The organism is Streptomyces sp. NPDC052396, assembly GCF_044593195.1.
GTDB lineage: Bacteria > Actinomycetota > Actinomycetes > Streptomycetales > Streptomycetaceae > Streptomyces.
This window is the reverse complement of sequence record NZ_JBIUAW010000004.1, coordinates 281,279-336,788: the sequence shown is the minus strand read 5'-3', so window position 1 is coordinate 336,788 and position 55,510 is coordinate 281,279. Positions and strand designations below refer to the sequence as shown.

51 protein-coding genes, 1 tRNA gene and 2 pseudogenes (2 of these 54 cut by a window edge) are annotated in these 55,510 nt (G+C 71.4%); 27 read left to right on the top strand and 27 right to left on the bottom strand.

Going from position 1 to position 55,510, the window contains the following annotated elements; all coding sequences use genetic code 11:
- The 3 genes from ACIHFE_RS12895 to ACIHFE_RS12885 form a co-directional block, all read right to left on the bottom strand.
- A protein-coding gene (locus ACIHFE_RS12895; protein ID WP_400105889.1) for an RNA polymerase sigma factor crosses the window boundary here: on the bottom strand, positions 1-512 show its beginning. The gene continues 739 nt to the left of window position 1, outside the view; the window shows 512 of its 1,251 coding nt (coding positions 1-512); it begins with the start codon at positions 510-512; its stop codon lies off the left edge, out of view.
- Positions 509-871 carry a YciI family protein gene (locus ACIHFE_RS12890; protein WP_400105888.1) on the bottom strand — a complete coding sequence of 121 codons (363 nt, stop codon included), beginning with the start codon at positions 869-871 and terminating at the stop codon, positions 509-511. Before ACIHFE_RS12890 ends, ACIHFE_RS12895 begins: the two co-directional genes overlap by 4 nt.
- A 115-nt stretch (positions 872-986) precedes the next feature.
- Complete coding sequence (locus tag ACIHFE_RS12885) at positions 987-2,423, bottom strand: MFS transporter (RefSeq protein WP_400106069.1); 1,437 nt, start codon at positions 2,421-2,423, stop codon at positions 987-989.
- 175 nt (positions 2,424-2,598) lie between these two features.
- Between ACIHFE_RS12885 and ACIHFE_RS12880 the strand changes: the two genes are divergently transcribed.
- Positions 2,599-3,600 (top strand): helix-turn-helix transcriptional regulator, encoded by a 1,002-nt coding sequence (locus ACIHFE_RS12880; RefSeq protein WP_400105887.1) that lies wholly within the window; start codon positions 2,599-2,601, stop codon positions 3,598-3,600.
- A 12-nt stretch (positions 3,601-3,612) separates the two neighbouring features.
- Here ACIHFE_RS12880 and ACIHFE_RS12875 read toward each other — a convergent pair whose 3' ends face one another.
- The gene (locus ACIHFE_RS12875; protein ID WP_400105886.1) at positions 3,613-4,614 is read right to left on the bottom strand and encodes a sigma-70 family RNA polymerase sigma factor; all 1,002 of its coding nucleotides are present in this window, start codon (positions 4,612-4,614) and stop codon (positions 3,613-3,615) included.
- 373 nt (positions 4,615-4,987) lie between these two features.
- On the opposite strand from ACIHFE_RS12875, the gene ACIHFE_RS12870 reads away from it, so the two are divergent.
- Positions 4,988-5,443 carry a hypothetical protein gene (locus tag ACIHFE_RS12870; RefSeq protein ID WP_400105885.1) on the top strand — a complete coding sequence of 152 codons (456 nt, stop codon included), beginning with the start codon at positions 4,988-4,990 and terminating at the stop codon, positions 5,441-5,443.
- 66 nt (positions 5,444-5,509) lie between these two features.
- Positions 5,510-6,568, top strand: a complete 1,059-nt coding sequence (locus ACIHFE_RS12865; protein WP_400105884.1) for a questin oxidase family protein — start codon at positions 5,510-5,512, stop codon at positions 6,566-6,568.
- 9 nt (positions 6,569-6,577) lie between these two features.
- Here ACIHFE_RS12865 and ACIHFE_RS12860 read toward each other — a convergent pair whose 3' ends face one another.
- Positions 6,578-7,354, bottom strand: coding sequence for a dioxygenase (locus ACIHFE_RS12860; RefSeq protein ID WP_400105883.1), 777 nt, complete (start codon positions 7,352-7,354; stop codon positions 6,578-6,580).
- Positions 7,355-7,466: 112 nt separating this feature from the next.
- Here ACIHFE_RS12860 and ACIHFE_RS12855 point away from each other — a divergent pair, with 112 nt between their 5' ends.
- Complete coding sequence (locus ACIHFE_RS12855; RefSeq protein ID WP_400105882.1) at positions 7,467-7,973, top strand: MarR family winged helix-turn-helix transcriptional regulator; 507 nt, start codon at positions 7,467-7,469, stop codon at positions 7,971-7,973.
- A gap of 95 nt (positions 7,974-8,068) precedes the next feature.
- Here the strand turns inward: ACIHFE_RS12855 and ACIHFE_RS12850 are convergent, their stop codons facing one another.
- Complete coding sequence (locus ACIHFE_RS12850) at positions 8,069-9,574, bottom strand: MFS transporter (RefSeq protein WP_400105881.1); 1,506 nt, start codon at positions 9,572-9,574, stop codon at positions 8,069-8,071.
- A 106-nt stretch (positions 9,575-9,680) separates the two neighbouring features.
- On the bottom strand, positions 9,681-10,310 hold the full coding sequence (locus tag ACIHFE_RS12845; protein WP_400105880.1) for a TetR/AcrR family transcriptional regulator: 630 nt from the start codon (positions 10,308-10,310) through the stop codon (positions 9,681-9,683).
- 299 nt (positions 10,311-10,609) lie between these two features.
- Between ACIHFE_RS12845 and ACIHFE_RS12840 the strand changes: the two genes are divergently transcribed.
- The 4 genes and pseudogenes from ACIHFE_RS12840 (at position 10,610) to ACIHFE_RS12825 (ending at position 13,125) form a co-directional block, all read left to right on the top strand.
- The gene (locus ACIHFE_RS12840) at positions 10,610-11,875 is read left to right on the top strand and encodes a M6 family metalloprotease domain-containing protein (protein ID WP_400105879.1); all 1,266 of its coding nucleotides are present in this window, start codon (positions 10,610-10,612) and stop codon (positions 11,873-11,875) included.
- 71 nt (positions 11,876-11,946) lie between these two features.
- Positions 11,947-12,729, top strand: coding sequence for an alpha/beta fold hydrolase (locus tag ACIHFE_RS12835; RefSeq protein ID WP_400105878.1), 783 nt, complete (start codon positions 11,947-11,949; stop codon positions 12,727-12,729).
- Positions 12,730-12,849: 120 nt separating this feature from the next.
- A pseudogene (locus ACIHFE_RS12830) lies at positions 12,850-12,951 on the top strand (RNA polymerase subunit sigma-24); the annotation flags it as partial.
- A gap of 98 nt (positions 12,952-13,049) precedes the next feature.
- A tRNA-Arg gene (locus ACIHFE_RS12825) sits at positions 13,050-13,125 on the top strand.
- Between the two features lie 55 nt (positions 13,126-13,180).
- On the opposite strand, the gene ACIHFE_RS12820 is transcribed toward ACIHFE_RS12825, so the two are convergent.
- Positions 13,181-13,627: a winged helix-turn-helix transcriptional regulator gene (locus tag ACIHFE_RS12820; protein ID WP_400105877.1), complete on the bottom strand. Its 447-nt coding sequence runs from the start codon at positions 13,625-13,627 to the stop codon at positions 13,181-13,183.
- Positions 13,628-13,708: 81 nt separating this feature from the next.
- Here ACIHFE_RS12820 and ACIHFE_RS12815 point away from each other — a divergent pair, with 81 nt between their 5' ends.
- A complete protein-coding gene (locus ACIHFE_RS12815) occupies positions 13,709-15,184 on the top strand; it encodes an MFS transporter (protein WP_400105876.1) in 1,476 nt (491 codons plus the stop codon).
- A gap of 90 nt (positions 15,185-15,274) precedes the next feature.
- On the top strand, positions 15,275-16,369 hold the full coding sequence (locus ACIHFE_RS12810; RefSeq protein WP_400105875.1) for a Gfo/Idh/MocA family protein: 1,095 nt from the start codon (positions 15,275-15,277) through the stop codon (positions 16,367-16,369).
- 212 nt (positions 16,370-16,581) lie between these two features.
- Here ACIHFE_RS12810 and ACIHFE_RS12805 read toward each other — a convergent pair whose 3' ends face one another.
- Complete coding sequence (locus ACIHFE_RS12805) at positions 16,582-17,124, bottom strand: YbaK/EbsC family protein (RefSeq protein ID WP_400106068.1); 543 nt, start codon at positions 17,122-17,124, stop codon at positions 16,582-16,584.
- Positions 17,125-17,167: 43 nt separating this feature from the next.
- Between ACIHFE_RS12805 and ACIHFE_RS12800 the strand changes: the two genes are divergently transcribed.
- From ACIHFE_RS12800 to recQ, 9 genes are all read left to right on the top strand, one after another.
- Positions 17,168-17,872 (top strand): hypothetical protein, encoded by a 705-nt coding sequence (locus tag ACIHFE_RS12800; protein WP_400105874.1) that lies wholly within the window; start codon positions 17,168-17,170, stop codon positions 17,870-17,872.
- Between the two features lie 79 nt (positions 17,873-17,951).
- Positions 17,952-19,286: an ATP-binding protein gene (locus ACIHFE_RS12795; protein WP_400105873.1), complete on the top strand. Its 1,335-nt coding sequence runs from the start codon at positions 17,952-17,954 to the stop codon at positions 19,284-19,286.
- Positions 19,283-19,681 (top strand): roadblock/LC7 domain-containing protein, encoded by a 399-nt coding sequence (locus ACIHFE_RS12790; RefSeq protein WP_400105872.1) that lies wholly within the window; start codon positions 19,283-19,285, stop codon positions 19,679-19,681. The genes ACIHFE_RS12795 and ACIHFE_RS12790 overlap by 4 nt, the downstream gene beginning before the upstream one ends.
- Positions 19,678-20,031 (top strand): DUF742 domain-containing protein, encoded by a 354-nt coding sequence (locus ACIHFE_RS12785; RefSeq protein ID WP_400105871.1) that lies wholly within the window; start codon positions 19,678-19,680, stop codon positions 20,029-20,031. Before ACIHFE_RS12790 ends, ACIHFE_RS12785 begins: the two co-directional genes overlap by 4 nt.
- Complete coding sequence (locus ACIHFE_RS12780) at positions 20,012-20,635, top strand: GTP-binding protein (RefSeq protein WP_400105870.1); 624 nt, start codon at positions 20,012-20,014, stop codon at positions 20,633-20,635. Before ACIHFE_RS12785 ends, ACIHFE_RS12780 begins: the two co-directional genes overlap by 20 nt.
- Positions 20,632-21,870, top strand: coding sequence for a cytochrome P450 (locus ACIHFE_RS12775; RefSeq protein ID WP_400105869.1), 1,239 nt, complete (start codon positions 20,632-20,634; stop codon positions 21,868-21,870). The genes ACIHFE_RS12780 and ACIHFE_RS12775 overlap by 4 nt, the downstream gene beginning before the upstream one ends.
- 187 nt (positions 21,871-22,057) lie before the next feature.
- Positions 22,058-23,287 carry a cytochrome P450 gene (locus ACIHFE_RS12770; protein WP_400105868.1) on the top strand — a complete coding sequence of 410 codons (1,230 nt, stop codon included), beginning with the start codon at positions 22,058-22,060 and terminating at the stop codon, positions 23,285-23,287.
- Between the two features lie 144 nt (positions 23,288-23,431).
- Positions 23,432-25,462, top strand: coding sequence for a restriction endonuclease (locus tag ACIHFE_RS12765; RefSeq protein ID WP_400105867.1), 2,031 nt, complete (start codon positions 23,432-23,434; stop codon positions 25,460-25,462).
- A gap of 85 nt (positions 25,463-25,547) precedes the next feature.
- Positions 25,548-27,413 carry a DNA helicase RecQ gene (gene recQ, locus ACIHFE_RS12760; RefSeq protein ID WP_400105866.1) on the top strand — a complete coding sequence of 622 codons (1,866 nt, stop codon included), beginning with the start codon at positions 25,548-25,550 and terminating at the stop codon, positions 27,411-27,413.
- Here recQ and ACIHFE_RS12755 read toward each other — a convergent pair.
- Entirely contained in the window at positions 27,385-28,491 is a 1,107-nt protein-coding gene (locus ACIHFE_RS12755; RefSeq protein WP_400105865.1) for a hypothetical protein, read from the bottom strand. The two genes, recQ and ACIHFE_RS12755, sit on opposite strands and share 29 nt — an antisense overlap.
- An 84-nt stretch (positions 28,492-28,575) precedes the next feature.
- Between ACIHFE_RS12755 and ACIHFE_RS12750 the strand changes: the two genes are divergently transcribed.
- On the top strand, positions 28,576-29,061 hold the full coding sequence (locus ACIHFE_RS12750; RefSeq protein WP_400105864.1) for a MarR family winged helix-turn-helix transcriptional regulator: 486 nt from the start codon (positions 28,576-28,578) through the stop codon (positions 29,059-29,061).
- Here the strand turns inward: ACIHFE_RS12750 and ACIHFE_RS12745 are convergent.
- The 4 genes from ACIHFE_RS12745 to ACIHFE_RS12730 form a co-directional block, all read right to left on the bottom strand.
- Positions 28,946-29,719 carry a class F sortase gene (locus tag ACIHFE_RS12745; protein WP_400105863.1) on the bottom strand — a complete coding sequence of 258 codons (774 nt, stop codon included), beginning with the start codon at positions 29,717-29,719 and terminating at the stop codon, positions 28,946-28,948. The two genes, ACIHFE_RS12750 and ACIHFE_RS12745, sit on opposite strands and share 116 nt — an antisense overlap.
- Positions 29,720-29,836: 117 nt before the next feature.
- The gene (locus ACIHFE_RS12740; RefSeq protein ID WP_400105862.1) at positions 29,837-30,406 is read right to left on the bottom strand and encodes a hypothetical protein; all 570 of its coding nucleotides are present in this window, start codon (positions 30,404-30,406) and stop codon (positions 29,837-29,839) included.
- A 129-nt stretch (positions 30,407-30,535) separates the two neighbouring features.
- Positions 30,536-32,398 (bottom strand): MFS transporter, encoded by a 1,863-nt coding sequence (locus ACIHFE_RS12735; protein ID WP_400105861.1) that lies wholly within the window; start codon positions 32,396-32,398, stop codon positions 30,536-30,538.
- Positions 32,399-32,568: 170 nt separating this feature from the next.
- A complete protein-coding gene (locus ACIHFE_RS12730; RefSeq protein ID WP_400105860.1) occupies positions 32,569-34,881 on the bottom strand; it encodes a serine hydrolase in 2,313 nt (770 codons plus the stop codon).
- Positions 34,882-35,142: 261 nt separating this feature from the next.
- Between ACIHFE_RS12730 and ACIHFE_RS12725 the strand changes: the two genes are divergently transcribed.
- The 3 genes from ACIHFE_RS12725 (at position 35,143) to ACIHFE_RS12715 (ending at position 37,423) form a co-directional block, all read left to right on the top strand.
- Positions 35,143-35,904 (top strand): GPP34 family phosphoprotein, encoded by a 762-nt coding sequence (locus ACIHFE_RS12725; RefSeq protein ID WP_400105859.1) that lies wholly within the window; start codon positions 35,143-35,145, stop codon positions 35,902-35,904.
- A 215-nt stretch (positions 35,905-36,119) separates the two neighbouring features.
- A complete protein-coding gene (locus ACIHFE_RS12720; RefSeq protein WP_400106067.1) occupies positions 36,120-36,980 on the top strand; it encodes a helix-turn-helix domain-containing protein in 861 nt (286 codons plus the stop codon).
- 239 nt (positions 36,981-37,219) lie between these two features.
- Complete coding sequence (locus ACIHFE_RS12715) at positions 37,220-37,423, top strand: DUF397 domain-containing protein (protein WP_400105858.1); 204 nt, start codon at positions 37,220-37,222, stop codon at positions 37,421-37,423.
- 137 nt (positions 37,424-37,560) lie between these two features.
- Here ACIHFE_RS12715 and ACIHFE_RS12710 read toward each other — a convergent pair whose 3' ends face one another.
- From ACIHFE_RS12710 to ACIHFE_RS12695, 4 genes are all read right to left on the bottom strand, one after another.
- Entirely contained in the window at positions 37,561-38,715 is a 1,155-nt protein-coding gene (locus ACIHFE_RS12710) for an ADP-ribosylglycohydrolase family protein (protein ID WP_400105857.1), read from the bottom strand.
- 49 nt (positions 38,716-38,764) lie between these two features.
- A complete protein-coding gene (locus tag ACIHFE_RS12705; protein ID WP_400105856.1) occupies positions 38,765-40,123 on the bottom strand; it encodes a hypothetical protein in 1,359 nt (452 codons plus the stop codon).
- A gap of 75 nt (positions 40,124-40,198) precedes the next feature.
- Positions 40,199-42,817: a bifunctional FO biosynthesis protein CofGH gene (locus tag ACIHFE_RS12700; protein WP_400105855.1), complete on the bottom strand. Its 2,619-nt coding sequence runs from the start codon at positions 42,815-42,817 to the stop codon at positions 40,199-40,201.
- A gap of 121 nt (positions 42,818-42,938) precedes the next feature.
- Positions 42,939-43,796, bottom strand: a complete 858-nt coding sequence (locus tag ACIHFE_RS12695) for a TIGR03619 family F420-dependent LLM class oxidoreductase (protein ID WP_400105854.1) — start codon at positions 43,794-43,796, stop codon at positions 42,939-42,941.
- Between the two features lie 174 nt (positions 43,797-43,970).
- Here ACIHFE_RS12695 and ACIHFE_RS12690 point away from each other — a divergent pair, with 174 nt between their 5' ends.
- Positions 43,971-45,467 (top strand): CehA/McbA family metallohydrolase, encoded by a 1,497-nt coding sequence (locus ACIHFE_RS12690; protein ID WP_400105853.1) that lies wholly within the window; start codon positions 43,971-43,973, stop codon positions 45,465-45,467.
- Between the two features lie 9 nt (positions 45,468-45,476).
- Here ACIHFE_RS12690 and ACIHFE_RS12685 read toward each other — a convergent pair whose 3' ends face one another.
- The 3 genes and pseudogenes from ACIHFE_RS12685 to ACIHFE_RS12675 form a co-directional block, all read right to left on the bottom strand.
- The gene (locus ACIHFE_RS12685; RefSeq protein ID WP_400105852.1) at positions 45,477-46,664 is read right to left on the bottom strand and encodes a multicopper oxidase domain-containing protein; all 1,188 of its coding nucleotides are present in this window, start codon (positions 46,662-46,664) and stop codon (positions 45,477-45,479) included.
- 42 nt (positions 46,665-46,706) lie between these two features.
- Complete coding sequence (locus ACIHFE_RS12680; protein WP_400105851.1) at positions 46,707-47,510, bottom strand: helix-turn-helix domain-containing protein; 804 nt, start codon at positions 47,508-47,510, stop codon at positions 46,707-46,709.
- Between the two features lie 264 nt (positions 47,511-47,774).
- Positions 47,775-48,052 (bottom strand): annotated as a pseudogene (locus tag ACIHFE_RS12675) (GNAT family N-acetyltransferase); the annotation flags it as partial.
- Between the two features lie 20 nt (positions 48,053-48,072).
- Here ACIHFE_RS12675 and ACIHFE_RS12670 point away from each other — a divergent pair.
- The gene (locus ACIHFE_RS12670; RefSeq protein ID WP_400105850.1) at positions 48,073-48,594 is read left to right on the top strand and encodes an NAD-dependent epimerase/dehydratase family protein; all 522 of its coding nucleotides are present in this window, start codon (positions 48,073-48,075) and stop codon (positions 48,592-48,594) included.
- 7 nt (positions 48,595-48,601) lie between these two features.
- Here ACIHFE_RS12670 and ACIHFE_RS12665 read toward each other — a convergent pair whose 3' ends face one another.
- Positions 48,602-49,477 carry a glycosyltransferase family 2 protein gene (locus tag ACIHFE_RS12665; RefSeq protein ID WP_400105849.1) on the bottom strand — a complete coding sequence of 292 codons (876 nt, stop codon included), beginning with the start codon at positions 49,475-49,477 and terminating at the stop codon, positions 48,602-48,604.
- 36 nt (positions 49,478-49,513) lie between these two features.
- Here ACIHFE_RS12665 and ACIHFE_RS12660 point away from each other — a divergent pair, with 36 nt between their 5' ends.
- Positions 49,514-49,999: an NUDIX domain-containing protein gene (locus ACIHFE_RS12660; RefSeq protein ID WP_400105848.1), complete on the top strand. Its 486-nt coding sequence runs from the start codon at positions 49,514-49,516 to the stop codon at positions 49,997-49,999.
- 137 nt (positions 50,000-50,136) lie between these two features.
- On the opposite strand, the gene ACIHFE_RS12655 is transcribed toward ACIHFE_RS12660, so the two are convergent.
- Genes ACIHFE_RS12655 through ACIHFE_RS12645 form a run of 3 tightly spaced genes read right to left on the bottom strand, consistent with a single transcriptional unit; the run spans position 50,137 to position 52,596 of the window.
- Complete coding sequence (locus ACIHFE_RS12655; protein ID WP_400105847.1) at positions 50,137-50,883, bottom strand: AraC family transcriptional regulator; 747 nt, start codon at positions 50,881-50,883, stop codon at positions 50,137-50,139.
- The gene (locus ACIHFE_RS12650; RefSeq protein ID WP_400105846.1) at positions 50,880-51,074 is read right to left on the bottom strand and encodes a hypothetical protein; all 195 of its coding nucleotides are present in this window, start codon (positions 51,072-51,074) and stop codon (positions 50,880-50,882) included. The genes ACIHFE_RS12655 and ACIHFE_RS12650 overlap by 4 nt, the downstream gene beginning before the upstream one ends.
- Positions 51,064-52,596, bottom strand: coding sequence for an APC family permease (locus ACIHFE_RS12645; RefSeq protein ID WP_400105845.1), 1,533 nt, complete (start codon positions 52,594-52,596; stop codon positions 51,064-51,066). Before ACIHFE_RS12645 ends, ACIHFE_RS12650 begins: the two co-directional genes overlap by 11 nt.
- A gap of 278 nt (positions 52,597-52,874) precedes the next feature.
- Here ACIHFE_RS12645 and ACIHFE_RS12640 point away from each other — a divergent pair, with 278 nt between their 5' ends.
- A complete protein-coding gene (locus ACIHFE_RS12640; protein ID WP_400105844.1) occupies positions 52,875-53,291 on the top strand; it encodes a nuclear transport factor 2 family protein in 417 nt (138 codons plus the stop codon).
- Here the strand turns inward: ACIHFE_RS12640 and ACIHFE_RS12635 are convergent.
- Both ACIHFE_RS12635 and ACIHFE_RS12630 read right to left on the bottom strand, forming a co-directional pair.
- Positions 53,252-55,039, bottom strand: coding sequence for an amidohydrolase family protein (locus tag ACIHFE_RS12635; protein ID WP_400105843.1), 1,788 nt, complete (start codon positions 55,037-55,039; stop codon positions 53,252-53,254). The two genes, ACIHFE_RS12640 and ACIHFE_RS12635, sit on opposite strands and share 40 nt — an antisense overlap.
- Positions 55,040-55,168: 129 nt before the next feature.
- Positions 55,169-55,510 carry the 3' portion of an LLM class flavin-dependent oxidoreductase gene (locus ACIHFE_RS12630; RefSeq protein ID WP_400105842.1) on the bottom strand. Its footprint extends 786 nt past the window's final position, so 342 of the gene's 1,128 nt are visible here — the last part of the coding sequence; the start codon falls outside the window, past its right edge; the stop codon is at positions 55,169-55,171.

Here is a 55,510-nt window from a genome sequence, read left to right as displayed (position 1 = left end):
GGCTCCGGAAAGCCGGTCCGCACCACCCGCTTGGCGCGGCTGATCCGCTGGGCCATGGCCGCCTCGGGGACCAGAAAGGCCGCCGCGATCTGCGCGGTGGTCAGACCGCCCACCGCGCGCAGGGTCAGCGCGATACGGCTGGGCGCGGAGAGATCGGGGTGGCAGCAGAGGAACAGCAGGGCGAGGGAGTCGTCCCGGTCCCCGTCCGGCCCCGCGTCGGCGGGGCGGCTGAGCAGCTCCGACTGCGGGGTGGCCAGGGCGATGCGCTCCTCGCGGTGCCGCCGCGCCCGGTCGCCGCGTACCTGATCGACCAGCTTGCGGGAGGCGACGGTGAGCAGCCAGCCCCTCGGGTGGTCCGGGATCCCGTCCTCCGGCCACCGCAGCGCCGCGGCCAGCAGGGCCTCCTGGACCGCGTCCTCGGCGAGGCCGAAGTCGCCGTACCGGCGCACCAGCGCGCCGAGGACCTGCGGCGCCAGCTCGTGCAGCAGGTCCTCGACAGGGGAAACGGTCACTGGTCGGGCGCGGACTCATGCAGGATCGGCCAGACCTCGACCGGGTCCGTGTCGGCGATGGGCATCTCCGCCGCGATATGCAGCGCCCGCTCTTCGTTCTCGCAGTCGAAGACGTAGAAGCTGGCCATGTACTCCTTGGTCTCCAGGTACGGGCCGTCGGTGATCACCGGGTCGCTGCCCCGGCGGCGCACCAGCTTGGTATTGGCCGCGTCCGCCAGGCCGTAGGCGCCCAGCAGTTCCCCGGTCTCCCGGTACTTGGCGAGGTACGCCTCCTGCCGGTCAATGATGGCCGGCCACTCCTCGGCCGGGACGGCGTCCCACTTGGCCTGGTTGCCGTAGATCATCGCGAGGTACTTCATCGGGTGTCCCCTCGTTGCGGCGCGCCCCGGTGGCGCGCTGTCACCCATAAGTCGGAGCGGGACGCCGGTTCTCGACATCCCGCTCCCACATTCTTTTCGATCGCCCGACGGGCCGCTACGCGGCCACCGGAATCTCGTCCGCCACCTCGGTCCGCTCGCCCGCGTCCGCCGGGGCGGAGGACGCCTTACGAGGCAGGGCGAACATCAGGACAAGGACCAGGCACAGCACGCCCGTCACCCACCACATGCCATGGGCGTACGCGTCCGAGAACGCCTGGCCCACCCGGCCGTGGGCCACGGCGCCCTCGTCGACCGCGTCGAAGAAGACCACCGAGACCAGGCCCAGCCCGATCGCATTGCCCAGCTGCTGGGTGGTGTTGATCAGGCCGGAGGCCGAACCGGAGTGCTCGCGCGGGACCTCGGAGAGCACCGCGTCGGTGAGCGGGGCGACGATCAGGCCCATGCCGGCGCCCATCACCACCAGCGGCAGCGCCATCTGCCAGGAGGTGATGCCGGTGCCGAAGTGACGGGCCTCCCAGATGTAGAGCAGGACGCCGCACATCATGGTCAGCGCACCGGCCTGGAGCACCTTACGGCCGAAGCGGGGGACCAGCTTCTGGACGGACATTCCGGCGGCGGCGGAGACCGCCAGCGAGAACGGGACGCCGGTCAGGCCCGCGTGCAGCGCGCTCCAGCCGAGACCGATCTGCATATAGAGGGTCCAGATCAGGAAGAAGATGCCGCAGGCGATGCCGAAGGCGGTCTGCAGGGCGATGCCGGCCGCGAAGCTCTTGACCCTGAAGAGCGAGAGCTCGACCAGCGGGGAGCCGTCCCGGGCGGCCTTGCGGCGCTCATAGAGGACAAAGGCGGCGAAGACCACGGCGCTGCCCGCCATGCAGAGGTAGCCCCACAGCGGCCAGCCCAGCTCCCGGCCCTGGGTGAGCGGGTAGAGCAGCATCAGCAGACCGGAGGTGGCCAGGGCGACGCCGGCCAGGTCCAGCTTGAGCGCCTGCGGCGCCTTGGACTCGGAGATATAGCGGCGGCCCAGCAGCAGACCGGCGATGCCCACCGGCAGGTTGACCAGGAAGATCGGCCGCCACTCCAGGCCGAAGAGGTTCCACTGGGTGAGCAGGGCGCCCAGGATCGGGCCGGAGACCGCGCCCAGCCCGACGACCATGCCGAAGAGGCCGAAGACCTTGCCGCGCTCCTCCGCCGGGAAGGTGGAGTGCACGATGGCCAGCACCTGCGGGACCATCAGCGCGGCCATCCCGCCCTGGAGCACCCGGGCGGCCACCAGGAAGTGCGGATCGGCGGCGACCCCGCAGAGCATCGAGGCGAGGGTGAAGCCGGACATGCCGAGCAGGAACATCCGCCGGCGTCCGAATATGTCGCCCAGGCGGCCACCGGTGATCAGACCGGCCGCGAAGGCCAGCGCATAGCCCTCGGTGATCCACTGGAGGGTGCTGAAGGACGCGCCGATGTCCCGCTTGATGCTGGGCATGGCGATATTGACGATCGTCACATCGACCAGGTCCATAAAGGACGCGGTCATCACGACGGCGAGCGCCACCCACCGGCGGCGGTCGAGCGTCGGAGTGGTGCTCACTGAGGTCACAGGGGTACTGCCTTTCACTTCACGTCAGTTGGAGTGCTGTCTCCGGGGTGGTTCCCACGTTAGGGGCCATCTAGGACAGATCACGTCCTAGATGGCCGCCAGACTGGATGCCATGACGGACACACCCGTACGACTTCTGAATCTGCTGTCGCTTCTCCAGACCCCCCGTGAGTGGCCGGGCAGCGAGCTCGCCGAGCGGCTCGGCGTGAGCGCGCGCACGATTCGACGGGACATCGAGCGGTTGCGTGACCTCGGTTATCCCGTACAGGCAACGATGGGGGCGGTGGGCGGGTACCGGCTGGCCGCCGGGGCGGCGCTGCCACCGCTGGTGCTGGACGACGAGGAGGCGGTCGCCATCGCGGTGGGACTGCGGGCCGGTGCCGGCCACGCAGTCGATGGTATCGAAGAGGCCTCGGTACGGGCGCTGGCCAAGCTGGAGCAGGTGCTGCCCGCCCGGCTGCGCCACCGGGTGACCTCGCTGCAGGCCGCGACGGTGCCGCTGACCTGGGGGGACGGGGCCACCGTCGACCCGAAAACGCTGACTGTGATGGCCTCGGCCGCCACCGGGCGGGAACGGCTGCGGTTCGCCTACCGCACGGGCGACGGCACCGCGACCAAGCGGCTGGTGGAGCCGCACAGCCTGGTCAGCACCGGGCGGCGCTGGTACCTGGTGGCCTTTGACAACGACCGGGACGACTGGCGCACCTTCCGGGTGGACCGGGTGAGCGATCCCTTCGCCACCGGCGCCCGCTTCGAGCCGCGCGAGCTGCCGGCGGAGAACGCCGCGGACTTCGTTCGCGGTTCCACGGCCCGCAGCCAGCCGGGCTACCGGGTGGTGGCGACGGTACGGGCCCCGGCGGCCTTTGTCGCCGCCCGGCTGCCGAACCACCTGGGCGCACCACGGCCGGTCGACGAGGACAGCTGCCTGCTGGACATGGTGGCCACCGACTCCATCGAGTGGACGGCCTTCCGGCTGCTGATGCTGGACTGCGACTTCGAGGTCACCGAGCCGCCGGAGCTGGTCGACCACCTGCGGGAGCTGGGCGCCCGCATCTCCCGGGCCACACAGAAGGGCCCCGGCGCAGGGGGGGTGGCGCCGAGGCCCGGTCTATGAGGTTATGCCCTTTTAGGCCGCCGCGTCGAACCCGGTGTCATGGGCCATCTTCTTCAGCTCCAGCAGGGCGTGCTTCTCGATCTGCCGGATGCGCTCCCGGGTGAGGCCATGCTGCTTGCCGACCTCGGTCAGGGTGCGCTCCCGCCCGTCCTCGATGCCATAGCGGGCCTTGATGATCGACGCGGTGCGCTCGTCCAGGCGGCCGATCAGGCTCTCCAGCTCCTCGGTGCGGAGCAGGGCGACCACGGCCTGCTCGGGGGAGATCGCGGAGGTGTCCTCCAGCAGGTCGCCGAACTGGGTCTCGCCCTCGTCGTCCACCGACATATTGAGGCTCACCGGGTCGCGGGCCCAGTCCAGGACGTCGCCGACGCGCACGGGCGTGGTGCCCAGCTCGGCGGCGATCTCCTCGTGCTCCGGGTCACGGCCGTGCTCACGGTTGAACTCGCGCTGCACCCGGCGGATACGGCCCAGTTCCTCGACCAGGTGGACGGGCAGCCGGATGGTGCGCGACTGGTCGGCGATGGAACGGGTGATGGCCTGGCGGATCCACCAGGTGGCGTAGGTGGAGAACTTGAAGCCCTTGGTGTAGTCGAACTTCTCGACCGCCCGGACCAGGCCGGCGTTGCCCTCCTGGATCAGGTCCAGCAGCGGCAGCCCACTGCGCGGATAACGGCGGGCCACGGCGACCACCAGGCGCAGGTTGGACTTGATGAAGATGTCCTTGGCATGGGCGCCCTCGGCGGCTATCGCCTCCAGCTCCTCGCGTGAGGCGCCTGACGCCTTACCGTTCTCCAGGCCGTCGAGAATCTGCTGGGCGTAGACGCCGGCCTCGATGGTCTGGGACAGCTCGACCTCCTTGGCGGCGTCGAGCAGAGGTGTGCGCGCGATCTCGTCGAGGTACATGCCGACCAGGTCGCGGTCGGCGATCTCCCCGGCCGAGGCGCGCACGTTGCTTGCTGCCTCGTCACTGCCGGTGGGGGTGGTCCGACGACGGGCGACGGCACGGGTTGCCATGCGTGCTCCCTTGCGATGAGTGGGTCGCGGGATGATGGAAGGGACCCGGTTGGACTCGGCGGAGTCCTATGAGGCCCGTCCGAAGGAAAGAACGACCGGAATCCGGACAGAATTCCCGAGAAGCGTCTTCTTTTTTCTGATCATGCAGTACCCTGCCCCGCCGCAACCGGAGCAGAGGCCGATGGAACCGGGGGAAGTCCAGGCCGGACCGGGTCGGGCCGGCCGTCGGCGGGCCTGGATTCTTCCCTCAAGACGCCCCTTGCCGCCCTTCGGTTGCCCGCCGCAACCGGCACACCGAGTGATCGAGTTGCCCTTGGGGGGCGGGCGGGTGTGCGCTGGTGGGACAGGAGTCCGTGACCGAGAGGAGCCCGCGATGCCCGCGCACATCCTGCCCGGACGGCACACCGCGCACCCCGGCCCCGGCCCGGTGGCCCGCGACCGGCACCTGCCCGCCCGCGTCACCAGGACCGGCCCGGTGCCGGACGTCAGCCGGCCCGCCTGGCTGATCCCGGTGATCGGTGGTGTGGTGCTCGGCCTGTACACCGTCTTCCTGTCCCACAACAACGGCTTCTCCGAGGGGTCCGGCTGGCTGCTCGGCCTGGTCGCCGCGGTGATCGCGACAGGCGTCGGCTATCTGCTGGTGCGGGAGCGCAACGCGATGACCACCGAGGCCCGTGCGATCACCTTTGGCGCGCTGCTGGGCGTGAGCATCGGCTTTCTGCACAGCGTGGCCGGCGGAACCTGGCTGCGCTCCTGCGGGATCGGGCTGTTCAGCGGGATCGGGATGGGTCTGCTGTCCTACTACGTCTTCTACGAGCACGAGCACTGAGGACCTAGGGGCGTCCAGGGCGACAGACCGTTCCGGCGGCGAGGACGCCACGCCTAGCGTGCGTCCATGACCCAGCCGGAGAGCACAGCAACCCTGGACGAAGCGCTGACCCGCCTGCACACCACCGGCCCCGAACACCTGGGCAGGCTCAGCAACCACGCGCCCATGGCCGTGGAGGCGCTGGTGCGCCATGGGCAGGCGGCCGAGGTACACCACTGGCTCAACTCCTACCGGGACAAGCTGGAGGAGATGCCCGCCGCCGGCAACATCCGGGTGGACGAGGGGAATTGGCGGGCCTTCCTCGGTGATCCCCGTCATCTGGCCGACTGGATCGGCCACTTCGGCCGCTGCCTGGAAGAACGGCCCTGGCGCGAGGTGCTCGCCCAGTGGTGGCCCCGGCTGCTGCCGGGCATTCTGGGCGGCGCCACCCACCCGGTGATCCGGGTGGGCCATGCGGTACGGACCCTGCTGGCGGACGGCGAGGCCGCGCCGCGTACCGCCGAACTGGCGCAGGCCCTCGGCTACTGGGCGGCCCGCCATCTGCCGCCGGCCGCGCCGGTCACCCTCTCCGGCACCCGGGACCCCGCCCGGGCGCTGGCGGCGGTCCCGGCCGTACCCAGTCGGCGGGGCAGCGTCCTGGACCGCGTCAGCCAACTCCCCGCCACCCCGGGCTGGCCCGCCGCGGTGAGCGCGCCGCGCCCGCCCCGGGGGCCGGAGGACGCCCGGGAGCTGCTGACGGAGCTGGTGTGCGCGGCGGTCTGCCGGTACGCGGAGCGGGCGCACGGCGAACCGGTGATGCTGGTGCACGCGGCCACCGCGCCCAACGCGGTGCTGCGGACGCTGCCCGCGCTGCCCCGCGAGCTATGGGTGCCCGGCTATACGGCGGCCTGGCTGTCGAGCGCCGCGGTGACCGCCGCCTACGCCCCGGACGGACCGCTGCCCTCCGCCGCCCCGGCCCCCGGCACCGCCGAGGAGGCGTTCGAGCGGGCCGCGGCCCATGGCGACGAGCATGTGATCAAGCTGGCCGACACCGCGCTGGATGTGGCCGCGGCCGCACCGGAGCGGGCCGGCACCGCGCTGGCCGCGGTGGCCCGGGCCTGCGAGCTGGTCGAGCGGCCGGCCTGACCCCGGCCCTCAGCCGAACTGCACCGACCGCTTGGCCAGCCCCCTCCAGAAGCCGTCGATCACGCTGCGCTGGCTGCCCAGCTGGTCCTCGGCCGCGCCCAGGGCGACAAACAGCGGGGCGAAGTGCTCGGTGCGCGGGTGGGCCAGCCGGCCCGCCGGGGACTTGTGCTGGAAGTCCAGCAGCGCGTCCACGTCCCGGGCCGCCAGCGCCTCGCGGCCCCAGTGGTCGAACTCGGCCGACCAGGAGGGGATTCCGGAGTGGCGCAGGGCGGCCAGGTTGTGGGTGAAAAAGCCGCTGCCGACGATCAGCACCCCCTCCTCCCGCAGCGGGGCCAGCCGGCGGCCGGTCTCCAGCAGCCGGCGCGGGTCGAGGGTGGGCAGCGACATCTGCAGGACCGGAATATCGGCCTCGGGATACATCTCGGCCAGCGGGACATAGGCGCCGTGGTCCAGCCCGCGCTCCGGCAGGTCCTGGACCGGGGTGCCGGCCCGGCGCAGCGTCCCGCGCACCCGTTCGGCCAGCTCGGGGGCGCCCGGGGCGGGGTAGCGGACCCGGTAGTAGTGCTCCGGGAAGCCCCAGAAGTCATAGACCAGCGGGACGGTGGTGGTGGCGCCCAGCGCCAGCGGGGCCTCCTCCCAGTGCGCGGAGACCATCAGCACGGCGCGCGGCCGGGGCAGGCCGGCCGACCAGGCGGCCAGCTGTCCGGGCCACAGCGGGTCATCGGCCAGCGGCGGGGCGCCATGGGAGAGGTAGAGGACGGGCATGCGTCCGGCGGAGGTCGGCATGACACCCTCCAATTACTTGAACTCTAAAACACCTAGCTTCACATTAGGCTGAACTTATTTAAAGTTCAAGCACTGCGGAGGGTTGGGCCCCATGCGTGAAACAGTGGATGTCATGACGAACCGACCCGCGACGGACCAGCCGGATCCCCGCTGGCTCAGCGAGCAGGAGCAGGCCACCTGGCGGGCGTTCCGCCATGCCATGACGCTGCTGGAGGACCACCTCGACCGTCAGCTCCAGCGTGACGCGGGTATGCCGCACCTCTACTACGGCCTGCTGGTGGAGCTCTCCGAGGCTCCGCGCCGCCGGATGCGGATGACCGAACTGGCCCAGAGCGCCAAGATCACCCGGTCCCGGCTCTCCCATGCCATCGCCCGGCTGGAGAAGAACGGCTGGGTGCGCCGCGAGCACTGCCCCTCCGACAAGCGCGGCCAGCTGGCCGTGCTGACCGAGGAGGGCTTCCGGATGCTGAGCGAGTCCGCGCCGGGCCATGTGGCCGCGGTCCGGGCGGCCGTCTTCGACCGGCTCACCCCTGAGGAGGCCGAGCAGTTCGGCGACATCTGCGGCAAGCTGGCGACGGCCCTGCAGCCGGCCGGCGCCGATCTCCCCTGGCTGCGCTGACACTTGGCGCCACCGGGACACCACAAAGGCCCCCGCCGGACACAACTCCGGGCGGGGGCCTCGTCTTCGGGCCGTCGGGGGGGGTAACGGACCGGTCAGTGCGCCATCACCGGGACGAAGTCCTCGGCGTCCTCACCGTCACCGGAGGCGGCGGGCGAAGCGCCGCTGTCATGGCCGACGTTGATGAGCACCAGGGCGAGCAGCGCGGACAGCGTGAGGATGCCCGCCGCCCACCAGATGGCCACCTTGTAGCCGTGCACCATGGACTGGAAGACCAGTAGCTGCTTGGACGTGGCGCCCGCCAGGTGCGACTTGGCGTAGGCGGTGGTGGCGCTGGCCGCGATGGTGTTCAGCAGCGCGGTGCCGATGGCGCCGCCGACCTGCTGCGAGGTGTTGACCATCGCCGAGGCGACACCGGCGTCCCGGGCCTGCACCCCGTGCGTGGCCAGGCTCATGGCGGGCATGAAGGCCGTACCCATCCCCAGGCCCATGATCATCAGGCCGGGCAGGATCCCGGTGGTGTAGGAGGTGTCCAGGCCGATCTGGGTGAGCAGCAGCATGCCCACCGCGGCGAGGACAAAGCCCGGGGTCATCAGCCAGCGCGGGGCGACCCTGGTCATCAGCCGGGCGCCGATCTGGGTGGAACCGGTGATCATCGTGGCGATCATCGGCAGGAAGGCCAGACCGGTCTTGACCGGGCTGTATCCCCGCACCACCTGGAGGTAGTAGACCAGGAAGAGGAACAGGCCGAACATCGCGATGGAGGCCAGACCCAGCGAGGCGTAGACACCGGCGCGGTTACGGCTGGCCACCACACGCAGCGGCAGCAGCGGGGCCTTCACCCGGGCCTCGAGGGCCACAAAGGAACCCAGCAGGACCGCGGCCGCCACAAAGAGGCCGATGGTGCCGCCGGCCGTCCAGCCATTGGACTCGGCGCGGGTGAAGCCGTACACCAGGGAGACCAGGCCCAGGGTGGCCAGCACCACGCCGGGGATGTCCAGCCTGGCGGAGTTGCGGCTGCCGGGCGTCTCCCGGATGGTCGCCAGCGCACCGGCGGCGGCCACCACGGCGAAGGGGATGTTGACGAAGAAGGTCCAGCGCCAGTTGAGGTACTCGGTGAACAGGCCGCCCAGGATCAGACCGACACCACCACCGGCACCGGCGATGGCACCGAACACACCGAAGGCCTTGGCGCGTTCCTTGGCCTCGGTGAACATCACCGCCAGCAGCGACAGGGCGGACGGGGCGAGCAGCGCGCCGAAGACGCCCTGCAGGGCGCGGGCGCCCATCAGCATCGGGCCGTTGGCCGCCGCGCCACCGAGGGCGGAGGCGGCGGCGAAGCCCAGCAGGCCCGTCACAAAGGCGTTCTTACGGCCCCACAGGTCGGATATCCGGCCGCCGAAGAGCAGCAGGCCACCGAAGGCGAGGGCATAGGCGGTGATCACCCACTGGCGGTTGCCGTCCGAGATGTGCAGCGCCTTCTGCGCGGAGGGCAGCGCGATATTGACGATGGTGGCATCCAGCACGACCATCAGCTGGGCGAGGGCGATGAAGATCAGCGCTTTCCAGCGCCGGGGGTCCGGTGTGATGGTGTCTGGCATGGAAGGGCCTACCTAGCGTCGCGGGCGTGCGAGGAGAAGTCTGGGGAAGTCTGGGGTCTGGAACGGACTATGGCAGGGGGGTCCGACAACCGGCCGCGCGGGGCGGTCAGTTGTCACAGAAGTCTTCGAAGGTCGCGGCCCTCCCCGGAAGTTGGGAGCGGGCCGGCGCCAGCAGACCGTCCAGGAAGATCTGCAGATGGCGGTGGACGAACTGGTCGAAGTTCGCACAACCCCGGCCCGGCAGCGGCCGGGTGAGCTGATTGAGCGCCACCATCAGGTCACCGACCTCGATATCGGGGCGCAGCTGCCCCGAGGCGCGAGCCGCCGACAGCAGCGCCTCGATCCCCCGCACCATCCGGAGCCGGGTGTCCTCGAAGTCCGGGTGATGACGGTCGACAACGCCGTCCAGCAGCGGGCACAGCGCACCCACCTGCTCATCGGCGGCGGCGTGCACAAAGCGGCTCAGCGCTTGGAAAGCATCGGGCTCCTCGGCTCGAATCCTCTCGGCCCGGTCGGCGACGCCGGACACAACGGAGAGGACGACATGGTGGATCAACTCGCGGCGGTCCGCGAAATGCCGGTACAGCGTGGCATTGCCCACCCCGACGCGTCGAGCGATTTTGTCGAAGGAGAACTCCGCTCCCTCCTCGACCAGCACCTCGCGGGCGGCCGCCAGGATCCGCTCACGGTTGCGCTGGGCGTCCGCGCGAAGGCGCGGCTGCGGCGGGGCTGACACGACGGGCCCTCCTGAGGTCTCTGCGATCCGAGCGGTCTTGGTGGCTCTGAGCTGTCTTGGTGATCTGAGCGGTCTTGGCGACCTGAGCGATCCGGGTGATCCGGGTGATCCGGGTGATCCTCGCCCGGGAACCGGGGATGATCACCCCGTTTTTTGTGGGACGCACTGTCAAACGGGGAACCCCTCCCCGGAAATTTCCCATTCCGGCTGTGAGGCGCGTCACCCATTCGCCGCACTCCCGAGGGCGAACACCCGCGCGAGAACCCACAGTGAAGGCAGCGCTGCAGGAGGTGACGGCCATGAGATCACTGGCCATCCCGGCCATGGCGGCCACCCTGTTCGCCCTCACCGCACCGGCTCCCGCCGAGGCCTCCCGGACCGTTCCGGCGGCCGTCACCGCGGTGGACCCCACCGGCCGCCGGCCCTCCGGTCCCTGCGCCCTGCGCACGGCCACCCACAATGTCTCCGAGGGCGCCCGCACCCCGCGCGGCTTCGCCCGCTCCAGCGGAGTGGTGCGGGCCGCGACCCTCTTCATCGACTTCCCGGACGCCCCGGCCCGGGGCACCCCGCAGCAGCGGTACGCCGAGTTCTTCCCGGCCGTCCCCGCCTACTACCGGGCCAGCTCCTACGGGCGGCTGGACTACCGCTCCACCCCGCTGCTGCGCTGGATCCGGATGTCCCGCCCCTACTCGGCATACGGCATAGAGCGCGGCACCCCCTTCGACTCCCGTGGCGACGCCGGCTACTACGCGCTGTCCAAGGAGATCCTGGCCGCGGTGGACGGGCAGCTCGACCTGCGCCACTACGACCTGGTCAATGTGCTGGCCACGCCCAACGCCGGGCCGCCGGCCACCGAGGACGTCCGCTCGGTCACCTTCGCCGGCGCACCCACCGGGCTGCGTACCCGGCACGGCGCCCCGCTGAAGAACGTCTCCTTCATCTGGAGCCGGCAGACCGGCGACAGCCCCTACCGGGTGCTCGCCCATGAGAACGCGCACAGCTTCGGCCTGCCCGACCTCTACTACACCGGCGCCGGCAGCCGGCTGCGCACCCCGGTGGGCCACTGGGATCCGATGGACGAGGACTGGGGCCCGTCCAATGACTTCCTGGCCTGGCACAAGTGGAAGCTGGGCTGGCTGTCCCCCGGCCAGGTGCACTGCGCCGCGCTGGCCGGCACCCGCACCTTCACCCTGACCCCCACCTCGGTCAAGGGCGGCCCCAAGCTGGTGGTGGTCCCGCTCTCCGCCACCCGGGCCGTCACCCTGGAGGCCCGGGCGCCCGGACCGCTGGACCACGCCGTCTGCCGCGCCGGCATCCTGGTCACCACCGTGGCCACCGACCGTCCCTCCGGCGCCGGCCCCATCCGCGCCTCGGACGCCACCCCCGGCAGCCGCGGCTGCTACACCAAGGACCCCAATGTCACCGCGAGCCTGACCGACGCGGCCTATCTCCCCGGACAGCATGTCACCATCGAGGGCGTCACCGTGGAGGTAACCGGCCATGACCGGCAGGGCAGTTGGCGGGTCAAGGTCACCCGCCGCGGCCGCGGCGGCTCCCACCACTGACCGAACTCGTCACGCCCGTCCGGCACTTGGGCACCCTCGCCCACTCCCCCACCCTCAACTATCCTCGGCCCATGCCGCAGACCGAGATCGCCGGTGCCGGACTGACCTTCGACGACGAGGGCCGCCGCGACGGCGTACCCCTGGTGTTCATCCACGGCTGGACCGCCGACCGGCACCGCTGGGACCACCAGATGGCACACTTCGCCCCGCACCGCCGGGTGATCCGCCTGGACCTGCGCGGACACGGTGAGAGCGGGGGCGTCCCGCACGCGATCGGGGAACTGGCCGGCGACGTCCGGGCCCTCCTGGACCAGCTGGCGGTCGACCGCTTCATCCCGGTCGGCCACTCCATGGGCGGGATGATCGCCCAAGCCCTGGCCCTGGCCCAGCCGGAGCGGATCGAGCGGATGGTGCTGGTGGACTCGATCAGCAGGATGGTCTACAGCCGCCGCCGCGGCCTGCTGATGGACCTCTCCAGGCTGGCGCCCTTCCGCCTCTTCGTCACCGCCAACATCCACCGCGCCTTCGCCCCCGGCCACCCGCGCGCGGAGATCCGCCGGTACGCCCGCGCCTCGGCGGCCACCCCGCGCGAGGTGGTGATGAACGGCTACCGGGCCATGCGCGCCTTCGACGTACTGGACCGGATCGGCGAGATCCAGGCCCCCGTACTGCTGGTGCACGGCTACCACGACATCCAGCTGCCGGTACCGCAGATGCTGCGCATGGCCAAGGGCTACCCCAACGCGGTGGTCCGCATCATCGGCGACGCCGGGCACGAACTCCCGGTGGAGAACCCCGCCGCGCTCAGCTCCGCCATCGACTGGTTCCTCACCGCCGGGGCGCCCGTCCGGTAGCCCCCTGCCGGGTGTGGCCCGCATCACACAACTCCCATGTCACGGAAGCACGGTCCGCTTCCATCCCGTGGTCGTCACTGACGAACAACGCTGGACGGGACCGGTGCGCGGTTCGTCCGTTTCGACGCCGCCGGCCGCATCACCACCCTCCACAACGTGGCCAACCCGGACAAACTCCAGGCCATCACCAACGGCACCCCCCACGACATCCGAACCCGGTGAGCCCCCCGGCTCCACCCCGCTCCCCGGCACCGACAACCCCTTCCCCAGCAGGCCCCGGAACCCGGTAGGCTGATCCCCGGCCGCCAACTGGCGGCCTCGCCTCCGTAGCTCAGGGGATAGAGCACCGCTCTCCTAAAGCGGGTGTCGGCAGTTCGAATCTGCCCGGGGGCACCAGGGAAAAGGCCCCCAGCCGATCTTGGCTGGGGGCCTTTGACATCAGGTTCTGAGATCAGGTCCTGACATCAACGGGAGTGCGGGCCCCAGACCCGGCCGTGCGCTCGTCGTAGTCCAGCCGGGAGCGGTCGATCTCGTGCAGGTGGCGCTCGGCCCAACCGGTCAGTGCCAGCAGCGAGTCGTACAGCTCACGGGCCATCGGGGTGGCCTGGTACTCGACCTTGGGCGGCACGGTCGGGTAGACGGTCCGCTCCAGCAGGCCGTCGCGCTCGAGAGTGCGCAGTGTCAGGGTGAGCATCCGCCGGCTGATCCCCTTCACCTGGCGCTCCAGCTCGGTGAACCGGGCCGGGCCCTGCGTGGTGACCAGCAGGATCCCGATGCTCCACTTCCCGCTCACCCGGCCCAGGACCTCAAGCACCGAGCAGGCGGCCTCAGCCGCGGGCGATTCGCATTCCGGCGCGCCGCTGACCTGGGCGGTTACACCGCTGTTCCGCTGGGACATCAATGTGCCTCCTTCCGCTGAGCACGATAGTTCCAGAGCATGTCCTCTGTAACAAGACGTGCACCTAGAAGGACGACGATCATGACCCGCACAGACACCGGCCCAGCACGTTCGCGCGGCAGAGCGCTCACGATCCTGTGTGCGATGCAGCTGATGATCATCTTGGACGGGACCATCGTCACGGTTGCCCTCCCCGCGATCCAGAGCAGCCTGCACTTCTCCCAGAGCGGCCTGTCCTGGGTCGTCGACTCCTACCTGATCGCGTTCGCCGGCCTGCTGCTGCTCTCCGGGCGGCTGGGCGACCTGATCGGCAGCAAGAAGGTCTTCCTGGCCGGCCTGATGACCTTCACCGCCGCCTCGCTGCTCTGCGGCGTCTCGGTCAGCGCGGGCATGCTGATCGCCGGGCGGTTCCTGCAGGGCGTCGGCGCGGCACTGGCCTCCGCCGTGGTGCTCGGCATGATCGTGGGCCTCTATCCGGAGCCGGGCGAGCAGGCCAAGGCGATGGGGATCTACAGCTTTGTCTCGGCCGGCGGCGCTTCGGCCGGCCTGATCGCGGGCGGTGTGATCACCGATGCGCTGGGCTGGCACTGGGTCTTCCTGATCAACCTGCCGGCGGGTGTGGTGGCCACGTTCGCCGGCCTGCGCGAGCTGGCCCCGCAGGCCGGGATCGGGCTGCGGGCGGGGGCCGACGCGATGGGCGCGCTCCTGGTCACGCTGGGACTCTCACTGGGGGTCTTCACCATCTCGCAGGTCTCCGAGGACCGCGCCGGCGTCGGCGAGCCGGCCGTCTGCGGGGTGGTCTCGGTGCTGCTGCTGGCCGGCTTTGTGCTGCGCCAGGCCAGGGCGGCCAGCCCGCTGCTGGCCCTGCGGATCTTCCGCAACCGGGAGATCAACGGTGCCAACACCGTGGTGGTGCTGGTCTTCGCGGCCGGCTTCGGCTTCCAGTTCCTGAATGCGCTCTACCTGCAGCGGGTGCTGGGCTTCGACTCGATGCGGACCGGCCTGGCGTTCCTGCCGGCGCCGCTGGTGATCGGCACCATCTCGCTGTTCTGCTCCGCCAGGCTGACCGCCCGCTTCGGCACCCGCCGGGTGCTGCTGACCGGCCTGCTGCTGCTGGGCATCGGTCTGCTGCTGCTCAGCCGGGCGCCGGTCAACGGCGACTACTGGACGGACGTCGCGCCGACCCTGGTCATCCAGGGCCTGGGCATGGGCCTGACCATCCCCTCGGTGATCATGCGGGCCATGTCCGGTGCCCGGCCGAGCGACGCCGGCCTGGCCTCCGGCCTGAACAACACCGCCCAGCAGGCAGGTGCCGCGGTCGGCCTGGCGGTGCTGGCCACGGTGGCCACCGCGCACAGCAACAGCCTGATCGCCAAGGGCACCGCGCGGGTCCCGGCGCTGCGCGAGGGCTACAGCCTGGCGTTTGTCTGCGCGGCCGGCTTTGTCCTCCTCGGCTGGCTGGTCGCCTTCCTGGTGCTGCGCGACGCCAAGGCGCCGGCGCGGGACGCGGCTCCGGCCAAGCCCGCCGCGCCCGACGCGGCCGTCACCACTCCTTGATCCCACCGGGCCTGCACCAACCCCCCGACATGACTCCCGACTCGGCCCCCCGACCCGGACCCGGCCGAACGGCAAGGAAGGAACACCGACATGGCAGACAGCATCCGGGTAGGAGTGATCGGCGCCCATGCCGCGCGCGGCTGGGGACGCGGCGTCCATCTGCCCGCGCTGAGCGGCCTGGACGACTACCGGGTCACCGCGGTCGCCGGTACCAGCCGGGCGGCGGCCGAGGCCGCCGCCGAGGTCTGGGGCGCCGAGCACGCCTTCGACGACGCGCATGCGCTGATCAACCACCCCGAGGTCGACCTGGTCGTCATCGCCGTCCAACTCCCGCGCCGCGACGGTCTGGTGGCGGCCGCCATCGCAGCCGGCAAGCATGTCTACAGCGAGTGGCCGCTGGCACTGGGCGCGCGGGACGCCACCCGGTTCCGCGACCACGCACAGGCCGCCGGCGTGCGGCACGCGGTGGGCCTGCAGAGCCGGCACCACCCGGCGGCGCGCCAACTGCGCGACCTGGTGGCCGGCGGCCGGGTCGGCGAGGTGCTGTCCGCGTCGATCAGCTACTCGCTGTCGACCCCGGAGGTGTGGTCGACCCGGTACGCGGACCTCTTCGACCACACCAAGGGCGTCAACCATCTGGCCGTGGTCGCCGGCCACTCACTGGACATGTTCCGTTCCGTAGTCGGCGACTTCACCGAACTGTCGGCCACCCTGGCCACCCGGATCCGGCGCATCACCATGGCGGAGGCCGGTCAGGAGATCGAGGTCACCTCGCCGGACCAGATCGTGGTGGCCGGGCTGCTGGAGTCCGGCGCGGCCGCCTCCGCGCACTTTATGACCGGCGGGCCCCGCGGTGAGGGCTTCCGGATCGAGGTGCACGGCCGGGCCGGCCGGCTGGTGCTGCGCTCACTGGACGACTCGCTGGTCGGCCCCGAGTTCACCCTTGACTTCGCCGACGGCGCCGGCGAGCCGGTCCGGCTGCCGCTGAGCACCCCCTACCAGCCGCTGGACCCGGAGGTGCCGCCGGCGGTCCGCAATGTGCGCCAGGTCTACCGGGACCTGGCGCACACGATCCGCACCGGCGAGCCATGCGAACCGGACTTCGGTACCGCTGCCCGCACCCACCAACTGCTGGACGCCATCAAGGAGTCCGCCCGCACCGGCGCCCGTCAGAACCTGCGCTGACCGGCGCCCGGCGGATCCTGCGCCACCCGGCGATTCCGCAACGGCTGCGCGAGGAAGCGGACTTGGTCGCGAGCTGGTACGCCGCCTCGACCGGCCCCGGCTGGTCGCCGACCCGCCGCCCTACCGGCGCAGCCCCATTCTCCGCGGCCCGATCCATCTGTATGTCGAGCTGTATGTCGAGCGGAGCGAGAAGTGACGCGACCTCGGGTCGCTCACCCCGCCAGCCCCGCCAGCACCTCCGCCCCCGGCAGGGTGGCCAGGGCCCGGCCCGGGACGATCAGTTTGCCGCGGCGGCCGCCGCTGCCGATCAGGACATGGGGCAGTTCGGCCACCGCCCCGTCGATCAGCAGCGGCCAGGCGGCCGGGAGGCCGACGGGGGTGATGCCGCCGTATTCCATGCCGGTCTCGGCAACGGCGGTGTCCATGGGGGCGAAGGACGCCTTGCGGGCGCCGAGGTGCTTGCGGACCGTGGCGTTGACGTCGACGCGGGTGTCGGCCCGGGCCAGGCAGGCGGCCAGGGTGACCGTTCCGGCCCGCTTGGCGGCGACCACCACACAGTTCGCGGAGACATCCAGCGGTACGCCATAGGTCTCGGCGAACACGGCGGTGTCGGCGTGGGCCGGGTCGCTGTCCACATAGAGGACGGAGTCCGCCGCGTCCCAGCCCTTGAGCGCCCCGGCCACCGGAGCCGGCAGCCTGCCGGCCGCCTCCAGGGCGGGGAGGACGTCGATGAAGTTGCCGAAGGGGGGCCGCAGTTGATCGCTCATACGGGCGACTGTAGCCGTAGGCTCCCCGGCCATGAATGACGACATCCGCAACATCCTGCTGGGGCTGGCGGCCAGCGGACTCAGCGCCGGCGCCGGCTGGTTCGTCCGCACCCGGCTCTGGCGGCGCCAACTGCGGCGTACCCAGGCGTTCTTCGGCCTGACCAGCGGCGCGGAGTGTGTGCTGGTGGTCAACCAGGCACCCTGGGCGGGCGGTACGGGGGTGTCCCGGAACGACACCTTCGCCCTGCTGGAACTCGCCGCGCTGATCAGGGAGTGCGGGGCGCGGCCGGAGATCGTGGTGCATGACACCGCCCGGCAGGGGATAGGGGTGCGCACCGAGTTCTGTGTGGGCGGGCCGGTCTCCAACCGCCGCACCGAGGCCCATCTGCGCTCGCTGCTGCCGGGGGTGGCGACGGCGGACGGTCCCGACGGCCGGCTGCTGACGGTCGGCGGCGAGACCTACCGGATGGAGCAGGGCGCGGCCGAGTACGTCCTGCTGGCCCGGCTGACCGGTCCGGACGGCGGGCGTCCGGTCTTCCTCGCCTCTGGTCAGCGCAGTGTCTGCAACCAGGCCGCCGTGCGCTATCTGGCACGTCATCACGCCCGGCTGGCCCGCCGGTACAGACGGGACGGAACATTCTGTCTCCTGCTGAAAGTGGTCAACTCGGATGCCTATGGTCCAGACATGACCGAACTGGTGGCGGATGTCACCGCTGCCGCGATCAGCGGACGTTGACGGTGTGTGCACTCATCCCCTTAGGCTGACGGCCGTCTTCCAGTTCGACCAGTTGCCAACGCCGCCCGGGGGCCCGCTGATGATGCCGATACCGGAGGCCGTACTCACGGGGCTGCTCGTGGGCGTGGCCTCCGCTGCCGTGATCACCGTGCCCTTGCGGTCGCGTACCCGGCGGCAGCTGAACCGTACGAACTCCGAGCGGGACGCCGCCGTCGCCGAGCGGGAGAAGGCGACGGCCCGTCAGCGGGCGCTGGAGGAGGAGGTGGAGCGGGTCGCCGCGGCGCTGCGCGCCCAGCAGGACCGTTCCGACGCCGACCGGGCCGCGTTCCTGGTCATGGCGGACCGTATCCAGGTGATGGCGCTCGCCCAGCAGCAGGGCCTGGACGTCCTGGAACAGAGCGTGGAGGACCCGGTGCTGATGGCCGGGCTGATGCGCGCCGACCATGCCGCCGCCCAGCTCGCCCGCCAGGCCCAGACCATGAAGGTGCTGTGCGGCGCCTGGCCGGGACGGCAGTGGCCGGACGCGGTGTCGCTGCTGGATGTGGTGCGCGGGGCGCAGTCGCGGATCCTGGAGTACCAGCGCGTCCAGGTGCGCGGCTCCCGGGAGGCGACCGTGGAGCCGCGTGCGGTGGAGGCGCTGATCCACGCCGTCGCCGAGCTGCTGGACAACGCCACCCGCTACTCGCCGCCCACGGTGACCGTGCTGGTGGCCATCCGCCCGGTGCACAGCGGCGCGGTCATCGAGATCGACGACGGCGGCCTGGGCATGACCGAGGGCGCCCTGGCCGAGGCCGAACAGCGGCTGCGCGGCGACGAGGCCGCCGAGGGGCGGGGCCTGGGCGCCAACCCCCAGCTGGGCCTGGCCGCGGTGGGCCGGCTGGCCCGCCGGTACGGCTTCTCGGTGAAGCTGGACTCGCCCTCGGCCTATGGCGGGGTACGGGCGGTGGTGCTGGTGCCGTCCGCGCTGCTGTCCATGGCCGCGTACACCCCGGCCACCCCGGCACCGCCGCGCGCCCCTGAACTGCCGTATGCCGCGCCCGGGCCGGAGCGCGCGGCCCAGCAGGCACCGGAACGCCAGGCACCGGAACACCGGACACCGGAACACCCGGCACCGGAACACCCGGCCACAGCACCGGCGCACCCGCCCCAGGACGCGCCCGCCGTCACCGCCGGGGGCCTGCCCAGGCGGCGCAGCCGCCGCGCCACCGCGACCCCGCCGCCGGCCGCATCCCCGCCCGCGCCCGGCGCCGAGTCGCCCACCGCCCGCTCCGCGCAGCGCGCCGCGGCCTTTATGAGCAGCCTGCAGGCCGGCACCCGGGTGGGCCGGGCCGAGGCGACGGGGGCACCGGCGGCCCAGGAGGTCCGGCCGACCACGGACCGGGGCCGCGACCACAGTGAAAGGGAAACACCTTGAGTACGCACGCCAATCTGGAGTGGCTGCTGGCCGACGTCCTGCGGGTTCCCGCGGTACGGCACGCGCTGGTGGTGTCCCGGGACGGACTCCGGCTGGCCTGCTCGCCGGATCTGTCCATCGATGACGCCGACCGGCTGGCGGCCATCTGCTCCGGTCTGTTCTCCCTGGGCCATGAGGTCGCGGCGCAGCTCGCGGACGGCCCCAGCGTCACCCGGCAGGTGATGGTGGAGCACGACGGCGGCTTCCTGTTCCTGGTGGCGGCCGGCCCCGGCGCGGCGCTGGCCGTCGCCAGCACCGCCGAGGTGGACGCCGGGCTGGTGGCCCGGGAGATGCAGCACCTGGTGGTGCGGATCGGGGAGCACCTGAGCAGCCCGCCGCGTGCCGCCCGGCCATGAGCGGTTCCTCGGGGGCGGGCCCGGTACGCCCGTATGTGATCACCGGCGGCCGGGCGGCGCCCTCCCGGGACAGCCTGGCGCTGGAGACCCTGGTGGTGGCCCAGGACGGCGCCGAGGACGAGATCGCGCTCTCCCCGGAGTGCGGGGAAATCCTCGCCCTGTGCGGGCAGTTGCTGTCGGTGGCCGAGGTCGCCGCGCATCTGCGCCAGCCGGTCGCGGTGGTCAAGGTGCTGCTCGGCGATCTGATCGACGCCGGCCTGGTCACCGCCCGTCCCCCCGTCACCGCGGACGCCGCCCAACATGATCCCGCCCTGCTGAAAGAGGTACTCGATGGCCTCCGTCAACTCTGAGCACAACGGCGGCCGTTATCTGCCGCCGACGGTGCGCACCTCGGTGAAGATCGTGATCGCCGGGCCGCTGGGCGTGGGCAAGACCACCCTGATCGGTTCGCTCAGCGAGATCCCCCCGCTGCGCACCGAGGAGACCATGACCCAGGCCGGGCAGGGTGTGGACGAGGCGCTGCCCGGCAAGGCGACCACCACGGTGGCGATGGACTTCGGCCGGATCACCCTCAACAGCCGCCGGGTGCTGTATCTGTTCGGCACTCCGGGGCAGCCCCGGTTCTTCCCGCTGTGGCGGCATCTGACCCATGGCGCGCTGGGCGCGCTGGCCCTGGTCGACACCCGCCGGCTGGAGGCCGGCTTCGATGTGCTGGGGCACCTGGAGGACCTGGGGGTGCCCTTCGCGGTGGCCGCCAACGCCTTTCCGGACGCGCCCCGCTATCCCCCCGAGGAACTGCGGGAGGCCCTGGACCTGCTGCCGGACACCCCGGTGGTGGACTGTGACGCCCGGGACCGGACCTCCAGCGCCCGGGCCCTGGTGACGCTGGTCGACCACCTCTACACCGCCGCCGCCCCGCTCACTTCCCCGCTCGCCCAGGAGACCCCCGCGTGACCGACACCGCAGCCGGCCGTCCCGCCCCCGCCGCCGCCCCGGCAGCGCTCTACGGGCAGGTACTGACCGGTGACACCGGGGAGTTGTACGAGCGGCTGCGCGCCGAGCACGGGCCGGTGGCACCGGTGGAGCTGGAGCCGGGCGTACCGGCCTGGCTGGTGCTCGGCTACCGCGAGCTGCTGGAGGTCACCCGCAACGAGGAGTGCTTCTCCCATGACTCGCGCCGCTGGCGGGCGCTGAACGAGGGCCTGGTGCGCCCGGATTCACCGCTGCTGCCGATGATGGGCTACCGGCCCACCCTGCTGTTCGCCGACGGGGCGGAGCACCGGCGGCTGTCCCGGGCCGTCGGCGACGGCCTCATGCGGCTGGACCAGCACCAACTACGGCGCAGCGTGGCCCAGTTGGCGAATATGCTGCTGGATGCGGTGGCCGGTGACGGGCAGGCGGAGCTGGTGGGCGACTACGCCATGCGCCTGCCGCTGTGGGTGGCCTCCCGGATGGTGGGCCTGTCCGACCAGCTGGCCCCCCGGCTGGCCGCCGCCGTCAACGGCCTGGTGGACAGCGGCGAGCAGGCCCGGGCCGCCAACCGGACGCTTCAGGAGACGCTCACCGAGCTGGTACGGCAGAAGACGGCCGCCCCCGGCGAGGACCTCACCTCCTGGCTGCTGGCCCACCCGGCCGGGCTCTCGGCCGAGGAGGTGCTCCACCATCTGATCGTCGTCATCGTCGCGGGCAACGGCCCGGCCGCCAACTGGATCGCCAACACGGTGCGGCTGCTGCTGACCGATACCCGGTTCCGCAGCCATGTCACCGGCGGCCGGCTGACCGTGGACGCGGCGCTGGACGAGGTGCTGTGGCGGGACCCGCCCACCCAGAACTTCCCCGGCCGCTATGCCACCCGGAACGTCCGCCTGGGCGACCAGGACATCCGGGCCGGTGACGCCCTGATCCTGGGCCTGGCCGCCGCCAACCGGGATCCGGCGGTCCAGCCGCCGGACGGGCGGATCGTCCCCGGCAACCGCTCCCACCTGGCCTTCAGCGCCGGCCCGCACACCTGCCCGGCACGTGATCCGGCCCGGCTGATCGCCCACACCGCGGTGGACACCCTGGTCCACCGCCTGCCCGACCTCCGCCTCGCCGTCCCCCCGGAGGCCCTCACCTACCGCCCCTCACCCTGGGCCCGGGCGCTCACCGCCCTCCCGGTCCGCTTCTCCCCGACCCGGGGGGCCTCATAGGGGCGCGGGGAACTGCGCGATCAACCACCCACGGCCCGCACCCGAACGACGGAGGTGCGCCCCGTAAGGGGCGCGGGGCGGCTACCCGATGCGGCTCCGCCGCGTGGGCGCGACCAGCCACAGACAACCCGCACCCGCCGACCGAAACCCGAGCACCCCGCCATCACCCCGACCATGGGAGGGCCATATGGACACCCCGGGCACCCCGGACACCGCCCCCGCCCCCACCCCCGTCCCCCTGGACGCCACCGCCACCGACCTGCACGGAGAGATCCGGCACCTGAGGGCACAAGGCCCCGTCGTGCGGGTCGCCCTGCCCGGCGGCCTGCCCGCCTGGGTGGTGACCCGGCATGAGCTGCTCCAGGACCTGCTCGCCGACCCGCGCGTCGCCAAGAACGCCCGGCACTGGTCCGCCCTGGCCGAAGGCGCCGTGCCCGACGGCTGGCCGCTGATCGACTTCATCACCAACGCCGGCATGACCACCGCCGACGGCGAGGACCACCGCCGGCTGCGCACCCTGGTCACCCCGGCCTTCACCCCGCGCCGGGTGGCCGCCATGCGCCCCCGGGTGGCGGCCGACGTCCACGCGCTGCTGGACGGCCTGGCCGCCCGGCCGCCGGGCCCGGTGGACCTGCGCCGCCACTTCGCCTATCCGCTGGCGATGCGCTCCATCGGCGGCCTGCTGGGCGTGCCCGCGGAGCGCTACGACACCTTCCGCACCCTCTCCGCCAGCCTGGTCAGCAGCACCACCGCCGCCGAGGAGGTGCTGGCCACCCGCCGTGCCCTGCACGACCTGCTGGCCGAGCTGGTCGCGGACAAGCGCGAGCACCCCGCCGAGGACATCACCAGCGACCTGATCGCCGCCGGCGACCGTCTCTCCCCCGCCGAACTCATCGGCACCCTGGTGCTGATGCTGGTCGCCGGGCACGGCACCACCATGAACCTGATCACCAACGCGGTCCGCGCCCTGCTGTCCCACCCCGGCCAACTGGCCGCGGCCCGGGCCGGATCCCTCCCCTGGGCCTCGGTGGTCGAGGAGACGCTGCGCTGGGACTCCCCCGTGGCGCACTTCCCGCTGCGCTATGCCACCGAGGACATCCCGCTGGCCGGCACGGTGATCCGCCGGGGCGACGCCATCCTCGCCTCCTATGCCGCCGCCGGCCGTTGTCCCGTCCAACACGGCCCGGACGCCGGGGAGTTCGACGCCTTCCGGCCACCCGCCAAGCACCTCGCCTTCGGCCACGGCCCGCACTACTGCCTGGGCGCCGCCATGGCCCGCCAGGAGGCCCAAATCGCCCTGCCCGCGCTCTTTCGTCGTTTTCCCGGGCTGGAGTTGGCGGTGGGGGCCGGGGAACTGACGCCACTCCCGTCGTTCATCAGTAATAGCGTGCTGGAGCTGCCGGTGCTGCTGGGGTAGCGGCCGGGCCGGCCGGCGCCCCGCCCGGGACCCCTCCTCACGCCCCGTCAGCCGACTAGAGTTGACCGGTCACCGCTGGTCAGCGAGCCAGTGCAGCACGCGGTTCCGGGACGGCAAGGTCTCGGGGGGAGGGCAGGATCCGCCATGACTCGTCGCTCCAGTGGACTGATAGGCATCTGGGCGGAGGCCCAGCGGCAGCAGCAGCGCCAGCAGGAGCTGCGCGAGCGGGAACGGGTGCGGGAGCAGCGGGAGCTGGAGCGGCGGCAGCGGGCGTATGACCGGGAGCAGAAGGCGGCCTACCGCCAGGCCCGCGAGGCCGAGGCGCGCCGGCGGACCGAGGAGATCGAGGAGCGGGTCGCCGCGCTGCAAGGGCTGCTGCGGGCCGGCTGCCGGGCCGAGCCGTTCAGCAGCGGCCGGCTGGCCCGGCCGGAGGCGGTGGAGCCGTTCGAGCCGGGGCATTTGGGGCAGCCGGTGCTGATGCCGGACCGGGGGCGGTACGGCTTCGGAAGCCGGTCGCAGTACGAGCGGGACCTGTGTGCCGCACAGGAGGCCGAGGAGCGGCGGCTGGGTCAACTCCAGGCGTACCGGCGGCAGTACGAGCAGTGGGCGGCCGCCCGGCTGCAGGAGATCCGGCAGCACAACGCGGGCATGGCGGAGCTGACGGCCGCGTTGCGCGAGGGCGATCCGGACGCGGTGGTGGAGTACTTCTCGGCGGCGCTATACGCCTCCTCGGCCTGGCCGGAGGAGTTCCCGCACCAGGTGAGCGCGGCCTATGACCCGGGCGCCAGGCAGCTGGTGCTGGACTGGGAGCTGCCGGGGGCCGAGGTGGTGCCCGGGGTGAAGTCGGTGCGGTATCTGCCGACGCCGGACGAGGAGAAGGAGACGGCCCGGCCGGTCACCCAGCGGCGGGCGCTGTACCGGGAGGTGCTGGCGCAGTGCATGCTGCTGGCGCTGCGGGAGCTGTTCGCGGCCGATGAGTTCGGGGCGCTGGAGTCGGTGGCGCTCAATGGGTTCACCGACGACCGGGACCCGGCAACCGGGCAGCGGGCCCGGCTGTTCCTGGCGACGGTCACCACGGACCGCACCGCCTTCGGCCGGCTGCACCTGGAGGAGGTGAGCGCGCCGGAGTGCCTGGTGGACGGGCTGGGCGGGGCGCTGTCGGCGCGGCCGGACCAGAAGGCGACGGTGCCGCCGGGGCGGACGCCGGACCAGGTGGGCCGGGGCGTGGTCTCGCACGGCGGCGAAGCCGACGACGAGGATCCGGATCTCTTCACCATGGACCCGGTGGCCTTCGAGGCGGTGGTGGCGGAGCTGTTCCGGGCGCGCGGCATGCGGGCGGTGATGACCAGCCGGTCCAATGACGGCGGGGTGGACGTGGAGGCGCTGGACCCGGACCCGATCAGCGGCGGCCGGATCATTGTGCAGGTCAAGCGGTACCGCAAGACGGTGCCGCCGACCGCGGTGCGGGATCTGTTCGGGACGGTGCAGGGAGCGGGGGCCAACAAGGGGGTGCTGGTCACCACCTCGGGGTTCGGGCCGGGCTCCTATGCCTTCGCCAATGGCAAGCCGCTGACCCTGGTGTCGGGCGAGGAGCTGCTGGGACTGCTGAGGCAGCACGGGCTGCGCGGGCGGCTGGGGCCGGGCAGCTCCGCTGCCGCGCCGGCCACTCCCACGGCGGCGCCCGAGCACCCGGCGTACAACGTGCTGGGGATGAGCTGGTCCGGCCAGGTGGCGCTGGATGTGTGCGCGCTGGTGTGCGCCGGGTCACAGGTGCTCAGCGACGACCACTTCGTCTTCTATAACAATCCGCGCACACCGGACGGGACCGTAGCGGCCCAGGAGCCGTCCGCCGGGGACCGGGCGGCGCTGCGGGTGGCCTTTGACGCGCTGCCCGCGGCCGCCGACCGGCTGGTGCTGGCCGCCGCGATCGACCCGGAGGTCAATCCGGAGGCGGATCTGGCGCGGTTCACCCGGGCCCGGATCCGGCTGTCCGACGCCTCCGGGGCCGAGCTGGGACAGCTGGAGGTGTCCGACGGCCGCCCGGGCGAGACCGCGCTGGTGCTGGGCTCCTTCCGGCGCCGGGCCAATGGCGACTGGGACTTTGTGGTGGGCGGCAAGGGCTACCCCGGCGGGCTGGAAGAACTGGTGCAGGAGTACGGCATCGAGGTGGCGTAGGCGCTCGTGGGTGAGCGCGTTTTCCACATCGGGCGACTCATCCACATCACCCGTTCGGGCCGCCCGATCCTCGTACACTGCCGGAATGGCCGACCCCGTGAACGACTCCACCAGCAGCAGCGAAGCCCTGGGCGTCCTCAAGCGCGTCTTCGGTTATGACGCCTTCCGCGGCGAGCAGGAGACGATCATCGAGCATCTGATCACGGGCGGCGACGCCCTGGTCCTGATGCCCACCGGTGGCGGGAAGTCGCTGTGCTACCAGATCCCGGCGCTGGTCAGACCCGGGGTCGGCGTGGTGGTCTCGCCGCTGATCGCGCTGATGCAGGACCAGGTGGACGCGCTGCGCGCGCTGGGCGTACGGGCCGGTTTCCTCAACTCCACCCAGGACCTGGACGAGCGCCGGATGGTGGAGGCCGAGTTCCTGGCCGGCGAGCTGGACCTGCTCTATCTGGCCCCGGAGCGGCTGCGGCTGGAGTCCACCATGTCCCTGCTGGACCGGGGCAAGGTCTCGGTCTTCGCCATCGACGAGGCGCACTGTGTGGCGCAGTGGGGCCACGACTTCCGGCCGGACTACCTGGCGCTGTCCGCGCTGCACGAGCGCTGGCCGGATGTGCCGCGCATCGCGCTGACCGCCACCGCCACCGAGGCCACCCGCCGGGAGATCGCCCACCGGCTGCGGCTGGACGACGCCCGGCACTTTGTGGCCAGCTTCGACCGGCCCAACATCCAGTACCGGATCGTGCCCAAGGCCGAGCCCCGGCGGCAGCTGCTGGAGCTGATCCAGGGCGAGCACCAGGGCGAGGCCGGGGTGGTCTACTGCCTGTCCCGCAAGAGCGTGGAGGACACCGCGGCCTTCCTGGCGGCCCAGGGCATCGAGGCCCTGCCGTACCACGCGGGCCTGGACGCCTCGGTGCGCGCCTCCAACCAGGCGCGGTTCCTGCGCGAGGACGGGGTGGTGATGGTGGCCACCATCGCCTTCGGCATGGGCATCGACAAGCCGGATGTCCGCTTTGTCGCCCACCTGGACCTGCCCAAGTCGGTGGAGGGCTACTACCAGGAGACCGGCCGCGCCGGCCGGGACGGCCTGCCGTCCACCGCCTGGCTGGCCTACGGCCTGCAGGATGTGGTGCAGCAGCGCAAGCTGATCGACGGCTCGGAGGGGGACGACGCCCACCGCCGCCGGCTGGCCGCGCACCTGGAGGCCATGCTGGCGCTGTGCGAGACGGTGGAGTGCCGCCGCGGGCGGCTGCTCGCCTACTTCGGGCAGTCCGCGCAGACCGCCTGCGGCAACTGCGACACCTGTCTGACTCCGCCCGTCACCTGGGACGGCACCATCGCCGCGCAGAAGTTCCTGTCCGCGGTCCTCCGGCTGGCCCGGGAGCGGCGCCAGAAGTTCGGCGCCGGGCAGATCATCGACATCCTGCTGGGCAAGAAGACCGCCAAGGTCATCCAGCACGACCATGACGCGCTCACCGTCTTCGGCATCGGCACCGAGCTGAGCGCCGTCGAATGGCGGGGCGTGATACGGCAGTTGCTGGCCGAGGGGCTGCTGGCGGTGGAGGGCGAGTACGGCACCCTGGTGCTCACCGACGCCAGCGCCGAGGTGCTGGGCCGGCAGCGGCAGGTGCTGCTGCGCCGGGAGCCGGAGAAGCCCAAGTCCAAGGCCAGGTCCAAGAGTTCCGGTTCCGGCGGCCGCGCCGCCGCCGAGCTGCCCGAGGCGGCGGTGCCGGTCTTCGAGGAGCTGCGGGCCTGGCGCGCGGCCACCGCCAAGGAGCAGGGCGTACCCGCCTATGTGATCTTCCATGACGCCACCCTGCGGGAGATCGCCACGGTGCGGCCCGACTCCCTGCAGACCCTGGGCACCATCGGCGGCGTGGGCGAGAACAAGCTGGCCAAGTACGGCCAACCCATCCTCGACCTGCTCAACTCGCTGTCCGCCGAAGTGGCTTGATGCGCTGCTGGGCGGCCACCACGGCGGCCGGGTAGCGCGGGTCGGGGCGCAGCGCGTACTCCCGCGCACAGGCTTCGGTGAACTTAATGACATGCTCGTCGCCGTGTTCCACGGCGCGGGCGACCAGTTCGCCGAACGGCGGGAGTTGGGCCTCGGCCGCCTCCCGCACCGCCCCGTCCTCGGCGGCCCGGTCGGCGGTGAAGGCCAGCAGGATGGCGGAGTTGACATGCCAGAGCGCGGCCAGCGTGGGCAGGTGCAGCTCCTCGGGCAGCTGTGGCAGCACCAGACGGGCGGCGGCGGGCGCGGTGACGGCATGGATCAGGGGCACCGGGAACAGCTTCCGCTGCCCCAGGTAGACCCCGGCGAACTCGCAGGTCAGCTCGGAGAGCAGCCACTGGGTGTGGGCGGGCGTCAGGGCGTCCAGCGCCTGCTCCCAGCCCGCCAGTTGTCCGGGATCGGCCAGCCGCCGGCCATAGGCGGCCCGGCCGCCCCGGGCGTCGTCCAGCGGGGTGCGCGGCAGGGCGGCGATGGCGGCGCCCATGCCGATGGTGCCCCGCATCCGCACCTCGCCGGGCAGATGGGCGAACCGGGCCGCCCAGTAGGCAAGTCCCCGGGAGAGTTCCACCAGTTGCAGCCGGGTGGGCCGCTCGGTGGCGGTCAGTGAGCGCACCGCGTGCGCGGTGCGTATCAGGCCGTGCGTCAGCTGGGAGAGCAGGCCGGGCAGCAGCCGGGGCCACCACTCGATGAGCACCTCACGCCAGGGCCGCTGGGCCAGCTCGCGTTCGAAGAGCTGCTCCCAGTCGCCGGCGCGGGAGAAGTCGCCCAGGGCGGGGCGCCAGGAGGAGGCGTCGGCGGGGTCGATGGGGCGGGAGCGGGCGGGCACCTCATGGTGCGGCATGGCGGTCCGGTAGCTCTCCACCCAGGCGGCCACCTCGCCGCCGTGCCCCAGCAGGGCCAGCGCCTCGGCGCCCATCGGGCCATGGTTGGTCAGGTCGCCTTGGGCGCCGCGTTCGTACCCCAGGTCCTGCATGCGCTCCAGTGCGTCATTGAGCGCGTCCGTGTAACCGATGACGGGCATGCCAAGCCGTCCCTTCAGTTCGAAAAACCGAATGGTTTGGAACACCGTACCGTTTGGATATCCGAAGCATCTAGACTCAATCCCATGCCACACCGCCCCGCCGCCACCGGTCCCCGCGTCCCCACCCTGGAGGAGACCGAGATCATCGGCCTGATCCCGCTGCTGCAGAGCCATCTCAGCCGGGCCTGGGACGACATGTCCGGGGATCTGCGCGCCCACTTCGAGGCCCATGGACTCACCGCCCGCCATGGCGCGGTGCTGCCCCAGCTGCTGGCCGAACAGCCGCTGACGGTGAGCGAACTGGCCCGCCGGATGCGGCTGTCGCTCTCCACCGCCAGCGAACTGGTGGGCGCGCTCAGCCGCTCGGGCCTGGTGGAGCGCGGCGAGGACCCGGCCAACCGGCGCCGCACCCTGGTCTCCATCGCCCCGCGACACCGGCCGGCGCTCGAGGAGTTCATCGCCCGGCGGTCGGCTCCCCTGCTGCGGGCGCTTGACGGTCTGTCAGCACAGGACCGAGCGGGGTTCCACGCCGGCCTGACGGCATGGGTACGGGAAGTTCAGGCACGCTGACCCAGTCCTGCCGCTGCCCGGTCAGATGGGCGTAGACCACCACATTGCCCAGATAGGCGTTGATCTCCTGGGAGAAGCCCCCGCCACAGGTGACCAGCCGCAACTCCGGCCGCCCGGAAGCCCCGTAGACCTTGCGGGAGGGGAAGTCCTTGCGGTCGTAGACCTCGATGGCATCGATGGTGAACAGCGCGGTACGGCCGTCCGCCCGCTGTACCTCCACCAGATGCCCGCGCTTGAGCGCGCCCAGGTTGTAGAAGACGGCGGGACCGCCGGCGGTGTCCACATGCCCGGCCAGCACCGCGGTGCCCATCGCGCCCGGCGCGGTGCCGTCCTGGTACCAGCCGGCCAGGTTGTTGTCGTCCTCCGGCGGGGTGGCCAGCGAGCCGTCCGGCATCAGCCCCAGCCCCCGCACCGGGGCGTCCACCCTGATCTCGGGTATTCGGATCCGGGTGGGTGCCGACCAGGGCAGCGCCGGAACGCGCGGCTGGGGCCGCTGCGGCCCCATGGGCGGCCGGACCGGAAACGCCTCGGCCTTGGAGGGCTGCGGGGGCGGCCCGGGGGTCCGGGCGCCGTCGTCGATCAGCCAGGTACCGGTGAACAGCGCGGCCGCGAGCAGCGAGGCCGTCAGGGTGCGGCGGGTGAGGGGAGTTGGCGGCATCGGGTCCTCCACGGGCGTACGGACATACGCCGCGAGCCGGCCCGGCTCCCCGGCCCTTCCCGTCGCCGGGCGGACCGGGGAACCAGGGCATGCGACCAGCCGGCGACTTCGGCTCGGTCAGAGCCGCCCGCTGCCCGCGCGCCGGCGCAGCAGCCAGGTGCCGCCGATCGCCGCCGTGGCCAGCACCGTCGCTCCGGCCACGATCTCCGCGGTGCCGGAGTCGTCGCTGGTACCGCCGACACCGGTCTTCATTCCGCCGCTGGGCGGCATGGCCGCCTTGGCGGGCCCGGCCGGCATCTCCTTGCCGGGCGAACCGGACGGAGCCGGCGAGGAGCCGTTGTTGACCATCAGATCGCCGGTGGCCTCCTTGCCGTTCTTGCACCGGACACCGATGCCATAGGTGCCGTTCTTGGCCGTTTCCGGCACCTTGAACTCACCGGCCACCAGCCCCTCGCGGCTGCTCGCCTTGAGGTCGAAGGAGGCGGGCCCGCCGACGGCGCTGGCGTCACCGTTACCCATGCCCTTCTTGCCGCAGGCGAGGGTACTCACGGTGACCGTCGCACCGGGCTGGACGCCCGCCGGTGCGATGTCCAGCTTGTCGAAGTCCCCGGCGAACGCCGGGCCGCCGACGAGCCCGCAGACAGCTATGGCCAGGCCGGCCCCGGTCAGCACTCGTGCAGTACGCATGCTCGTTCCTCCGCGCGCGGACGCGGCACACCGATGTACCGCAGCAGGTGGGGGTTCCGCGCACCTTAGAGCCAAGCCGCGTTTGCCCCGCCCCGCACGCCACGCGAGGACGAACGGGTGAGCGGCCGGTTACGGAGCCAGGTCGTCCGGGCAGCCGGTGCCGCGCGGGAACTTGTACGGGGCGCCGATGCGGTAGGTGCCCGGATGCGGCGCGTGCAGCACCGTCCAGTCGTCCTCCGGCTGGTCGCCCTCCGGCTGCTGCACCTGCTTGGTCAGACAGCCGTTGACATTGACCGGCGGCTCCCCGCCCGGCCCCGACTTCGGCGGCGCCACCGGCTTGTTGGACGCGTCCAGCAGGCCCAGCCAGGGCGAGTAGGGCAGCCGGATCAGCACCTGGCCCGCCGAGGGCACGGTGATGGTCAGCTCGTCCGCGTCCGCGCGCAGCACCGACGCCGGCGGGGCGGCCAGCGGGGTGGGGTCCTTGACCTCGTACAGCCGCCAGTTGGCGTCCGACCAGATCTCCCGCAGATAGGGCTGGCCCTGGTCGACCAGCTTGGCCTCCTTGACCGCCGCGTGGTCCGGCTCACCCTTGGGCAGCACCACAAAGTGCACCGCCCAGCGGTGCAGCCAGGTCCGGTAGCTGTCCGGAGTGAGCTCGCCATCCTGGTAGAAGACCGGGTTCCGCTTGAGGTCGGCCTGCCGGTTCCAGCCGCGCGCCAGGTTCACATACGGGGCCAGCGCGGACGCCTCCCGGTGGCTGCGCGCCGGGACCACCTCCACCCGGCCCCGGCCGGCGTCCACCCGCTGCAACTGGTTCACCAGCGGCGCCAGTTGCCGCGCCCAGGAGGCGGTGGGCGTGGTGTGCAGTATGTCGGCGACCGTGTTGGCGGTCTGCCATATGGTCACCGTCAGCGCGGCCAGCATCGCCACGGTCCAGGTGCGGGCGCTCTTCAGCAGCTCCGCACGCGGCGGAACCTTCCGTTCCAGCAGGGCGGCGAGCAGCACCACCCCGCCGAAGACCATGCCGAGCCGGGCGATGTTCGTCCCGATCTGCGAAGGGATCAGCCAGACCAGCAGCACGCCCAGCACATAGAGCGCGGAGACCATCCGCACCGTGCGCCAGGACTTCGGTGTGAACACCATCCCGAAGACCCCGCTGAGCAGCGGCAGGATCGCCGAGGTGAACTCCATCGGCTGCTGCCCGGAGAAGGGGAACAGCCAGGCCGACAGGGCCACCACCACCACCGGCGGCAGCCCCAGGGCATAGGCCGCCATCCGTCGCCGGCTCAGCCACAGCGCGGCCGCCACGATGCCCACATACAGGCCCGCCACCGGACTGGAGGCGGTGGCCAGCCCGGCCATCATCGCGGCCAGCAGCGCCCGAGGCCAGCGGTAGCGGCCACCGGCCCGCCAGCTCGCCGGCCAGCCGAAGATGGTGGCCACCGCCGCCAGGCCGAACATGGAGCCCAGCCCGAAGGTCACCCGGCCCGAGGTCGCATTGCAGGCCAGTGCGAAGGCCCCGTACAGCGCCGGCCACAGCGGCTGCTTCACCGCCCGGGAGCGCACCAGTATCAGCGCGATCAGCCCGGCGGAGACGGTGCCCGCCACCATCATGGTGGTGCGCACCCCGAGCACGGCCATCAGATAGGGCGAGATGGCGCTGTAGGAGACCGGGTGCATCCCGCCGTACCAGGCGAGGTTGTACGCCGAGGCCGGGTGCTGGAGCGCGAACTCCGCCCAGGCGTCCTGCGCCGCCAGGTCACCGCCGCTGTTGGCGAAGAAGATGAACCACAGCACATGCAGCACCGCGGCCACCAGCAAGGTCACCGGCACCGGCTGCCGGAGCGTCCGGCGCAGCCAGGGCCGCCATTCACCCCGGGCCGGCCAGGCGCCGACCGTTGTCGCCCGCGCCCAGGAAGGGACGCGTCGCCCGCCGGACGTACCCGGCGGCTCCTCCGGTTTCCCGGCCCGTGTCGGCCCCACGGTGGTCACTGCTGCTCTCCCCGTCTTCCCCCGAGGTCTCCCCCATCTTCACGCATCGGCGCGCAAAACTCTCGCGACGCTAGCACGAGCCCGGATGCGGCTCCGGCCGGGAAACGGCCACCGGCCCGTACCGAACGGTACGGACCGGTACGCATCACCACGGACCGGCAGCCGGTTGCTCAGCCCAGCCGGGTCAGCTTGGTGCCGAAGCCGGGCTGGGTCAGTGCCTTCTGCAGGGCGACGGGGACCTTCACGGCCTGCGGGCCGGTGCCAATGATCAGCTCGCCGATGACCTTGCCGGACTTGGCCGAGTGCGGCAGCGGCTTCTGCTTCTCGAGGCTGAACTTCGCCTGCAGTCCGCCCCAGCCGAATGCCTTGACGTCCTTGGTGGCCACCACCGGGACCCTGCCGCCGAGCTGGTCGTCGACATAGCCCACGACCTGGCCCTTCTTGACCAGTGTGGCCTGCTGGAGAGCGTTCTGGACGGCGGTCATCTGCTCGTAGCTCACGTTCTTGACCATGGAGAGGCTGTTCTCTCCGTTCGGGTCCAGGCCCTTGAAGTGCTGGGCCATGGTGGCACCGACGATCAGCAGTTCCTTGCCGTCGACCCGCTTGCGAGCCGCCCACATCAGGGTGCCACCAGCCGGGGTGTTGGAACCGGTCTTGATGCCGAGCACGCCAGTGCCCTTGATCAGCAGGTTGCTGATGTTGCTCTCGAACCTGGTGGCAACACCGTTGATCTGGACATTGGGCTTGCCCGTGATCTCCCGGACCACCGGATTCGTGATCAGCTGTTCGGCCAGCTTCACCTGGTCAGCGGCGGTGCTGACGGTGGTCTCCTTCAGGCCGCTGGGGTCGGTGTACGTCGTGTTGGTCATGCCGAGGCGCTTGGCGGTGTCGTTCATCTTCTTGATGAACGCCTCCTCGCTCCCGGCGTCCCAGCGCGCCAGCTTGCGGGCCACATTGTTGGCAGACGAGATCAGCGTCATCTGGAGCATGTCGTACTCCGAGAAGGACTGCCCCTCCTTCAGGCCCTCGGCCCTCGATTCGTTCTCGGAATTCCCCTCCCGCGCCGTCTGCGCATCGATGGTGATCTTCTCGCCCTGTTCCCCCTTCTTCAGAGGGTGGTCGCTGAGGATGACGTACGCGGTCATGGCCTTGGCCATGCTGGCCGTCGGCACCGGCTTCTGCTCCCCGTAGGTGCCCAGATCGCCAACGCCCAGCACCTTGGCGGCGGACTGGCCCTGGCTGGGCCACTTCATGTCGAACCGGTCACCGCCGAAGGTGAACCCGGCTTGCTTGTCCAGCTCCAGCTTCACGTCCGGCAGCGGGCGGAACGCCTGCACCACACAGAAGACGATCACCAGCAGCGCCGCTATCGGCGTCCAGATCTTCACCCGCCGCATCGCGGTGCGCGCCGGGGTCTCCGGCGGCGGCGGGGTGTTGGTCAGCTGCGCCAGCAGGTCCAGCGGCGCCTGCCGCTGACCGGCCTGGCCGGGCTGACCGGGCTGACCGGGCGCCGGCGGGGCGGCGGGGGCGGGCGGCGCGACCGACACCGGGACGGCCGGCTTGAAGGCGTCCGGCTTCGGCGCGGCCGGAGCAGCCGGGGCCGGCTTGGCGACCGGCTTGGCCGGCGCCGGGGCGCTATCGGTCTTCAGCGGTACGAACTGGCTCTTGCGCTCCGGCTCGACCACCGGCGCCTTGATCAGCTCGGTGGGCTGGTCGGCGGAGACGGTGCCCTTGCCGGCCGCGTTCTTGGCCGCGTCCACCTCGGCCTTGCCGATCACCGCCGTGGGCTGGTCGGCACCGGCGGCGGGCTTGGCGGCGTCCGGCTTCGGGGACGACGAAGCGGCCCAGCTCGGCTTGGCGGCGTCCTGCTTGGCGCTGCCGGAACCATTCGCCACACCGTCCTTCGCCACCGGCGCCACAGGCTTCACCTGCGGCGCGGCGAACACGGCGGTCGGCTGGTCGCCGGAGCCGGCGGCATCGTCATCCGCGGCACCGTCGGCGGCGGTCCGCTGCGGCTTGGCCGCCGGGCGGTCCTCGGCCTTCCCGGCCCCGGACGAACCCGCACCGGACGAACCCGCGCCATCGCCATCGGCACCCGCGGGCGCCTCCTCCTCCGCGCTGGCCACCCAGGCCGCGACCGCGGCCTTCAGCCGCGCGTCACCGCCGGCGGGCACCCCGGCCTTGCCGGAGGCCGCACCCTCAGAACCCTGGCCGCCCTTCGCGGACTTTGCATCCGCATCGGAGGCCACATCACCGGCACCGGCTGCGCCATCCGGGTCGCCACCACGCGTGGCGACGGCCGTCCGCGCCTCGCCGGAGGAACCTGAGGAACCGGCATCGTCGGCCGTGGCCGAACCCCCCGTTTTCCGCGGGCTGTCCGCCCCGGACTCCCGGAGGACCCCCAGCCTGGGGTCGCGTTCGCCGCCAGCCGCCTCCCCCGACGACTTACGCTGCTCCGACTTGTCGGGGGACTCGCCCGCCACCGATGCCTCCTCGATTCCCGCGCCATTCGACAGAACGGGGCGCGCATCGCGCCCCGGCGTCCCGAACGATCTCATCGTCTACCAGTGTCCTCTGCCGCCGGCTCGCCCGCGCGCGACCGTAGGTAAGAGGCTTTGCCTGGCTTCACCCATGTGCAAGACGATGCGACATACCTACCGGTTCCCACCCGAAGCCACCAGGCACCCTCGACAGACCAATGTGAGAGGGGTCACCCTGTCACTCATCCACGCGGGGAGGCATGGATGGGCAGGAGCCGCAGAACAATTCCGGAGGAGCTTCTGCTGCTCGCCCTGGACCCGGCAACGGGTACCACGGCGCAGCCGCAGTCGCTTGACCTCGGTCTTGCCGGAGCGCAGCTAGTGGAGCTGGCTCTGGCCGGACGGATAGCCCCTGACGGGGATCGTATCGCCGTGGTGATGCCACGGCCCACAGGAGATCCGACCCTGGACACCGCACTGGAGTTGCTGCGCCGCCGCGGCAGCCCGGTACGGGCCGTGCACTGGATCGGCGGACCCCGGCTGGGGCTGCGTCAGACCTATCTCACACACCTGGAGCGCTGCGGCATGGTGCATGCCGTGGCGGGCCAGATGTGCGGGGTGCTGCCGACCACCCGGTACCAGGCGACGGACACGGCCATCAGCCGGGAGATCAGGGCCCGGCTGGACACCGCGATCCGCACCGGAGTGCCACCGGACCCGCGGACCGCGGCCCTGGCCGCGCTGGCCCACGCGGTGGGACTCGGCAAGCACCTCTACCCCGGCAATGAGGGGCGGTCCTCGCGGTCCAGGCTGCGGGACCTGATCCGGCACGACCCGATGGGCGGACTGGTCGCCCACGCGGTACTGGACGTACAGAACGGCGTGGCGGCGCAGCCCCGCCGGGCCCCCGCCGTGGCGGGCGGCGGCCCCGGCCGCCGGACGGCGGGCGTCCGTGGCGCGGTGGCACCTGCCGAAACCGTTCCGCACCGCACCGGAGGGGTCATGGCCCGCGCCGGCGTCTCATGAGCCGGTACGGCCGGACGGCACCCAGGTCTCCGTAGGCGTACGGGGCGGTGGTCCCGGGCCGCCAGGGATGGCGGCACGGACCGCCGCCCCGTACGCGTGTGCGCACCCCGCTCCGGGAACGGATCCGGTGTGACCATTTCCCAGCGCCGCCCCGACCGGTGGTGGCAGGCTGCGGGAGCAGGAGAAGCAGCATGACGGAGCCGGAGGTGCGTCCCGTGGCGTCCAGTGTCAACCCCACCGTAAGGCGGCGCCGATTGGGGCAGGAGCTGCGCAAGCTCCGTGAACTCAAAGGCATGACGGCCGAGGAGGTCGCGGAACGGCTACTGGTCTCCCAGTCGAAGATCAGCCGGCTGGAGAACGGCCGCCGCAGCATCAGCCAGCGCGATGTCCGCGATCTGTGCGGGGTGTACGGGGTCGAGGACCACCGGATCGTCGATTCGCTGATGCAGATGGCCAAGGAGTCGCGCCAGCAGGGCTGGTGGCATGCCTTCGGGGACATCCCCTACAGCGTCTATATCGGCCTGGAGACCGACGCCTCCTCGCTGCGCATCTATGAAGCCTCGCTGGTGCCGGGGCTGTTGCAGACCCAGGGCTATGCCGGCGCGGTGACCGAGGGCTCCTGGCCGGAGGCCACCGCCGCCGAGGTGGAGCGGCGGGTGCAGGTCCGGATGCGCCGCCAGGAGCGGATCACCGACCCGGACAACCCGCTGCGGCTGTGGGCGGTGATCGACGAGTCGGCGCTGCGCCGGATCGTGGGCAACCGCTCGGTGATGTGCGAACAGCTGGAGCATCTGGTGGAGTTCAGCCTGCGGCCGCATATCACCGTGCAGGTGCTGCCCTATGACGTGGGCGCGCATCCGGGGATGTACGGCAAGTTCTGCATCCTGGAGTTCCAGGACCCGCAGGACGCCAGCACGGTCTACCTGGAGGGCATCACCAGCGACCTCTATCTGGAGAAGCCCAATGACGTCCAGGCGTACAGCGTGATGTACGAGCATTTGCGGATGCAGGCCCTCAACGCCGAGCACTCCCGGCAGTTCATGCTCGGGATCGCCGACGAGTACCGGGACAGCTGATCCCAACTCCGCTGCCGCCTGGGCGAGTTGTCCCGAGTGCCGGGGTTGCCCACATCCGCTGATCGCGAAGGCGGAACGGTACACCGGGGTCCACCTCGGAGGGAAGGGAGTGACCGGACAAGCCATCCGGTCGGGTGAACGACCAGTTCAGGCACCGATGTTGGCGCGTAACGTCAATCGCACTTCGGGAAACCGGCGTTGTGAATCTGACAGACAGCACTACAGGCATCGGAGCGATCATGGCCATTCAGCAGGGAAACACCTCTTGGCGGAAGTCCTCTTACTCGCTGGCGCACGGCGACTGCGTGGAGGTTGCCTCCCCTCTTCCGCAGGCCATCGCGGTCCGCGACTCCAAGGCCCCACGGGGGAACGCTCTTGCCTTCTCCCCCGCGGCCTGGACCTCCTTCGTGACCACGGTGGCGGACGAGGACCGCACCCGCTGACCCCATCCTGACGACTGGCACCACGGGAACCGACCCTTTGGCCCAGCCGGACGATCCCCTACCGAGCCACCCCCCACCGTGAACCCCCTCGCCCGGCGAGGGGGTTCACGCATCGGCCGCGGTCCGGCCGCCGGGGGTCAGCTCCTCGGGTAGCGCGCCAGCCAGGCCGCCGAGGTGTCCAACGGGCCGTGCAGCGAGGGCCCCTGGGTCAGTTCCATGGCGAAGTCATCGGCCAGTTCCAGGATGGTGGCCCGTCCCTCCAGCTCCGCCAGCCAGCCCGCCGGCAGCGCCGTCTCCCCGTGCAGCGCGCCCAGCAGATTGCCACAGAGCGAACCGGTGGAGTCGGAGTCCCCGCCGTGGTTCACGGCGAGCAGCAGGCCATGCTGTACATCCTCGGCCACCAGCGCGCAGTACACACCCATGGCCAGGGCCTCCTCGGCCACCCAGCCCTGCCCCAGCGACTCCACCCGCTCCGGGGTGGGCAGCCCCTGCCGCACGGTGGTCAGCGCCTGGCGCAGCGCCTCGGTGGTCTCCTCATGGCCGGGGCGGGTGGCGAGCAGGGCCATCGCCTCGCGCACCGCGGACGGCAGGTCCTCGCCCCGCACCAGGAAGTGCACCACGGCGGCGAAGGCCCCGGCCGACAGGGCGCCGGTGGGGTGGCCATGGGTCAACACCGCGCACTCCACGGCCAGTTGGAATACCTGCTCGGGCTCCCAGCCGGCCAGCAGGCCGAAGGGTGCGGAGCGCATCACCGCCCCGCACCCCTTGGAGCGCGGGTTCCTGGGGTCCTGGAGGGTGCCCATCCGCTCGTCGGCCAGGCCGGAGAGGCATGCCTCGCCGGGTGCCCGCCGGGCGTAGAGCCACTCCTCGCGGGCCAGCCAGCCGGTGTCCGGCTCCCGCTCGTCCGGGCCCCAGTCGCGCTGGGTGGCGGCCCAGCGCAGATAGGCGCGGTGCACCTCGGCCGCCGGGTGCCAGGCTCCGGAGGGCTCCCGGCACACCTGGGCCCGTATCAGCCCCTCCGCCGTGAACAGGGTGAGCTGGGTGTCATCGGTGATCGCCCCGCGCCGGCCGTAGGCGCGCACATAGTCGCGTACGCCCTCCGGTCCGTGCTGGGAGCGGATCGCCGACAGGGACTCGAACTCGATGCCCGCGCCCAGCGCGTCACCGATCGCCCCGCCGAGCAGACATCCGCGCACCCGGGCACGGAACTCCTGTTGTTGCGCCCGGCCCCACAGTGGGGACCCCGTACCGGCGGTGGTGGTCACTTCCAGCCTCCCGGCTTCCGACTTCATTCGGCTATCGGTCGGCTCAGCACTGTAATCGACCGGACTTGAGGCGGACTCAGCTCTTGGCCGGGTGGACGGTGTTCATGATCTCGTCGATCTTGGCCTCCGTGAGGGCGTGGGGCACGCCCTGGTCGGCGTAGATGACCCAGCCATGGAAGGTCCCATTGGGCAGCTTCTGCGCGATGGTCTTGACGATCGCGGTGGGCGGCACACAGGGGCTGGGCCGGTGGGTCACGACGACCTTGGCGGTGGCGGTGTAGCCCTCGATGCCATTGTGCTTCCACGGCGTCGCCTGGCCGACCTCGATCTTGGGCTTGGTGGCACCGGTGCCGCCATAGGCCATCACACCCCAGTTGCCCGCCCAGTTACGGGCGTTGCTCTGCAGGGTTCCCTCCCGGCCGCCGCCGGTGACGCCGATGGTGGCCAGCTGGCCCTTGCCCGCCTCACCGATGGCGTCGGGGTTGGGGGACGAAGCGCAGCCGCCCTCCCAGTAGTTGGTGGTGCCGCGCATGGCGACCACGGGCTTGCCGTTCTCGTTGTAGGAGAGCATCGTCTCGGTCGGGAGGACCTGCCACTTGTCCGCCTTGCCGGGTACGGCGTAGCCGAAGCCGTGCGCGTCATTGGTCTGCGGCTGCCAGCCGGCCGGGAGAGCGGCCTGCTGTCCCTGCGGATTGCCCGGCTGGTCCTGCCCCTTCGGCTGCCCGGAGGGCTGCGCCGGAGCGCTGGCCACCGTGCTCTTGCCGTCCGCCTTCTTGTCGTCCTTCTTGTCGCCGCCCTTGAGCGCGTAGAAGACACCGCCGCCGATCACGGCCAGCGCCACCACTCCGCCGACGGCGGCCAGCCAGGTGCGGCTCCTGGGCCGCCCGGACCCGGATCCATTGCCGCCGCCGGCCGGCATCCCGGGCATGTACTGCCCCGCACCGGGCGGGGGTACGGGCGCGCCACCCGCGTACGGCGCACCGGGCGCACCCGGATGTCCGGCACCGGGCATCCCCGGGCCGGCCGGCGATATCGGCGCCCCGCCCACCATCGTCGGGGCCGCCGCCATGGCGGCGCCGGGCGGCGGTACGGGCGACCCACCCGGCGCTCCCGGCGCACCCGGAGGCGGCACCGGAGCCCCGCCCACCATCGTCGGAGCCGCCGCGACACCCGCACCGGGCTGCTGCCCCCGAGCCCCGCCGGGAACGCCCGGCGCGGGCGGCGGCACCGGAGCGCCACCCGGCACTCCCGGCGCACCCGGAGGCGGCACCGGCGCGCCCGCACCCGCTCCGGGAACGGCCGGCTGGGCGAACATGGTGGGCTGGGCATGCCCCGAGCCCTCCGGCCCCCAGGTGGCCGGGGGACCGAAGCCACCCGGCGGCTGCTGGTCCGGCTGCTGGGGCTGTGAGGGGTACTGCGGCTGGGGCGAAGACATGCGGGACACCTTATGCAGTAACTGTCGCGGTCCCATCGGCGGTCCGCGACAGAACCGCAACAGCGGAGGTGCGGATCAGTCCCCCACTACGTCCCGCACCACATCCCCCACCACCGGCAGCAGCCGCGGCAGATGCCCGTCCGAGGCCAGCGCCGCCTGCTGCCGCTCGGCCGGTACCGGACCGTAGAGGGTGGTGCGCGCCCGGGCCGGGCGGCCCGCCGTCTCGGCGATGCCCACCAGGTCCCGGATGGACCGGTAGGAGCCGTAGGAGGAGCCCGCCATCCGGGAGATGGTCTCCTCCATCAGCGTCCCACCCAGGTCATTGGCGCCCGAGCGCAGCATCTCCGCCGCCCCCTCGGCGCCCAGTTTCACCCAGCTGGTCTGGATATTGGTGATGTGCGGGTGGAGCAGCAGCCGGGCCATGGCCGTCACCGCCCGGTTGTCCCGCATGGTCGGTCCGGGCCGGGCGATCCCGGCCAGATAGACCGGGGCGTTGGTGTGGATAAACGGCAGCGTGACGAACTCGGTGAAACCGCCCGTCTCCTGCTGGATTTCCGCGAGCGTCCGCAAATGCCCCAGCCAGTGCCGGGGCTGGTCCACATGCCCGTACATCATGGTGGAGGAGGAGCGGATCCCCAGCTCATGGGCGGTCTTGATGACCTCCACCCAGGTGGCGGTGGGCAGTTTGCCCTTGGTGAGCACCCAGCGCACCTCGTCATCCAGGATCTCCGCCGCGGTGCCCGGGATGGAGTCAAGTCCCGCCTCCTTGGCGGCGGTCAGCCACTCGCGGAGCGAAAGCCCGGTCCGGGTGGCGCCGTTGACCACCTCCATCGGCGAGAAGGCGTGGACATGCATGCCCGGCACCCGCTCCTTCACCGCCCGTGCGATATCGAAGTAGGCCGTACCCGGCAGATCCGGATGAATGCCACCCTGCATACACACCTCCACCGCGCCCACCTCCCAGGCCTGTTGGGCCCGGTCGGCGACCTGGGACAGCGAGAGGGTGTAGGCATCGGCGTCGGTGCGCCGCTGGGCGAAGGCGCAGAACCGGCAGCCGGTGTAGCAGACATTGGTGAAGTTGATGTTCCGGGTGACGATATAGGTCACATCCTCCCCGACCACCGCCCGCCGCAGCTCATCCGCGATCCGGCACAGCGCGTCCAGCGCCGGCCCGTCCGCGTGCAGCAGGGTCAGCGCCTGGGCGTCGGTCAGCCGGGTCGGGTCATCGGCCGCCTGGGACAGGGCACTTCGCACATCCCCGTCGATACGCTCCGGCGCCATCCCGGGCGCCGCCGCCTCCCGCAGCGCCTCCCAGTCCCCGTACACCTCGTCGAAGTCCGCGCGCCGGTCGGCGGTGCGGCCCTCGCTGTCGATGGTGCGGTGCAGCTCGGTACGGCCGCCGGCGGTGAACACCTCCTCCGGCTCCTGCCAGGGCAGTCCGCGCACCTCGGCGTCCTCCCGGGCCAGCCCGCTCTCCGGGTCGGCCAGCGCCCGGACATGGGGCAGCAGCCGGGGGTCCAGCCAGGGCTCACCGCGCTGGACGAACTCCGGGTAGACCGCCAGCCGTTCCCGCAGCGCGAACCCGGCCGCCGCGGACTGCTCGGCCAGCTTGTCGATCTGCGGCCAGGGCCGCTCGGGGTTGACATGGTCCGGGGTGACCGGCGAGACCCCGCCCCAGTCGTCGATCCCGGCACCGATCAGCCGGGTGTACTCCCCGTCCACCAGGTTCGGCGGCGCCTGGATACAGGCGGACGGGCCCAGGATGTGCCGGGCCACCGCCACGGTGGCCACCAGGTCGTCCAGTTCCGCGTCCGGCATCCCCCGCATCGCGGTGTCCGGCTTGGCGCGGAAGTTCTGCATGATGACTTCCTGGATGCCGTGGTACGCCCGGGACACCCGGCGCAGCGCGAACAGCGACTCGGCGCGCTCCTCGGCCGTCTCCCCGATGCCGATCAGCAGCCCGCTGGTGAACGGCACCGAGCTGCGCCCGGCGTCCTCCAGCACCCGCAGCCGGACGGCCGGTTCCTTGTCGGGCGAGCCATAGTGCGGGCCGCCCGGCTCGCTCCACAGCCGCTCTGCGGTGGTCTCCAGCATCATGCCCATGGAGGGGGCGACGGGCTTCAGCCGCTGGAAGTCCGTCCAGCTCATGGCGCCGGGGTTGAGGTGCGGCAGCAGCCCGGTCTCCTCCAGGATGCGGATGGCCATGGCCCGCACATAGGCGATGGTGTCGTCGTACCCCTCGGCCTCCAGCCACTCCCGCGCCTCGGGCCACCGGTCCTCGGGCCGGTCCCCCAGCGTGATCAGGGCTTCCTTGCAGCCCAGTTCGGCCCCGCGCCGGGCGATGGCCAGCACCTCGTCGGGGGACATAAACATCCCGTGGCCCGCCCGGCGCAGCTTGCCGGGCACGGTGGCGAAGGTGCAGTAGTGGCACTTGTCACGGCAGAGCCGGGTGAGCGGGATAAAGACGCTGCGCGAGTAGGTGATGACGCCGGGCCGCCCGGCCGCCGCCAGCCCCGCGTCCCGCACCCGGGCCGCCGAGGCACACAGCTCGGTCAGATCGTCACCGCGCGCCTGGAGCAGGACGGCCGCCTCGGCAACGTCCAACGCGACGCCGTCGCGGGCCCGTTTGAGGGCCCGGCGCATGGCGTTGGCCGTGGGTGCCGTGGCTTCGGGTCGTTGCACGCTCCAAGTCATTCCCCGAGCATACGAGCGAGTAGCTTGGCCGCCCTCGGCCGCCCTCGGCCGAGTTCCGCGCGCCGCCCCCGGATTCCGCTTGCCCCGCAGGAACTCCAAGCTCCGCCGGAACTCCGCCCGCTCACAGGAATTCCGCATGGGCGTCCAGCGCCCGCAGCACCTCGTCCTCCGATGCCGTGGGCAGCCCGACCACGACCTCCTCGATGCCCAGGTTCCCGTAGTGCGCCAGCTTTCCCGCCGAGGGGTGCACCGCGTAGGGGACCACCTCCGGCTCGCCGGGCCGGCCGGCCGCCGCCCAGGCCTCCCGCAGCCGGGGCAGCTGCTCGGTCAGCCCGCTGCCCCCGACCGGCATCCAGCCGTCCGCGTACTCGGCGATATGCGCGAACAGGCCGGGCCCCGCGGAGCCGCCGATCAGGGTACGCGGCCCGGTCAGCGGCTCGGCGCCCTTGCGCTCCCGGGGCCGCTGCACCGGCTTGGGATGGGCCCAACTGGCCTGCACCGAGCCGAACTCGCCCTGGTACGCGGTGGGTTCATCGGCCCATAGGGCCCGCATCAGCGCCACCCGGTCCCGCACCAGCCGCCGCCGGGAGGACCACTCCACGCCATGGTCGGCGGCCTCCTCCACATTCCAGCCGTAGCCGATGCCAAAGGTGAACCGGCCGCCGCTCAGCGAGTCCAGCGTGGCCACCTGCTTGGCCAGCACGATCGGGTCGTGCTGGGCCACCAGCGCCACTCCGGTCCCCAGGGTGATCCGGTGGGTGACCGCCGCGGCCTGGGCCAGGGCGACCATCGGGTCCAGCGCCCGCCCGTACTCCGGCGGCAGCGGATCCCCGGTCGGCGCCGGGGTCTCCCGGCTGACCGGGATATGGGTGTGCTGCGGCAGATAGAGACCGGCGTAGCCGCGCTGCTCCAGTTCGCGCGCCAGCCGTACCGGAGAGATGGTCTGGTCGGTGAGAAAGGTCGTGGTGGCGATGCGCATGCGCGAGGGCACCTCCGTGGTCGCGGGTGACCCACGGTAAGCCCTGTCCGCGGGCCGTGGGCAGGATGTGGATCGGCCGACACACGACTGTCAACCTCCGTACCGTTCCGCTGCCCGCCAGCCGGGCGTACAACGGTCCCGACACCGAGACCACCGATGCGGTAGGAGGGCACCATGAACCGGCGCGATGTCCTGAAACTGACGGCCGCCGGCGGGGCGGCGAACGCACTGACCCTGGCTCCGGTCACCTTCGCCGGGCCCGAGGACTCCGCTCCGCAGGACACCCGGACCCGGACGGTCAGCGGCCGGCTGCCCGCCGGCGCCCCCGACTATGTCTACCTCCCGGTCGAAGTCCCGTCCGGCGTAAGGGAGATCGCCGTCGCCTACTCCTATGACAGACCCGAGGTGCCCGCCGGCACCCAGGGCAACGCCTGTGACATCGGTATCTTCGACGAGCGCGGCACCGGACTGGGCGGCGCCGGCTTCCGCGGCTGGTCCGGCGGTGCCCGCTCGGAGTTCAGCATCAGCGCGGAACAGGCCACCCCCGGCTATCTGGCCGGCCCGGTGCGCCCCGGCCGCTGGCATATCGTCCTGGGCCCCTACACCGTCGCCCCGCAGGGCCTGGCCTACCAGGTCACCATCACCCTCCGGCACGGCCCCGCCGGCCACACCCCGCACCCGGTCTACCCGCCGCAGCGGGCCCGCGGCCGGGGCCGCGCCTGGTACCGCGGGGACAGCCATCTGCACAGCGTCTACTCCGACGGCAAGCGCACCCCCGCCGAGATCGCCGCGGCCGCCCGGGCCGCCGGCCTCGACTGGATCGTCACCACCGAGCACAACACCACCTCCTCGCACGGCGCCTGGCAGGGCCTATGGGGTTCTGGTCCCGATGGCGAACTGCTGATCCTCACCGGCGAGGAGATCACCACCCGCAACGGTCATGTCCTGGCCCTGGCCACCGACCCCGGCGTCTTCATCGACTGGCGCTACCGCGCCCGCGAGCACTCCTTCGCCCGTTTCACCCGGGCCATCCACCGGGCGGGCGGGCTGGTGGTCCCCGCCCATCCGCACGCCACCTGCATCGGCTGCAACTGGAAGTTCGGCTTCGAGGGCGCGGACGCGGTGGAGGTCTGGAACGGCCCCTTCACCCCCGATGACGAGATCGCCATCGCCGCCTGGGACAACACCCTGGTCAGTGGCGCCCGTTGGCTGCCCGCCATGGGCAACAGCGATGCCCACCGCGAGCCCCAGGTGGTCGGTCTCCCCCAGACCGTCGTCCTGGCCGACGACCTCTCCCGCCCCGCCCTGCTCAACGCATTGCGCACCGGCCGCAGTTATCTGGCCGAGTCCGCCGCCATCAGCCTCTCCTTCCAGCTGACCGACGCCCATGGCGCCCACGCCGACATCGGCGGCCGGCTGCCCGCCGCCCCCGACTCCCCGGTGACCGCCCGGCTGACGGTGTCCGGCGCCGCCGGCTGCACCGCCTCCTTCATCACCGACCAGGGCACCCTGTTCACTGCCCCCGTCCCGGCCGACGGCAAGGTCGAATGGCGCACCACACCCGCGTACGCGTCCTATGTACGCACCGAGGTACGGCACCCCGCCACCACACCCGGCCTGCCGGGCCCCATGGCGGCACTGACCAACCCGGTATTCCTGGGCCGGACTTGACGGCCCTGGTCACACCACCTCATACCGCGTGATCATCCCATTCATCATGTGCCGGTCCACATGGCAGTGGAAGAGCCAGACCCCCGGATCGTCCGGGCGCATATCGGCGGTCACCACCGTCGCCGGAAGCACGCTCACCACATCCACCCGATGGCCGCGCACATTGACGGTATTGCCATGCCAGTGCGGGCTGTGCGCGTCCCGGTCGCCCAGGGTGAGCGAATACCAGCGGGTCAGCTGCCCCTGCCGGATGGTCAGCGCCGGATGCCTATCGGTCGTCTCCTCCGGGCCGTTGGCGAACATAAAGCCGTTGACGGACGGCTTCCGCAGCCCGGACCGGAATTCCTCCGAGGACATGTCCAGGTCCTCGTCCCCGAAGCGTTCGACATTGCGCCGCCGATAGGAACTCTGCCCCTCGTCGAACTCATTGAACAGCGCGAACACTTCACGGTCCACGCCCACCGGGGAGCCATCGGCACGTGCCGCGCCCCTGCGGCTGATCACAATCGGGCCGACCATCCCGGCGTGCATACCGGGTACGCCCATGTCCGTGCTGTGATCGTGGTACAGCCACGCCACCGACGAGGGGTCATCCGGCCCCGGCCCCGCCCGCTCGGGAACCGACCAGTTGTAGACATAGGTATCGCCCGGTCCCACGCTGTCGTCCCAGTGGTTGGTGGCATAGGAACCGTCGTTGCCCGGCGCACCCTCGTTCTGCTTGGTGTAGAAGACACCATGCGGATGGATCGAGGCCGGGAACGGGGTGTTGTTCCGGAACACCACCTGGATGGTGTCACCGACCTCGGCCCGGATCACCGGCCCCAGCAACCCCATGTACTCATCACCCTTGGGGCGGCAGACCTGCTTACGGAAGGTCTTATCCGTGTACTGCCGATAGACGGCCTTCTCAAAGACCGACCCCAGCAGATTGCCCCCCTGCCGGGTCATCGCCTCCTCCATGGCCGTAAAGGGCTTACCTGTGACCAGGTTGCGGCCCTGGGGGGCGTAATCCCAGGTCACCGTCTCCGCGGCGATGTAGTAGACCCGATTGACCGGCCGATGGCTCGATCGCGGGTTGGCGCTCGGCCCGGCCTCCCCCCGGATGGCAAGCGGCGAGGTGGCAGCGACCGCCCCGGCACCGAGGGCGGCCGCCCACCCTATGAAGCGGCGACGCGGATGGAAACTTTTAGCTATCACGCATTCACCGTAGGTCAGCATTACGGGGCCTCGCATGACGGATTAGGCCACCCTCGTCACAGCTTTCTCGCGGCATTCCCGGCAGAGCCCCGGCCCGGCCGCCCGGAAGGCCCGCTCACACCCATCACACGTCCGGAACGGCAATGGCCGCTCGACCTCTTGCACCGGCTCCCGCACCAGCCCCGCCGGCAGCATGGGCGGCAGCCAGTTGACCAGCCGATAGCCCAACAGCCGTGCGGGCCAGGAGATCAGCCCCGGTGGCAGGTCGGCGGTCAGCGTCCGCACGATCTGCCGCACCCCCACCTCCCGGTCCAGCCAGGCCCGCACCCGGGGCGACAGCCTCCGCACATCCTTCTCCGACAGCACCAGCCGCGGATCCAGCCGCCGCAGCCCCGCCAGCAGCGCCCCCGCTTCCTCATCCACCGGCGGCAGCGGCTCCGCCACGACCCGCTCCCGTAGGCGCACCGGCCGCCGCTTCACCAGGTCAACGGGCTGCCCCGGCCGCTCGTACCACCGCGTCACGGTCACAATCCGCCCGCTCTCCGTCCGCACCCGCTTCCGCTCCAGATACCCGGCCTTCTCCAGCTCCCGGAGCCCCCGAGCGATCGCGATCTCCCCCTCCCGGAACCGGCGCGCCAGGTCCTTGATCCCGATCAGCGCACCGTCGGGCAGTGACTGCACATACACGGCGATCCCGATCGCGACCAGCGAGAGGTCGGCGTGCTGGGCGAGGTGGTTGCCCACCACGGTGAACTTCTCGGTGTGCCGGTGGCGGATGTGCATGACTCCGGCGGGCGAAGCGGCGGCGCGGACGCGCGGTGGAGCGTTAAACTGCTCGGCAGTCATGGGGAAGTGGTTCCTTCCTCGATGATCAGGCCCTCGATCGGGATCGTGACTCCCGGCCGGGGGCCGTCGTCATGTCTAGGGATGGGTCGGTGGGGCGACGCTATCGCGCTTCCCAACTCGCTTGCCAGGTACGTCACCTGAAGGGGTGAAGATGGGAGGTTGGGAGGGTATTGGTTTCTTTCCCACATCCTTAACGGGGCGTCGGGGAGGGCGAGTTCGCGGCGGACCGCGTCGCGCAAACCTCGATCCGTCCGGCGCACAGCTTCAGTCAGGAAGAGGAAGGCCGGCAAGCATGACCGCGTACACCGGCGAGTCGGGAAACGGCTGACGCTCGCCGACCTTCCGGTACCCCCATGACTCGTAAAGCGTTTGCACCTTGGGGTGGTTGACATCCACCAGAAGCGCTGCGAGGTCGTCGTCCCCCGCGTCAGCTCCGGCACCGGATCCAGGTGCTCCCGCCACCATTCACGGTCCGGCTTGGCGGTGGCCCCGTACGTGTAGCCGATCGGCTCGGAGTCGTCGTAGCCGATCACGGAGGGGAATGGTGAAGATCACCATGCCCATGGAGGCCGCCCAGGTCTCGTATGCCGTGGTGCGGTACTTCAGCGTCTACGGCGAACCCCAGACCGTGAAGCAGGGTTCTCACTCATGGGTGGTCGCATGGCTGGCCATGCGCGCCAGCCTTGGCCTGCCGCTTGAACTCAACGGGGGCGGCTACCAGGTGCGGGACTTCGTTCACGTCGACGACATCGCGGAGGGCACGATCCGCGCACTGATCGCCCCTGGTGCCGACGGCCAGGTGGTGAACATCGGCACCGGACGGCCGACGACGATCCGTAGCATCGCCGACCGCATCCTGATGCACTACCCGGAGGCCGCGTTGGTCGAGCGACCGTTGCCGTCCGGGGATCCGATGGGCGGGTACGCGGACACACGTCGCATGCGTCGTGCCCTCGGATGGAAGCCGCAGGTCACCATGGAGGACGGCGTGGACCGCTATGTGAAGTGGATCAACGAGCGGCCGGAAGCCACACCGGAGTGGATGCGGCAGCCGGCCGGGGCGTCCAGTCTCCGGGCGGTGTGAACCCGGGTTAGATGATCGGCGGGCGGCCCAGCCTGGTCATGTGCCACACAGTGGCCCATCTGATCGGCCGGCGCCGTCCGCACGGCGTTCTGGCGCCCTCCATGAACCCGCCGGCCCATGCCTTGAGCCCGCCAAGAGACCGGCTCCGGACGAGGGTGAGCAGGGTCCACACACCGAGGTAGACAGGGACCAGGACAGCGGGAAGATGGCGCTTGGCCAGCCAGACGCGGTTGCGGGCGACCATCCGGTGATAGACCGCGTGGCGGGTGGGCAGGGTGCGCGGGTGCTGGAGGACGAGGCCGGGTTCGTAGAGGATCTTCCATCCGGCGTCGAGGGCCCGCCAGGCGAGGTCTGTCTCCTCGTGCGCGTAGAAGAACTCCTCGGGCCAGCCGCCCACTTGTTCCAACATTGGCATCGAGAGCGCGTGGCCGCCGCCGAGGAACGTGGTCACCAGCCCCCTGCGCATCGGGTCTCCTGCCCGCAGGCGCGGAACGTGGCGCCGCTGGGTGTGCCCCGTCTCGTCGGCGATCCGGAAGCTGACGATACCCAGCCGGTCGTCCTGCTGGTACAGCTCCTGGATCCGGCCGAAAACCTCGGGGCTGATCAACAGCCCGTCGTCGTCCAGGTCCACCACCACATCGACGTCCCCGAACTCTTGCAGGGCCCGCAGGGCGACGTTACGGCCACCGGAGACGCCCAGGTTTTCGCCCAGCTCCACTGTGGTCACGCCGTCGGGCAGCGGTGGCAGGGGAGAGCCGTTGCCGACGACCACGACGCGGGTGGGGGCGGCGTCCTGCTTGGCCACGGAGTCGAGGAGGGCTCGCAGCTCTTCGGGTCGGTTGCCCATCGTCAAGATGGCGACGCCTACGCGCGGGTGACGCATGGGTGAACGCTCCCTCCACCGCCGGATCGTTCCGCGATGCTAGCGGTTCGCAGCCAACCCACCCGGGCGGAGGAGAGCGTGGTCAGTCAGGAACCGATGGGCACGGCAGCAGTGATCACCAACGGGAGGGGTGACTACCTGCTGCACCTGCGGGACAACATCCCGGGCATTTGCGATCCGGGAGCCTGGTCCCTCCTGGGCGGCGGCCGTGACAGCGACCAGGAGAGCCCAGCGGACGCCATTGCCCGAGAGCTGAAAGAAGAGGCCGGTCTCGCCCTGCCGGACCTCCGGGCGTATGCCGTGGTACCCGTACATGGGCCAGAAGGCGTCGGACGGATCACGGTGTTCGCCGGGCACTGGGAGGGTGACGCCGGAAAGCTTGCCGTCACCGAGGGCGTGATGGTCCACTGGTTTCCCGCGTCAATGCTGCCCCGGCTGGTCATGGCCCCATGGGCCCAAGCCGTGATCGAGCAGCACGAGCAGGAGCGGAACGGCGCTGTGGCTGATGTTCAGCCGGCCTGATGCAGCAGCTACCATCAACGGTGCCTTGCGCCCGGCGAGTTCACGGCGCAACGGGTCGCGGTCTGTCCCACGGTCTCGGCAGAACGTGCCGGCCGCAGCGGCCGCACACCATCGTCAACCCCTACTCGCGATAGCCCTCAGCCCCGCACCCCATACACCCCCGGCGTCTGCCCCAGCGCCCGCCGGAAGACGTCGATAAAGGCACTGCTGGACGCCCAGCCGCAGCGGTGGGCGACCGCGGTGACCGGGACGCCCTCGGCCAGCAGCCGCAGGGCGTGGTGCAGGCGCAGCTGGGTGCGCCACTGGGGGAAGGTCATGCCGAGTTCGGCCCGGCAGAGCCGGGTGAGGGTGCGGTCGCTGACGCCCGCCTGGGCGCCGAGCTGGGCCAGGGTGCGGTTGTCGGCGGGGTCGGCGTGCAGGGCGGCGCATACCGCCGCAAGCCGGGGGTCCTTGGCGGCCGGGATGTGCAGGGGCTGCTCGGCGGCTTCCTGGAGTTGGTCGAGCAGGACCGCGCGCAGGCGCAGGCGCTCGGGGGTGAGCGTGGCGGGCTGCCGGGTGTAGGCGAGGATCAGTTCGCGCAGCAGGGGGCCGACGCCGAGGACGGCGGGCCGGTGCAGGCGCAGGGGGTTGGCGGACACCGGCAGCCCGACCAGGTGCAACTCGGTCTCGCCATAGGCGCGATGCTCATGGACACAGCCGGCCGGAATCCAGATGGCCCGGTTGGCCGGGGCGACCCAGGTGCCCGCCCCGGTGGTGACCGACAGCACCCCGCGCCCCGGATAGGCGATCTGGTGCTCGTCATGCCGGTGGGCGTCAATGCCCGCACCGGCGGACAGCGGCCGCCGCCCGGTGACCGCCTGCGGCGTATGGCGGACGTGGGTCACTTCATGAAGTCGGGGATGTCGGCGAACTCATCATCGTCGTCCCCTTCATAGCCCGGGTCGCCCGGACGCAATCCAGTGCGCCTCATCAGATTCGGGCAGGGCGGATAGCCCTGCTCCCCCACAGGGAAAAGGAAGTTGGGGCCCGCATAGCCCCACCGCACCCTTGGCTCGGGATCCTGGTCATCCGCCACTCGGCAAGGGTACGTCGGGGCCTTCGGCACGGGCCACCACCGACCCCTCCCCCACCCGCACCTCGCCCCGGAAGAACCCCGGACTGCGCCACCGCATCACCTCCATCAGCACCGCACCCGCCGCCAGCAGCCCCACCCCGATGACAAAAACCGAGCCGACGCCGAAGACCGAACTCCCGGTCCCATAGCCGGGGTTCCACATGTCATGGAGCGTCTTGACGAAGACGGCGGCCAGCAACAGCCCGCCCAGCGCCGGGAGCAGGCCCTTGAACAGGGCGTCACGCACCGAGTGCCGCAGCCGGTGCCGGAAGAACCGGACACAGGCGAACGCCGTGATCGAGTAGTAGAAGCAGATCATCAAGCCCAGTGCATAGATGGTGTCGATGAGGACGTTCTCGCTCAGGAAGCTCATCGCCGCATAGAAGGCCCCCGTGGCCACCCCGGCCGCCACCGTCGCCCGGCCCGGCGAGCCAAAGCGCGGATGGACGCGGGCGAAGGACGGCGGCAGCGCCTGGTAGCTGCTCATCGCCAGCACCGTGCGGGCCACCGGCAGAAAGGTGGTCTGCAGACTGGCCGCGGCGGAGGCCAGTACGGCGACGAACAGCAGGGCGCCAAGTGCCCGCCCGAGTACCGGATCCGCCAGCGCGGCGAAGACATTGCCGGCGGTGTCGGGGTTGCCCAGGCCCATGCCCCGGGTGCCGACGCCCGCGTACCTCTGCGCGGCCACGGCCGTCAGCAGATAGGAGCCGATCAGCACCGCCATGGCCAGCAGCGCCGCCCGGCCCGGCGTCCGCGCACTGCCGGTCGTCTCCTCGTTGACGGTGAGGCAGGCGTCCCAGCCCCAGAACATAAAGATGGACAGGGAAAGCCCGGCGGTGAAGGAGGCGAAGGAGGGCACCGCAAAGGGGTTGAGCCAGCTCCAGGAGAAGTGGAGTGAGCCTGGACCTGACTTGGTCATGGCCATTCCCACGAATAGGGCCAGCACCAGGAGTTGCAGGGCCACCAGCGCGTACTGCACCCCCTTGGTGGCGGTCATGCCCCGGTAACTGACCACCGTGGCCAGCGCGATAAAGGCCAGGCAGGTCAGCACGTGAACGGTCCGGTCCTGGCCCAGTGCCGCGATGGAGTCACTGTTCAGCAGGTGGCTCAGCAGCAGGTAGCAGAAGGAGGTGGCGACCCCGGCGAGATTGGACAGCACGATGATGGTCGCGATCACCAGCCCCCAGCCGCACATCCAGCCGGTGCGCGGCCCAAAGGCCCGTACGCTCCAGGTGAAGGAGGTGCCGCAGTCGGGCATCGCCTGGTTCAACTCCCGGTAGGCGAAGGCGACCAGCAGCATGGGGAGGAACCCGGCCAGGAACACGGCGGGCATCCACACCCCGACCTGTCCGGCGGTCGGGCCGAGGGTGGAGGTCAGGCAGTAGACCGGGGCGACGGTGGAAATGCCGATGACCGCGCTGCCCAGCAGACCGACGGAGTTGTTCCGTAGTCCCTTGCCCGGCGCGCCCGTTGACTCAGCCATGACGGGAACGTTAGGTGCTGCTGTTTTCGCAGGCGGTGGATTGCGTTCCTGGGGCCAAGCCTTGAACTCATCGGCGACACAGCCCGATTGGCAGTGCGAAAATCGCAGCTCCGCCCCATATGTCCCGGTTCAAAAATTTCCCGCACTGATCGCGAATCGTGAACTCTGCATGCGCGGAACACGCCTTGGTCCACCCCGCACCCTGCGCTTGACTGTGATCAACCGAGGAAACGGACCGGAATGGAAACGGGCCGGAGCGAAACAGAACGGAGAACACCATGAACACCACCGACGCCAAGGCCGTCGTCCAGCGCTACTTCGACGCCCTGATAGCCGGCGAGCAGGATGTGGTCCGGGACTCCTGGGCCGAGGACGGCAGCGTCTGGTACCCCGGCAAGCTCCCGATCTCCGGCACCTGGCAGGGCCGGGACCAGGTGATCGACGGATTCCTGGCCACCGCCTGGGCCCACCTGGACCCGGAGAAGGAGGTCGGCATCAAGCTCACCAACCTCTTCGGCGAGGGCGAGCAGGTCTTCGCCGAGTGGCACTCCTGGGCCACCGGCAAGGCGACCGGACGGCCCTACGACCAGAAGAACGGCGCCGTCTTCACCGTCCGCGACGGCAAGATCGTGTCCATGCGGGAGTACGCGGACACTCAGAACTGGGCCTGGGCGCTGGTCGGCGACGCGTCCTGACCGCCCGCGCCGGTGGACACCGTCTCGGTGTCCCGCCCCGAGCGCAGCACCACCCCCGGCACCGCCCCGGTCAGCACATCGTGGCGCACTGTCTCCACCCCGTTGACCCGCACACTGACCACCCCCACCGCCCGGGAGTCCAGCCGGGCGGCGGCGCCGGGCAGATCGTGCACCAGGGTGGCGGCGCCGGCGTCGATCCGCAGCGGGTCGAACAGGACCAGGTCGGCCCACCAGCCCTTGGCGATCCGGCCCCGCTCCCGCAGGCCGAACAGCCGCGCCGGGTCGTCGGTGAGCATCCTTACCGCCTGCTCCAGCGGCACCAGCCGCCGCCCGCGCAGACAGTCGCCCAGGAAGCGGGTGGGATACGGCGCCCCGCACATCCGGTCCAGATGGGCCCCGGCGTCGGAGCCGCCCAGCAGGACGTCCGGGTGGTGCCAGGTGCGGCGGCGCAGCTCCCAGCTGGCGGGGTCGTTGTCGGTGGGCATCGGCCAGAGCACGGTGCGCAGTTCATCGGCGGCGCAGATCTCCACCAGACAGTCGAAGGGGTCCAGGCCGCGCTCGGCGGCGATATCGGCGACCACCCGGCCGGTCAGGCCGTCGTTCTCCTTGGCGTAGGTGTCGCCGATGACATAGCGCGCGAAGTCGGCCAACCGGCGGAAGACACCCGCCTCTTCACTGCGTGCCCGGCGTAACAGCTCCTGTTGCACGGCTGGTTGGCGCAGGCGGTCGATGCGCCGGGGAACGGGCAGGGCGAGGATTTCCCCCCAGCCCGGAATGAGGTTGAGGGCACAGAAGCTGCCCAGCGACATATTCATGGGGGTGAGGATCGGCATGGTCAGCGCGACCACCCGGCCGCCGTCCGCCCGGGCCCGTTCACCGGTGGCGAGCTGGTGGGCCACCGCCTCCGGCCGGGCGGCGTCAATGGTCAGCACATTCCAGTTGACCGGGCGCCCGGCGGCCGTGGACATCGCGGTGAGCAGCCGGGTCTCCTCATCGGTGAAGCGGCCCAGACAGCCGGGGACGATGGCCTCCAGCTGGGTGCCGGGGTGTTCGCCCACCACCCGGCACAGGGCCAGCAGCTCCTCGGGGCGGGCGTGCCGGGAGGCCACCGGGTTGCCGTCCCCGTCGGTGTGGGTGGTGGAGCGGGTGGTGGACAGACCCCAGGCGCCGGCCTCCAGCGCCTCGTGCAACCGGGTTTCCATGGCACGGAGTTGCTCGTCATCGGGAATGCCACCGAGCGCGGCCGGGCCCATGGCGTGGCGGCGCAGTGCGCAGTGTCCGGCCATAAAGCCGGCGTTGACGGCGGTCCGGCCGTCCAGCGCCGCCAGATAGTCGCCAAAGGAGGACCAGTCCCAGGGTGCGCCCTGTTCCAGCGCGGCCAGGGACATGCCCTCCACCTTGCTCATCATCCGCCGGGTGTAGTCGGCGTCGGCGGCCCGCAACGGGGCCAGCGAGAAACCGCAGTTGCCGCCGAGGACGGTGGTGACGCCATGGGCCATGGAGGGCGTGGCGTACGGATCCCAGAAGAGCTGGGCGTCGTAGTGGGTGTGCGGGTCGATGAAACCGGGGGCCAGGACCAGGCCATGGGCGTCCTCCTCGCTGCGGGCCCGCTCACCGATCCGTCCGGCCTTGACGGTGCCGGTGTCGATACTCGCTATCCGGCCGTCCCGGATGCCGACATCGGCGGTGTACGGGGACGATCCGGTGCCATCGACGACGGTGGCGCGGCGAATGAGATGGTCCAGCATCGGTCCGTCCTCTCGTGGCGAGGGCGCCCCGTAAGGGGCGCGAGGCAGCTACGTCATGCGGCTCCGCCGCGTGGGCGCGACCAGCCACCGACAACCCGCAGCCACAACACAACCCGGCGACCGCGTGCCCTAGCCGGCGGCAGCCGCCCGCATGCGAGAAGTCCGATGCACCGGATCCGTATCCAGCTCCGGAATCACCCGCTCCCCGATCAGCCGGATCGTGTTCATGGTGTCCTCGTACGGGATGCCCACCGGCAGCCCGAACACCAACTGGTCCGCCCCCGCCTGCTCCCAGCGCTTGCACTGGGCCAGCACCTCGTCGGGATCACCGCAGACCAGCAGTTCCTCGGCCACCAGCAGATCGATGAGCTCCTCGGTGTACTCGGGCAGCAGCTCCGGCCAGCACGGTATCCCCTCCGGGCGCGGGAAGGTGTCGTGATAGCGGAAGAGCAGCGACTGCAGGTAGTGCAA

Excerpts from the sequence above, each read along its gene's own strand:
- ACIHFE_RS12890 (WP_400105888.1), bottom strand. The coding sequence starts at position 871 with ATGAAGTACCTCGCGATGATCTACGGCAACCAGGCCAAGTGGGACGCC.
- ACIHFE_RS12885 (WP_400106069.1), bottom strand. The coding sequence starts at position 2,423 with ATGACCGCGTCCTTTATGGACCTGGTCGATGTGACGATCGTCAATATC.
- ACIHFE_RS12880 (WP_400105887.1), top strand. The coding sequence starts at position 2,599 with ATGACGGACACACCCGTACGACTTCTGAATCTGCTGTCGCTTCTCCAG.
- ACIHFE_RS12875 (WP_400105886.1), bottom strand. The coding sequence starts at position 4,614 with ATGGCAACCCGTGCCGTCGCCCGTCGTCGGACCACCCCCACCGGCAGT.
- ACIHFE_RS12870 (WP_400105885.1), top strand. The coding sequence starts at position 4,988 with ATGCCCGCGCACATCCTGCCCGGACGGCACACCGCGCACCCCGGCCCC.
- ACIHFE_RS12865 (WP_400105884.1), top strand. The coding sequence starts at position 5,510 with ATGACCCAGCCGGAGAGCACAGCAACCCTGGACGAAGCGCTGACCCGC.
- ACIHFE_RS12860 (WP_400105883.1), bottom strand. The coding sequence starts at position 7,354 with ATGCCGACCTCCGCCGGACGCATGCCCGTCCTCTACCTCTCCCATGGC.
- ACIHFE_RS12855 (WP_400105882.1), top strand. The coding sequence starts at position 7,467 with ATGACGAACCGACCCGCGACGGACCAGCCGGATCCCCGCTGGCTCAGC.
- ACIHFE_RS12850 (WP_400105881.1), bottom strand. The coding sequence starts at position 9,574 with ATGCCAGACACCATCACACCGGACCCCCGGCGCTGGAAAGCGCTGATC.
- ACIHFE_RS12840 (WP_400105879.1), top strand. The coding sequence starts at position 10,610 with ATGAGATCACTGGCCATCCCGGCCATGGCGGCCACCCTGTTCGCCCTC.
- ACIHFE_RS12835 (WP_400105878.1), top strand. The coding sequence starts at position 11,947 with ATGCCGCAGACCGAGATCGCCGGTGCCGGACTGACCTTCGACGACGAG.
- ACIHFE_RS12820 (WP_400105877.1), bottom strand. The coding sequence starts at position 13,627 with ATGTCCCAGCGGAACAGCGGTGTAACCGCCCAGGTCAGCGGCGCGCCG.
- ACIHFE_RS12815 (WP_400105876.1), top strand. The coding sequence starts at position 13,709 with ATGACCCGCACAGACACCGGCCCAGCACGTTCGCGCGGCAGAGCGCTC.
- ACIHFE_RS12810 (WP_400105875.1), top strand. The coding sequence starts at position 15,275 with ATGGCAGACAGCATCCGGGTAGGAGTGATCGGCGCCCATGCCGCGCGC.
- ACIHFE_RS12800 (WP_400105874.1), top strand. The coding sequence starts at position 17,168 with ATGAATGACGACATCCGCAACATCCTGCTGGGGCTGGCGGCCAGCGGA.
- ACIHFE_RS12795 (WP_400105873.1), top strand. The coding sequence starts at position 17,952 with ATGATGCCGATACCGGAGGCCGTACTCACGGGGCTGCTCGTGGGCGTG.
- ACIHFE_RS12785 (WP_400105871.1), top strand. The coding sequence starts at position 19,678 with ATGAGCGGTTCCTCGGGGGCGGGCCCGGTACGCCCGTATGTGATCACC.
- ACIHFE_RS12780 (WP_400105870.1), top strand. The coding sequence starts at position 20,012 with ATGGCCTCCGTCAACTCTGAGCACAACGGCGGCCGTTATCTGCCGCCG.
- ACIHFE_RS12770 (WP_400105868.1), top strand. The coding sequence starts at position 22,058 with ATGGACACCCCGGGCACCCCGGACACCGCCCCCGCCCCCACCCCCGTC.
- ACIHFE_RS12765 (WP_400105867.1), top strand. The coding sequence starts at position 23,432 with ATGACTCGTCGCTCCAGTGGACTGATAGGCATCTGGGCGGAGGCCCAG.
- recQ (WP_400105866.1), top strand. The coding sequence starts at position 25,548 with ATGGCCGACCCCGTGAACGACTCCACCAGCAGCAGCGAAGCCCTGGGC.
- ACIHFE_RS12755 (WP_400105865.1), bottom strand. The coding sequence starts at position 28,491 with ATGCCCGTCATCGGTTACACGGACGCGCTCAATGACGCACTGGAGCGC.
- ACIHFE_RS12750 (WP_400105864.1), top strand. The coding sequence starts at position 28,576 with ATGCCACACCGCCCCGCCGCCACCGGTCCCCGCGTCCCCACCCTGGAG.
- ACIHFE_RS12745 (WP_400105863.1), bottom strand. The coding sequence starts at position 29,719 with ATGCCGCCAACTCCCCTCACCCGCCGCACCCTGACGGCCTCGCTGCTC.
- ACIHFE_RS12740 (WP_400105862.1), bottom strand. The coding sequence starts at position 30,406 with ATGCGTACTGCACGAGTGCTGACCGGGGCCGGCCTGGCCATAGCTGTC.
- ACIHFE_RS12725 (WP_400105859.1), top strand. The coding sequence starts at position 35,143 with ATGGGCAGGAGCCGCAGAACAATTCCGGAGGAGCTTCTGCTGCTCGCC.
- ACIHFE_RS12715 (WP_400105858.1), top strand. The coding sequence starts at position 37,220 with ATGGCCATTCAGCAGGGAAACACCTCTTGGCGGAAGTCCTCTTACTCG.
- ACIHFE_RS12710 (WP_400105857.1), bottom strand. The coding sequence starts at position 38,715 with ATGAAGTCGGAAGCCGGGAGGCTGGAAGTGACCACCACCGCCGGTACG.
- ACIHFE_RS12705 (WP_400105856.1), bottom strand. The coding sequence starts at position 40,123 with ATGTCTTCGCCCCAGCCGCAGTACCCCTCACAGCCCCAGCAGCCGGAC.
- ACIHFE_RS12700 (WP_400105855.1), bottom strand. The coding sequence starts at position 42,817 with ATGACTTGGAGCGTGCAACGACCCGAAGCCACGGCACCCACGGCCAAC.
- ACIHFE_RS12695 (WP_400105854.1), bottom strand. The coding sequence starts at position 43,796 with ATGCGCATCGCCACCACGACCTTTCTCACCGACCAGACCATCTCTCCG.
- ACIHFE_RS12690 (WP_400105853.1), top strand. The coding sequence starts at position 43,971 with ATGAACCGGCGCGATGTCCTGAAACTGACGGCCGCCGGCGGGGCGGCG.
- ACIHFE_RS12680 (WP_400105851.1), bottom strand. The coding sequence starts at position 47,510 with ATGACTGCCGAGCAGTTTAACGCTCCACCGCGCGTCCGCGCCGCCGCT.
- ACIHFE_RS12670 (WP_400105850.1), top strand. The coding sequence starts at position 48,073 with ATGGAGGCCGCCCAGGTCTCGTATGCCGTGGTGCGGTACTTCAGCGTC.
- ACIHFE_RS12665 (WP_400105849.1), bottom strand. The coding sequence starts at position 49,477 with ATGCGTCACCCGCGCGTAGGCGTCGCCATCTTGACGATGGGCAACCGA.
- ACIHFE_RS12660 (WP_400105848.1), top strand. The coding sequence starts at position 49,514 with ATGCTAGCGGTTCGCAGCCAACCCACCCGGGCGGAGGAGAGCGTGGTC.
- ACIHFE_RS12645 (WP_400105845.1), bottom strand. The coding sequence starts at position 52,596 with ATGGCTGAGTCAACGGGCGCGCCGGGCAAGGGACTACGGAACAACTCC.
- ACIHFE_RS12640 (WP_400105844.1), top strand. The coding sequence starts at position 52,875 with ATGAACACCACCGACGCCAAGGCCGTCGTCCAGCGCTACTTCGACGCC.
- ACIHFE_RS12635 (WP_400105843.1), bottom strand. The coding sequence starts at position 55,039 with ATGCTGGACCATCTCATTCGCCGCGCCACCGTCGTCGATGGCACCGGA.